47 protein-coding genes and 1 tRNA gene (2 of these 48 cut by a window edge) are annotated in these 57,671 nt (G+C 47.2%); 27 read left to right on the top strand and 21 right to left on the bottom strand.

What is annotated here, in order from left to right:
• From RIH33_RS00525 to gndA, 3 genes are all read right to left on the bottom strand, one after another.
• Positions 1-5,305, bottom strand: partial view of a T9SS type A sorting domain-containing protein gene (locus RIH33_RS00525; RefSeq protein WP_406651688.1) — the 5' portion only. It extends 932 nt beyond the left edge of the window; 5,305 of the gene's 6,237 nt are visible here — the first part of the coding sequence; its start codon is at positions 5,303-5,305; its stop codon lies beyond the left edge, outside the window.
• 322 nt (positions 5,306-5,627) lie between these two features.
• The gene (locus tag RIH33_RS00520) at positions 5,628-5,861 is read right to left on the bottom strand and encodes a hypothetical protein (RefSeq protein WP_406651687.1); all 234 of its coding nucleotides are present in this window, start codon (positions 5,859-5,861) and stop codon (positions 5,628-5,630) included.
• Between the two features lie 133 nt (positions 5,862-5,994).
• On the bottom strand, positions 5,995-7,389 hold the full coding sequence (gene gndA, locus RIH33_RS00515; RefSeq protein WP_406651686.1) for an NADP-dependent phosphogluconate dehydrogenase: 1,395 nt from the start codon (positions 7,387-7,389) through the stop codon (positions 5,995-5,997).
• Between the two features lie 232 nt (positions 7,390-7,621).
• Here gndA and zwf point away from each other — a divergent pair, with 232 nt between their 5' ends.
• The 4 genes from zwf to RIH33_RS00495 all read left to right on the top strand — a co-directional run bounded on the left by zwf (position 7,622) and on the right by RIH33_RS00495 (position 11,139).
• Complete coding sequence (gene zwf / locus RIH33_RS00510; RefSeq protein ID WP_406651685.1) at positions 7,622-9,139, top strand: glucose-6-phosphate dehydrogenase; 1,518 nt, start codon at positions 7,622-7,624, stop codon at positions 9,137-9,139.
• On the top strand, positions 9,136-9,852 hold the full coding sequence (gene pgl / locus RIH33_RS00505) for a 6-phosphogluconolactonase (protein ID WP_406651684.1): 717 nt from the start codon (positions 9,136-9,138) through the stop codon (positions 9,850-9,852). Before zwf ends, pgl begins: the two co-directional genes overlap by 4 nt.
• Before the next feature lie 282 nt (positions 9,853-10,134).
• Positions 10,135-10,743: an intradiol ring-cleavage dioxygenase gene (locus RIH33_RS00500; protein WP_406651683.1), complete on the top strand. Its 609-nt coding sequence runs from the start codon at positions 10,135-10,137 to the stop codon at positions 10,741-10,743.
• A gap of 84 nt (positions 10,744-10,827) precedes the next feature.
• Positions 10,828-11,139 carry a rhodanese-like domain-containing protein gene (locus tag RIH33_RS00495; protein ID WP_406651682.1) on the top strand — a complete coding sequence of 104 codons (312 nt, stop codon included), beginning with the start codon at positions 10,828-10,830 and terminating at the stop codon, positions 11,137-11,139.
• Here RIH33_RS00495 and RIH33_RS00490 read toward each other — a convergent pair.
• The gene (locus RIH33_RS00490) at positions 11,136-11,795 is read right to left on the bottom strand and encodes an NAD-dependent epimerase/dehydratase family protein (RefSeq protein ID WP_406651681.1); all 660 of its coding nucleotides are present in this window, start codon (positions 11,793-11,795) and stop codon (positions 11,136-11,138) included. The two genes, RIH33_RS00495 and RIH33_RS00490, sit on opposite strands and share 4 nt — an antisense overlap.
• A 114-nt stretch (positions 11,796-11,909) precedes the next feature.
• Here RIH33_RS00490 and RIH33_RS00485 point away from each other — a divergent pair, with 114 nt between their 5' ends.
• The 6 genes from RIH33_RS00485 to RIH33_RS00460 all read left to right on the top strand — a co-directional run bounded on the left by RIH33_RS00485 (position 11,910) and on the right by RIH33_RS00460 (position 18,278).
• Complete coding sequence (locus RIH33_RS00485) at positions 11,910-12,134, top strand: hypothetical protein (protein ID WP_406651680.1); 225 nt, start codon at positions 11,910-11,912, stop codon at positions 12,132-12,134.
• A 170-nt stretch (positions 12,135-12,304) separates the two neighbouring features.
• A complete protein-coding gene (locus tag RIH33_RS00480) occupies positions 12,305-14,305 on the top strand; it encodes an OmpA family protein (protein WP_406651679.1) in 2,001 nt (666 codons plus the stop codon).
• Between the two features lie 210 nt (positions 14,306-14,515).
• A complete protein-coding gene (locus tag RIH33_RS00475) occupies positions 14,516-15,913 on the top strand; it encodes a serine hydrolase (protein ID WP_406651678.1) in 1,398 nt (465 codons plus the stop codon).
• Between the two features lie 135 nt (positions 15,914-16,048).
• Positions 16,049-16,459 (top strand): hypothetical protein, encoded by a 411-nt coding sequence (locus RIH33_RS00470; RefSeq protein ID WP_406651677.1) that lies wholly within the window; start codon positions 16,049-16,051, stop codon positions 16,457-16,459.
• A 20-nt stretch (positions 16,460-16,479) separates the two neighbouring features.
• Entirely contained in the window at positions 16,480-17,520 is a 1,041-nt protein-coding gene (locus RIH33_RS00465; RefSeq protein WP_406651676.1) for a sensor histidine kinase, read from the top strand.
• The gene (locus tag RIH33_RS00460; RefSeq protein WP_406651675.1) at positions 17,517-18,278 is read left to right on the top strand and encodes a LytR/AlgR family response regulator transcription factor; all 762 of its coding nucleotides are present in this window, start codon (positions 17,517-17,519) and stop codon (positions 18,276-18,278) included. The genes RIH33_RS00465 and RIH33_RS00460 overlap by 4 nt, the downstream gene beginning before the upstream one ends.
• A gap of 1 nt (position 18,279) precedes the next feature.
• Here the strand turns inward: RIH33_RS00460 and RIH33_RS00455 are convergent, their stop codons facing one another.
• Positions 18,280-18,621, bottom strand: a complete 342-nt coding sequence (locus RIH33_RS00455) for an HIRAN domain-containing protein (protein WP_406651674.1) — start codon at positions 18,619-18,621, stop codon at positions 18,280-18,282.
• Positions 18,622-18,750: 129 nt separating this feature from the next.
• On the opposite strand from RIH33_RS00455, the gene RIH33_RS00450 reads away from it, so the two are divergent.
• Positions 18,751-18,823, top strand: a tRNA-Gly gene (locus tag RIH33_RS00450).
• A gap of 11 nt (positions 18,824-18,834) precedes the next feature.
• Here RIH33_RS00450 and RIH33_RS00445 read toward each other — a convergent pair.
• The 5 genes from RIH33_RS00445 to RIH33_RS00425 all read right to left on the bottom strand — a co-directional run bounded on the left by RIH33_RS00445 (position 18,835) and on the right by RIH33_RS00425 (position 22,689).
• Positions 18,835-19,317: a hypothetical protein gene (locus tag RIH33_RS00445; RefSeq protein WP_406651673.1), complete on the bottom strand. Its 483-nt coding sequence runs from the start codon at positions 19,315-19,317 to the stop codon at positions 18,835-18,837.
• A 128-nt stretch (positions 19,318-19,445) separates the two neighbouring features.
• Positions 19,446-20,201, bottom strand: a complete 756-nt coding sequence (locus RIH33_RS00440) for a hypothetical protein (protein ID WP_406651672.1) — start codon at positions 20,199-20,201, stop codon at positions 19,446-19,448.
• Position 20,202: 1 nt separating this feature from the next.
• A complete protein-coding gene (locus RIH33_RS00435; protein ID WP_406651671.1) occupies positions 20,203-20,895 on the bottom strand; it encodes a L,D-transpeptidase in 693 nt (230 codons plus the stop codon).
• Positions 20,892-22,061, bottom strand: a complete 1,170-nt coding sequence (locus tag RIH33_RS00430; protein WP_406651670.1) for a L,D-transpeptidase family protein — start codon at positions 22,059-22,061, stop codon at positions 20,892-20,894. The genes RIH33_RS00435 and RIH33_RS00430 overlap by 4 nt, the downstream gene beginning before the upstream one ends.
• Positions 22,062-22,071: 10 nt before the next feature.
• Positions 22,072-22,689: a hypothetical protein gene (locus RIH33_RS00425; protein WP_406651669.1), complete on the bottom strand. Its 618-nt coding sequence runs from the start codon at positions 22,687-22,689 to the stop codon at positions 22,072-22,074.
• Between the two features lie 122 nt (positions 22,690-22,811).
• On the opposite strand from RIH33_RS00425, the gene RIH33_RS00420 reads away from it, so the two are divergent.
• The 4 genes from RIH33_RS00420 (at position 22,812) to RIH33_RS00405 (ending at position 28,480) form a co-directional block, all read left to right on the top strand.
• On the top strand, positions 22,812-23,381 hold the full coding sequence (locus tag RIH33_RS00420; RefSeq protein WP_406651668.1) for an RNA polymerase sigma factor: 570 nt from the start codon (positions 22,812-22,814) through the stop codon (positions 23,379-23,381).
• A gap of 60 nt (positions 23,382-23,441) precedes the next feature.
• Positions 23,442-23,828, top strand: coding sequence for a hypothetical protein (locus RIH33_RS00415; RefSeq protein WP_406651667.1), 387 nt, complete (start codon positions 23,442-23,444; stop codon positions 23,826-23,828).
• A 486-nt stretch (positions 23,829-24,314) separates the two neighbouring features.
• Positions 24,315-27,218 (top strand): PEP/pyruvate-binding domain-containing protein, encoded by a 2,904-nt coding sequence (locus RIH33_RS00410; protein WP_406651666.1) that lies wholly within the window; start codon positions 24,315-24,317, stop codon positions 27,216-27,218.
• Positions 27,215-28,480 (top strand): hypothetical protein, encoded by a 1,266-nt coding sequence (locus RIH33_RS00405; RefSeq protein WP_406651665.1) that lies wholly within the window; start codon positions 27,215-27,217, stop codon positions 28,478-28,480. The genes RIH33_RS00410 and RIH33_RS00405 overlap by 4 nt, the downstream gene beginning before the upstream one ends.
• Positions 28,481-28,486: 6 nt before the next feature.
• Here RIH33_RS00405 and RIH33_RS00400 read toward each other — a convergent pair whose 3' ends face one another.
• The 5 genes from RIH33_RS00400 to RIH33_RS00380 form a co-directional block, all read right to left on the bottom strand.
• Positions 28,487-31,300: an Npt1/Npt2 family nucleotide transporter gene (locus RIH33_RS00400; protein ID WP_406651664.1), complete on the bottom strand. Its 2,814-nt coding sequence runs from the start codon at positions 31,298-31,300 to the stop codon at positions 28,487-28,489.
• Between the two features lie 3 nt (positions 31,301-31,303).
• Complete coding sequence (locus RIH33_RS00395) at positions 31,304-32,308, bottom strand: serine hydrolase (RefSeq protein ID WP_406651663.1); 1,005 nt, start codon at positions 32,306-32,308, stop codon at positions 31,304-31,306.
• Positions 32,309-32,609: 301 nt separating this feature from the next.
• Positions 32,610-34,187, bottom strand: a complete 1,578-nt coding sequence (locus RIH33_RS00390) for a serine hydrolase (RefSeq protein ID WP_406651662.1) — start codon at positions 34,185-34,187, stop codon at positions 32,610-32,612.
• A 134-nt stretch (positions 34,188-34,321) separates the two neighbouring features.
• Complete coding sequence (locus tag RIH33_RS00385; RefSeq protein ID WP_406651661.1) at positions 34,322-35,077, bottom strand: LytR/AlgR family response regulator transcription factor; 756 nt, start codon at positions 35,075-35,077, stop codon at positions 34,322-34,324.
• Positions 35,074-36,120: a sensor histidine kinase gene (locus RIH33_RS00380; protein ID WP_406651659.1), complete on the bottom strand. Its 1,047-nt coding sequence runs from the start codon at positions 36,118-36,120 to the stop codon at positions 35,074-35,076. Before RIH33_RS00380 ends, RIH33_RS00385 begins: the two co-directional genes overlap by 4 nt.
• A 259-nt stretch (positions 36,121-36,379) precedes the next feature.
• Between RIH33_RS00380 and RIH33_RS00375 the strand changes: the two genes are divergently transcribed.
• From RIH33_RS00375 to RIH33_RS00350, 6 genes are all read left to right on the top strand, one after another.
• Positions 36,380-38,809, top strand: coding sequence for a TonB-dependent receptor (locus RIH33_RS00375; RefSeq protein WP_406651658.1), 2,430 nt, complete (start codon positions 36,380-36,382; stop codon positions 38,807-38,809).
• Positions 38,810-39,150: 341 nt separating this feature from the next.
• Positions 39,151-39,558: a hypothetical protein gene (locus RIH33_RS00370; RefSeq protein ID WP_406651657.1), complete on the top strand. Its 408-nt coding sequence runs from the start codon at positions 39,151-39,153 to the stop codon at positions 39,556-39,558.
• Positions 39,558-40,445, top strand: a complete 888-nt coding sequence (locus tag RIH33_RS00365; protein WP_406651698.1) for an IS3 family transposase — start codon at positions 39,558-39,560, stop codon at positions 40,443-40,445. Before RIH33_RS00370 ends, RIH33_RS00365 begins: the two co-directional genes overlap by 1 nt.
• 323 nt (positions 40,446-40,768) lie before the next feature.
• The gene (locus RIH33_RS00360; protein ID WP_406651656.1) at positions 40,769-41,311 is read left to right on the top strand and encodes a hypothetical protein; all 543 of its coding nucleotides are present in this window, start codon (positions 40,769-40,771) and stop codon (positions 41,309-41,311) included.
• A 194-nt stretch (positions 41,312-41,505) separates the two neighbouring features.
• On the top strand, positions 41,506-41,967 hold the full coding sequence (gene aac(6'), locus RIH33_RS00355) for an aminoglycoside 6'-N-acetyltransferase (protein ID WP_406651655.1): 462 nt from the start codon (positions 41,506-41,508) through the stop codon (positions 41,965-41,967).
• A 1,457-nt stretch (positions 41,968-43,424) separates the two neighbouring features.
• Positions 43,425-43,883 (top strand): SRPBCC domain-containing protein, encoded by a 459-nt coding sequence (locus tag RIH33_RS00350; protein ID WP_406651654.1) that lies wholly within the window; start codon positions 43,425-43,427, stop codon positions 43,881-43,883.
• 548 nt (positions 43,884-44,431) lie between these two features.
• Here RIH33_RS00350 and RIH33_RS00345 read toward each other — a convergent pair.
• From RIH33_RS00345 to RIH33_RS00335, 3 genes are all read right to left on the bottom strand, one after another.
• Positions 44,432-44,911 carry an SRPBCC family protein gene (locus tag RIH33_RS00345; RefSeq protein ID WP_406651653.1) on the bottom strand — a complete coding sequence of 160 codons (480 nt, stop codon included), beginning with the start codon at positions 44,909-44,911 and terminating at the stop codon, positions 44,432-44,434.
• A gap of 147 nt (positions 44,912-45,058) precedes the next feature.
• Positions 45,059-45,604, bottom strand: coding sequence for a DUF5946 family protein (locus RIH33_RS00340; protein ID WP_406651652.1), 546 nt, complete (start codon positions 45,602-45,604; stop codon positions 45,059-45,061).
• Positions 45,605-45,734: 130 nt separating this feature from the next.
• On the bottom strand, positions 45,735-46,517 hold the full coding sequence (locus RIH33_RS00335) for a sterol desaturase family protein (RefSeq protein ID WP_406651651.1): 783 nt from the start codon (positions 46,515-46,517) through the stop codon (positions 45,735-45,737).
• Between the two features lie 93 nt (positions 46,518-46,610).
• Between RIH33_RS00335 and RIH33_RS00330 the strand changes: the two genes are divergently transcribed.
• Positions 46,611-47,225 (top strand): TetR/AcrR family transcriptional regulator, encoded by a 615-nt coding sequence (locus tag RIH33_RS00330; protein ID WP_406651650.1) that lies wholly within the window; start codon positions 46,611-46,613, stop codon positions 47,223-47,225.
• Positions 47,226-47,341: 116 nt separating this feature from the next.
• Here RIH33_RS00330 and RIH33_RS00325 read toward each other — a convergent pair whose 3' ends face one another.
• Positions 47,342-48,538, bottom strand: a complete 1,197-nt coding sequence (locus tag RIH33_RS00325; protein WP_406651649.1) for a succinylglutamate desuccinylase/aspartoacylase family protein — start codon at positions 48,536-48,538, stop codon at positions 47,342-47,344.
• A complete protein-coding gene (locus RIH33_RS00320; protein WP_406651648.1) occupies positions 48,531-50,402 on the bottom strand; it encodes a CBS domain-containing protein in 1,872 nt (623 codons plus the stop codon). Before RIH33_RS00320 ends, RIH33_RS00325 begins: the two co-directional genes overlap by 8 nt.
• A 273-nt stretch (positions 50,403-50,675) precedes the next feature.
• Here RIH33_RS00320 and RIH33_RS00315 point away from each other — a divergent pair, with 273 nt between their 5' ends.
• The 4 genes from RIH33_RS00315 (at position 50,676) to RIH33_RS00300 (ending at position 55,285) form a co-directional block, all read left to right on the top strand.
• Entirely contained in the window at positions 50,676-51,443 is a 768-nt protein-coding gene (locus RIH33_RS00315; RefSeq protein ID WP_406651647.1) for a hypothetical protein, read from the top strand.
• Positions 51,444-51,858: 415 nt separating this feature from the next.
• On the top strand, positions 51,859-53,379 hold the full coding sequence (locus RIH33_RS00310) for a serine hydrolase (protein WP_406651646.1): 1,521 nt from the start codon (positions 51,859-51,861) through the stop codon (positions 53,377-53,379).
• A 72-nt stretch (positions 53,380-53,451) separates the two neighbouring features.
• Positions 53,452-54,330, top strand: coding sequence for a polysaccharide lyase (locus tag RIH33_RS00305; RefSeq protein ID WP_406651645.1), 879 nt, complete (start codon positions 53,452-53,454; stop codon positions 54,328-54,330).
• Between the two features lie 82 nt (positions 54,331-54,412).
• A complete protein-coding gene (locus RIH33_RS00300) occupies positions 54,413-55,285 on the top strand; it encodes a hypothetical protein (protein ID WP_406651644.1) in 873 nt (290 codons plus the stop codon).
• On the opposite strand, the gene RIH33_RS00295 is transcribed toward RIH33_RS00300, so the two are convergent.
• Complete coding sequence (locus tag RIH33_RS00295; protein ID WP_406651643.1) at positions 55,275-56,273, bottom strand: Gfo/Idh/MocA family protein; 999 nt, start codon at positions 56,271-56,273, stop codon at positions 55,275-55,277. The two genes, RIH33_RS00300 and RIH33_RS00295, sit on opposite strands and share 11 nt — an antisense overlap.
• 153 nt (positions 56,274-56,426) lie before the next feature.
• Between RIH33_RS00295 and RIH33_RS00290 the strand changes: the two genes are divergently transcribed.
• Positions 56,427-57,671, top strand: the 5' portion of a protein-coding gene (locus RIH33_RS00290) for a T9SS type A sorting domain-containing protein (RefSeq protein WP_406651642.1). Its footprint extends 60 nt past the window's final position; 1,245 of the gene's 1,305 nt are visible here — the first part of the coding sequence; it begins with the start codon at positions 56,427-56,429; its stop codon lies off the right edge, out of view.

The raw sequence follows: 57,671 nt of genomic DNA, 5'->3' as shown, positions 1-57,671 counted from the left end.
CTGCATTTCCAAAAGGGAAACTGTATGCTGCCACATTGTTACTGATTGTCCAGGCAATGACACTATTGAAAGAAGTGTTTTCGCTCAGTACATAGCCGTTGGTACGAGATACTGCAGTAGATTCTGTGTTGGTGATAGACAATGTGTTGCCATTTAGATCCAATGGGCCATTGGTAAGAATGAGGTCTCCTGTTATCTCTGCGTTCACTGTCATTTGCACTTCATTAGTGGATTTGTCTATTTCCAATCCATCAAAAATAGTAGTGGCCGTACCACCGAGTATGGATGCTCCCGAACCTTCAAATTTTACGAGCTGGTCGATTAGGCTGACTAAAGTGCCGTTGTTGGTAAAATCCGCTGTAATGTTAACATCAGCGAGCACATCCATGGTGGTTCCAGTGGCAAAGATTAGGTTGTTGAAATTGTTGGCGCCTGATCCATTGATAGCATCTGTTCCACCGGAGCTATCAAATGTGACTGTAGAGGTTTCTCCGTTGAAGGTACCATTATTTGTCCAGGAGCCAGATACAGCATGGCTGAGTGTTCCGCCATTGAGCTGCGCACCCGACTTAATGAGCAAATCCTGATTGATGGTCCAGTTGGTGAGGGGAGAAAGGCCCGCTGCATTGCTATTGCTTACTGTCACTGATTCGAACACCGGGTTACTGTCTGTGAGGGTGATGAGCCCCGCACCACCAAACTCTACCTCCTTTGTTGTGGTAAAATTGGTGCCAAGGTTTATGTTTACCGCACTTGCAGGGCTGAAAGTGAGTTTTCCGTCGCTTGTTACAGTTCCATTGTTAGTAAAATAGCCATAAAAGGTGTGGTCCAATGGGCCTGCATCCCAGGTAGCCCCTGAGGCTACATTCAAATGTACAAATACGGTCCAGGGTTGTGACGCCACGATAGTTGCCGTGTTATTGATGTTGACTGTGGCAAACTGAGGGGAAGAAGTGGAGTTTAATGTGGGAGAAACCGTACCATTAAAATTTACTACTCCAGTAGAAGCAGAAGTAATGGCATTGAGCAAACGTATATTTTGGGTTTGTGTGCCCGCAAAAGTCACTGTACCGTCCGACACCACCGTACCTGAGTTGGTGAAGTCTCCATAGGAAACAATGGGGATAGTGCCAGCGTCAAAGTCTCCAGTGGCGGATACCTCCAGGTTGCCATTGATGATTGCGCTGCCGCTCGTTAGGTCATAGCCGCCATTTACTACTATGTCTTCATAGGTAATGTCTCCGTCTATCGTATTATTGGGACCGTCTAGAATCAACGTACCCCCTGAAGCATTGAAGGTTCCGTTCATTACAAAGTTGCCTCCCAGTGTGAGTGTGGTTGAGGGGGCAGTAAGTGTACTTCCACTGCTGACGGTCAGTGTACCGGCTACTGTTGTGGGGCCTGCCATAATTTTGGCATTAGCTCCACCTCCAGTTATCGTAAGATTTCCGTAAGTCACAGGGGGAAGAAGACGTGAAGAGGTGGTGTAAAACTCTATGGTGCTCGTGGGGTCAGTTATCAGGTTTGAAAAATTATTAATTTGGAGACTGTTTCCTCCAAACCGGGCAGTCGCCCCTGCTCCCAGAGACACCATACCGCCTTCAGTACTTCTACTCACATCGTAGGTAGATACTTCCACCGTACCGCTTTGGATGCTCACGTCTCCATTTATTGTCAGGTCGTCAAGCAATGTGAGCGTTCCACTGGCCTTATTTACACTTAAGTCATTGAAAGTAGTGCCGACCACAGACTGAGCTCCGGTACCATTGAAATTTACTGTACCAGATCCAGGGACAAAGGTGCCAGATAAAACCCAGTTTCCTCCCAGGTTGATGGTGCTGGAAGAAGGTACGTTGAGGATGGTGCCAATCCCAATATTGACATGACCTGCTACGGTCAGTGTGTTCTCCACGTCCACGTGGCTTACATCTGCAAGTGTGAGGTCATTGTTAACTGTAACGGCTGCACTTATGGTAGCGGTCCCGGATGATTTGTCAATGATAAGATCATGGTAGGTCACTCCGCCTACCTCCTGAAACCCTGATCCTGTAAAGGTGACTGTGGAGGTGGCAGGGGTGAATGTACCACTGACGTAATGGAAATCTCCGTCAATATTGATGTTCCCGGCATCTGTAAATGTGATATTGGCCTCAGATTGAGTCAGGGAGCCACTGATGTTAATAGTGCCGGTACCAATGTTCAGGTCTATTTTTCGATTCACCACCCCATTGCTGAGAACGACATCACTCAGGGTAGTAAGCGTTTGTGCACCTACATTGATAATGTGATTCGCGTCAGCACCCCAAATGCCATCTACATTTCCCTGTACGATCAATGTGGCTCCGGGAGCCATGGTGAGGGTGCCGGGAGTGGTAGAATTGAAGTAAATTTTTTTAATGTTTTCTGACGTGCTGATGGTGGGTTGGTTGGTGAAAGCTAAGTCTCCGATATGTACCACGTCCTGAATGCCCGGGATGCCTGATGGTGTCCAGTTGTCCGCAGTAGACCAAGAGGTATCTACCGAGCCATCCCAGCTATAAATGACCAACCCTTCGGAAATGGTCCATTTGTTAAGCAGGTCTGTAAGGCCCGACTTGGCCACCCAATTGTCAGTATTGTCAAAGGTGGTATTTAGATTGGTGGCATCCACCCAGGTGGCTGTACCTCCATCATTCCAAAATGTCATAGCTCCTTCCACGTTTCCGTTCAGTTCAGCCTGCTCGTAGTGCAGGCTCAACGTGGCGTCGTATGTGGTGCTTCCGGTTACGCTGATATCATAGGTTCTGTTGATACTGGCAGCCGAGGCAAAAGTACTATTGGAACCAATGGTGGAGGTCATGGTGATGGAGGTAATAGAACCCGTGATGGAACTAAAATTGATAAAGCTATGGGGCCCTTCAAAAGCATAATCGACGGCCGTGGTATAGGTGAGGTTTCGGGTGATTGTCCCGGTGATCAGGCCGGCCCCCGTTCGATTGCCCGTTAGCGTTACTGAATTGGCTCCTGTGATGATATCACCGGAAGTCATGGTGAGGTTGACTGCACTGATACTATTATTCAAAGTGATTTCGCTATTGTTCGTTTTGTTGACCGAAAGATCATTAAAAGTGGTGGCTCCTGTAAGCTGTGAGTCATTGCTTCCATTGAGTGTTATGGTGGAGGTGTTGGCTGTAAAAGTACCGCTGTTGGTCCAGTCCCCACCGATGGTATGTGAATATGCTCCTGCTTCAAATGTGGTACTTCCACCAAGCGTAAAATCACCATTGATGGTAAGTGCGCTTGAAGGGGTTTTGGTGTTTCCTCCGGAAAGTGTCAGGTTGTGAAAGGTGGGAAAAACAGTGGATTGAGCAATGGAACCATTGTAGTGGATGGTGTTGGGCACATTGGTTGTGGCGTCAAAAGTTCCTCCGGCGTTCAGGGTGGTGGTTCCTGCAATTCCCAGGACTGCGTTACTTCCCATCTGTAGACTTCCTGTAGTAGTGATTAGCAGGTCGTAAATGTTGGCAGTTCCTGAGAAGGTTGATGTACCATTGAAGGTCACCTGGCCAGCTGTGGCCGTAAATGTACCTGGCACACTCAAGTTGGATGAAATGAGTAGATCTCTTGCGGTAGACAAGGAGCCTGTTATTTCTACTCCGGCAAGCTGGATGGTAGAACTACCTGAGATGGTTTTTCCAGATCCGGAAAATGTGATGTTGCCTGCAGATGCGGATAGTGGACCATTGACCGTGAGGTCCCCAGCTATGGTCAGAGTACTTGAGGTAGATATGCTGCCGGTACTGATGATAAGATTATTGAGGGTGATATTTGCCCCTGAGATGGTTTTGGAAGTGCCCGTAGTGGTGATATTGCCGGTGCCACCAGCTGTATGTACAAAGCTTCCGCCGTTGGCGGTAGAGAAGTTCCCACAAAGGGATAAAGATGAGTTTTGATGAAGTACTGTTCCACTTCCATTGATAACAACATTTCCAAAATTATTGGTGCCGCTACCGCTTATTGTTGCTGCTGCTCCATTGAAATTTAACGTCCCATTGCATCCGTTGAAAGTTCCGTTATTGACCCAGTTGCCATTTAGGGAATGGGTGTATGTGGATCCATCAAAGGTACAGGATGTGCTGAGGCTTACGTTTCCGGCAATGGAAATGGTGTTCAAAGCGGTAAAGCTCAAGGTGCCGGATGAGACTGATCCAGTGAAGTTCCCTGCGATGGCTAGTGATGTTGCAGGCAGCGTTTTTGTAACCGATCCACTGGAACTGCTTAACGTCAGATTGCCATAGCTTTCACTGGCTACCGTTTGGTTGGCACCATAGTACTCTACGGTGCTGGTGGTAGCCAGCGTATGTGAGCTGTAGTTAGCAGGAAAGGTATTTGTTCCACCTATTCTCAGAGAGGCACCCCCGGCGATTACCAGGCTTCCTCCTGCGGAGTTTCTGTCAGCGCTGAAGCTGGATATGTCCAGTGTACCACCGTTTATCAGGAGATCATTCTCAATAACGGTGTTTCCGGGCAGGGTTTTGGTCAGACCCCCACTAATCTGCAAAATCCGGTAACTAATGCTGTTGTCAATGGTCTGATTAACCGATGAAGAGGCGTAATCGATTACTGATGTGCTTTTGGTGGGGTTGGTACCCCCGCTGTTGGCATAGTTGGTCCCAAATGTGCTGGCCATTACTTTTAGGGTAGCACCTGCTCTAATGCTGATTGATCCGGTTCCACTCACTGTATAGTTTAAGGTGGGATCTAAGGTTCCGCTTAGGTCAATAAATGAGGAATTGATGATGTTTTGAGCCAGTGTAACTGAACTGCCAGCGTTGATATACAGTTTTTCAAAATTAGTCACAGTAGAACCACCGATGGTCTGGGTGGTGCCGGCAAAATAGATTCTTCTATTGGATCCGGTGGCGGTGTAACTCCCGGAGTTGGTCCAGTTGCCTACAATGCTTAGTCGGCCTCCATCGTCCTCGATGGTACCATTCGTACCGATAGTGAGGTCCCCACTAATATCAAAACCGTCTTTGATAGTGAGTGTACAGGTCTTTGTCCCATTTCCAACTGTGAGTGATTTACATGCTCCGGTGCCTTTTCCCCTGGCCACGGTCGGTTGAAATGAACCCGTAAAATTGGAGTCTCCGATAATGGCGTCTGTGGATTCGTCGGGGACACCGCTGGTCCAATTACTTGAAGTTCTCCACTTGGTATCTGTAAGCCCGGTCCAGGAAGTTGACTGAGTCAGACCCTTCAGTGGGCTCAGGCACAGGATGACCAATATAAAAGATGGAACAAGGTAATGAAATGAAAATTTCATATAGAGTCTGTTTAGCTTCTTTATCCGAATGAGGCAGGTTAAAATGCACTCAGCATAGATTTGGGCATGATGACTCTATATACTGATCAGATAGAGAAGATCACTGCACAAGATACATTTCTCATGATTGGCAGTTAGTTATTTATAGTGTTAACTACTATAAAAAAAGAAAACCTTAAATCCTTTTTCAGGTGACCTTTTTCTTATAACAGACTGAATGAACCTGGTTGGAAGGTCAAAACTAGCTAAAGGATAAATTGAATGGTACGGTATAAAACCCAGAAATGTACTTTACGCGAATCACCTAGATCCATCGAACAATCTACTCCAGTATGAGGTGATTGACTTTGATCATGCAGTGCTCTGAATGGTGCTGATCTATCAGCCGCTCCACGGTGACTACTTCATCGTCGGGGAGCAGGTACATAGGTTCATGGTAGAATTTTATGAGGTCTATGATTTGATAGTAGGTGGCTTGAGAGAGTTCGTATCTCGAATGATCAAATCGATCTATGGCTTTGTACTGGTGCGCAGGGGTGGTTTTATCAGAGGTCATGCCTTTGTTGTTTTGCAGGCATAAGATCCGAAAGGACGAAATGAATTCCTATGAGGAGAATCAGTATGGGCTATGATATAGGAGGCATGAGCCAATACAGGCGCGACCGGTACACCGGTCGCGCCTGTATCAATTACCATTCGGTATGAAAAATTCCTTCACGATCCGTGCGCTCATAGGTATGCGAACCAAAGTGGTCGCGCTGTGCCTGGATGAGGTTCAACGGCAGATTACCTGATCGGAAAGCATCAAAATAACTCACTGCAGAAGCCAATCCCGCCACTGGAATTCCGCTGGCCACTGCAAATTGCACCACGATTCTGGCATCACCTTCAATCGTCTTGAGGGTTCTTACAAAATTATCATCCAACATCAGGTTAGCCAGGTTGGGGTTTTTATCAAATGCCTTCCGGATATTTTCAAGGAGAGTAGCTCTGATGATGCAGCCACCTCTCCAGATCTTGGCGATGGTCTCCAGGTTGAGGCCATAGTTGTACTCTTTGGAGGCCGCCGCCAGCTGTGACATACCCTGAGCATAAGTCACGATGTAGGCAAATTGCAGCGCATGTTCCAGCGTTTGGGCATCAGGCTTGTCGTTGCCAAGCGATGGAGTGTGATATACGGTATCTGCATCCACACGCTGATCCTTCAGCGCGGAGATGGCACGCATGGTTACCGCTGCATCCACCGTGGGGATAGGGATTCCCAGGTCCATGGCATTTTGAGAAGTCCACTTTCCGGTACCTTTCTGTTTGGCTTTGTCCAGAATCATGTCCACCAGATCTTTGCCGGTGAGGTCGTCTTTTTTCTTGAAAATTTCGGCGGTGATCTCTACCAGGAAGGACTGCAGTTCACCACGGTTCCATTCATCAAAAAGGTAAGCCAGCTTTTCATTGGAGTAACCGATCCCTTTTTTGGCTACATCGTATATTTCCGAGATCAGCTGCATCAGCCCGTACTCAATACCATTGTGGACCATCTTCACATAGTTGCCAGCAGATCCACGCCCCATATACTCCACACAAGGTTCGTCGTTCACCTTGGCAGAGGCCGCCTCAAAAATTGTGCGTACATGCTCGTAAGCTTCTTTATTGCCACCCGGCATAATACTAGGGCCACGGCGGGCTCCCTTGGCCCCACCCGATACTCCGGCGCCAAAAAAGTGAATACCCTTCTCTTCCAGGTAAGTGATTCTCCGTTCGGTATCCTCAAAGTACGAGTTTCCTCCATCGATGATGATGTCACCCTTTTCCAGGTTGGGGAGAAGCGTCTCGATCACCGAATCCACAGGCTTTCCGGCAGGCACCAGCAGCATGATTTTCCGGGGAGTCTTAAGTGCTTTCAAAAACGTAACAGAATCCGTGGAACCATTGACTTTGACCTGCGCCCCTTCTGCCTTTAGCGCCTCTACTTTTTCATCGTCAGTATCCAATCCCATGGAAGAAAACCCATGATCGGCCACATTCAGAATAAAATTTCTCCCCATTACGCCTAAGCCTACTAGTCCAAAGTCATATTGATCTGTCATTGTATTATTATTTTTTATTTTCTGAAAATTTCAAAATCGAACCTATCTGCATGCGAAAATACGATTGATTTGGTGGTGTTTTTAAATTTTTTGAGTCAAAAACGTAAAAACTTTGATCATTTTTAATTTTTCATGTCAAAAATGATAGAAGTTTGTGTTGAAGGTGTGTCCGATGAGCATGTGTCATTTGACAACCTGAAATTAATTACTTCCCTATAGATATTCGAAAGAAATGGTAAATAATGACAATCAGATTCTGGTAATTTTTGGGGCATCCGGTGACCTCACCGCCAGAAAATTGATCCCGGCAATTTATAACCTCTATAAAAAGAAATATTTACCGGAAAAGTATGCCATAGTGGGAGTGGGACGTTCGGCTTATGACAATGACACTTTTCGAAAAAAAGCCGTTTTTGAAAATGAACATCTGAAAAAGAAGGGCGACGAGTCACTGGATGAGTTTGCTCAGTTGGTACACTATCATTCCATGGACACCTCCGACGCTGAGGACTATAAAAAACTTGCGGATCGCCTTTATTCCATCGATGGGTATCATGGCACCAATTGCAATGCTATTTTTTATCTGTCGGTACCTCCAAGTTTGTATTCTGTGATTCCAAAGCACTTGGCCAGTGTAGGGCTCAATAAAGAAACGAATGGATGGACTCGGGTAATCATCGAAAAGCCTTTTGGTTATGACCTGAAGTCTGCTCAGGAATTGAATAAAAGTTTACTGGAGGACTATCATGAAAATCAGATCTACAGGATTGACCATTACCTGGGCAAAGAAACCGTTCAAAACCTTCTGGTAACCCGCTTTTCAAACAGTATTTTTGAGCCTCTGTGGAACAGAAACTATATCCACAGGGTGGAAATCACCTCTGCAGAGTCAGTGGGAGTGGAGAAGAGAGGCGGCTATTATGACGGATCCGGAGCTATGAGGGACATGGTGCAGAATCACCTGCTTCAGCTCATCGGTTTGGTGGCCATGGAGCCACCCGTAAAATCTGATGCACACAGTATCCGAAACGAAAAACTCAAGGTCTTTCAGTCACTTCGTCCCATGACCAAAGACGACATCCGCAATGACGTGGTGCGCGGCCAGTACCTGGCCAGTACCATAAAGGGTGAAAGCGTGAAAGGCTATAGGGAAGAGGAGGGAGTGAATCCTGAATCGAGAACAGAGACCTTTGTGGCCCTGAAGTTTTTTATTGACAACTGGCGTTGGGCCGGAGTGCCTTTTTATATTCGTTCAGGTAAAAAATTGCCCACCCGGGTTTCTGAAGTAGTCATCCATTTCAAACCGAATCATCACCACCTCTTCATGAATCAGACCGAGGTGAATGCTCAAAACATGCTGGTGATCAGGATACAGCCAGATGAGGGGATCCTTATCAAATTTGGGATGAAAGTTCCAGGGGCTGGTTTTCAGGTTAAAAATGTCAATATGGACTTTCAATATGCTGACCTGACGGATGCCTATGTGCCAGATGCCTACGAGCGTCTGCTGCTGGACTGTATGCAGGGAGATGCCACGCTGTACGCCCGTGGGGACAGTGTCGAAGCGGCCTGGGAGTTTATAGATCCTATACTGAAAGCATGGCAGGAAGATCCTGCTATACCGATCTACGGGTATCCGGCAGGTACCTGGGGTCCGGAAAATGTAGATGACTTGATTGAAGGAAAAAATATGGCCTGGAGATACCCTTGTAAGAACCTGGCAGATGATGGAATATTTTGTGAGCTATGATGAAAGAACGTAAGGAAGTTTTTGCTACAGCCAAAGAAACAGCCGAGGCTTTTGGTGATTATTTGATGAAAGAGGCGGGCGAGAAGTCGGTGTTTCATTGCGCCCTTTCGGGTGGTTCTACACCCAAAATGTTGTTTGACTACCTGGCAGTGAAATATAAGGATTCACCTCTCTGGAGGGGAATTCACTTCTACTGGGGTGATGAGCGATGCGTGTCGCCTGAGGATGCTGAGAGTAATTTCAAAATGACCAAGGAGCGACTGCTCGATCATATACCCATTCCACAGGAGAATATTCACCGGGTGTTGGGAGAAAAAGAGCCGGAGAAGGAAGCAGAGCGATATGGTCAGGAGCTGCTGGAGCATTTGCCTACACACAAAGGGCTTCCTGTCTTTGACCTCATCATTTTAGGGATGGGTGAAGACGGTCACACAGCCTCCATATTCCCCCACCAAATGGAGCTAATGAGCTCAGAGGAAGTGTGTCGGGTGGCCGTTCATCCTGATTCAGGTCAGAGAAGAGTAACCCTGACAGGACCCGTGATCAACGCTGCACATGAGGTGGTCTTTCTGGTGACCGGGGCAGGTAAGAAAGATAAAGTATCCGAAATTTTCAATAAGACAGGAGGATGGGAATCCTATCCTGCTGCACACATCAGTCCTGAGCAAGGTAATCTGGTATGGTTTCTGGATGAAGCCGCTGTAGGGAAATAAAATTGACCGGCGAATTTTAACATATCGCGCGTTTGTTTGTGGACGGACTCAATAATGTCATCAAGTATTCACAGGTTGCAACGCATCGCTAGCATTCAGCGCGAGATCAGTTTTAACTCCCCGGAGAATAAGGTGTGGAGGAGACAGTCAATGCCCTTTTACGGCTAGTACCACTAGTGAGGGGTTTCTGACCATTCACCAGTGGTGCAGCGTGGTTGATCAAATCAAATGATCCTGGTGGGTGGAAACTTCGTTGATGGAGTTGAATCTGATGAATGATCTATGAAAAATGTCATCATATTGTTGTTTAGCCTGTTCCTCGTCTCCTGCACATCAGCACAGGACAAACAAGTGGGTGGCCGGTGTGAGGGCTGTGAGGCTCTTTACGAATATGGCAGTAGGTCACTCAATAGCGTAGATACCATACCGGGTTTTGATCAATCATCTGTGAAGATGAAAGTCACGGGAGTCATTTACCACAATGATGGAGTAACACCCGCCAAAAATGTGATACTTTATATCTATCATACAGATGAGCAGGGAATTTACCGGGCGGTGGCAGGTGCTCAGGGTTGGGCCAGAAGGCATGGCCAGCACAGAGGTTGGATCAAAACGGGAAATGACGGAAAGTACACCTTTTTCACCTTCAGGCCAGCCTCTTATCCCAATACCACCATTCCACAGCATATTCATGCCACAGTGAAGCCTCCGGGATATTCAGATTATTATATTGATGATTTCTATTTTGATGATGACCCTAACCTAACACCCGCACTGAGGGAGCAAGGGAAAAAAAGGGCCGGATCCGGTATTATTCACCTGGAAACGGAGAACGGGATGCTCATCGCCCAGAGGGATATTACTTTGGGATTAAATATTGAGGGCTATTAGGTTTGTGGCCTGTGTAACAAAAGTCACCTTTGGGCAGACTCAATCCCCATACTTTTGTTGCTCAAATCAAAACACAACAGAGCAATGGGAATATTGAGCAGCCTTTTTGGTGGAGGGTCAAAAAAACTTCAGATCTTAAAAGATAATGGTGCGGTGGTGATCGATGTACGCACACCCGGGGAATTCAAAAGCGGACATGTAAAAGGAGCCAAAAACTACCCACTTCAGAATATAAACACCAAAACAGAGGAAATCAGAAGATTGAACAAACCCGTAATCCTGTGCTGTGCATCGGGTATGCGCAGTGGGCAGGCCACAGGTATACTGAAATCGGCGGGGATCGAGTGCGCCAATGGCGGGAGCTGGACGAAGGTGGAGAGGCTCTATTCCAATTAATGGAGCTGCTTGATGTCTGTGTTTTCTAAAACGGTAGTTCCACTTCCATTTTCGGCGAACCCAAGATTGAAAATGGCCGTTGCAAGTTCTTCCGAAGTGATGGCTCCATTTGGATAGATGAGTTTGAGTAGTGGGTATAGCTTGCGCATCAGCCGGTAGCTAAAGTTAGGTTCCGGACGAGGCTCTACCGGATAGATATAGCTGGGCCGTAAAATGTACAATTGTCCAAAGGACTTGCCGATGAGATAATTTTCGGCCATGCCTTTATACCTGGCAAAAGACATTTTGCTTGCTTCTTTCGGATCTGCCCCGGCACCACTGAGGAAGCAGAATGTCATTTTCGGGTTGTTTTGGTAGACCAGGTCGGCAAATACCCGGGTATAATCCACTGTGATTTTTTTGAACTCATCATCCGGCACCTGCCCGGTGTATACCCCCAGACAATAGTAAGCTACGTCCTGATTTCGAAAATATTGGGATACCGAGGAGAGGTCCATAAAATCCTGATGCACGATTTCAGTAAGCTTTGGGTGGCTGAAGCCTGAGGATTGCCGCACCAGTGAGGTGACTGATTTCACCTCTTTAGAATTGAGACTTTCCCTTAGTACAATCCCCCCGATCATACCTGTAGCCCCCGTGATGATGATTCTTTTCATAGACCAATGATAGAGAATTTCGATGTTTGATTTAGTTTTTCTGATGAGATTGATGTTTTTGGTAGGGTTATTGGTACTCACCCCGTTTGAGTAGTAAAATATAAATCTTCAGTTATGAGAACGAACAGTCGAAACACCCGGAATGCCTTAGTACAGTGTGATCATCCGATACAGGGACTCCAGCTTATCAGAAAAATGAGAAGAGCAGGACAACCTATCCCCAAAACACTTATCCTGAATGGTCCTCAGTGCCAACTCACACTGGACAGAATGCTTTTTAGATTGAAAGCTCTTTTGGGAGAGGGTAGTCCTGAATTGGTAGTGGTACATCAGAATTAGTAGGCCAGAAACATAAAGGTGTACCAGATAACACCAGCTAAACAGGGTGATTCTTGGGGTTCCAGGTGAGTTTCAAAGCTATTCAACTTGATTTTTGGGGTACTCACCTAAAATCCTCTCTATTAATGACTTGAATGGAGAATATTTGATTTAGAAAAAATCAGATCCTCATGAAAAGCTTATACGCCCTACTCCTTGCTCTCATCCTGACTTATGGTTTTCAGGATGCCGGAGCGCAAAAGCTCAAGCGAATCAAAAAGGCCGTTGACGCGGGCTCATATTCCAAAGCACTTAGTTTGATAGATGCTATCGGCACACCCAAGGAAGGTGAGCAGGCAGCGCTTCATTATTACAAAGGCATTGGACTCCTGAATAGCTATCGTCAGGAGGAAGCGTTAGTGGCACTCAAAAAATCCACGTTCTCTGTGGATGAGAAGTATCCTTACTACCTCACACTAGCCTATCTTGAAAATGACTCACTCGAAGCTGCTCAGCGTACCTGGAGACACATGGATACGGCGCTTTTGACTCAGGAGGAGTTGGACCTGCTCACCAACCATTTGAGCTCGTATGAATCCATCTATTTAAACAGAAGGGATGTAGTGGTACAAAATCTGGGCCCAACGATTAACTCTGAGGGGCATGAATATAACGCTGTGATTACCAAAGATCAAAAGTCGGTGGTATACACAGTGAGGAGAGTGGGTCTGGACAATGTGGCCACCGATGGTCTTGCATACGAGCAAATTCTCAAAGCCACGTTAGATGGGTCTGGTTTGTGGAAGGATCCTCAGCCATTCGACAGACAGTCTACTAAAAAGCATCATGATGCTACCGTACAGCTTTTTGGTGGAGACACCAAACTGGTGACATACCACGATGAAGACCTTTTGCTTTCAGAGCTGAGAGAGGGACAATGGTCGCAGCCCGAGTACCTCGATATGCTCAATCAGCCGGGCAGTGCCGAGACCCATTGCTCCATTAATGAAACTCTTGATACCATCTATTATGCCACCAATTACTACTCCGAAAACGGCAACCTCGATCTGTATCAACTGACCAAACGTGCAGATGGCACATGGAATGAGCCCACCCCGCTCAAAGAACTTAATACGATCTACAATGATGACTCTCCGTACATGGCCTCAAATGGTGAGCTGTATTTCAGTTCCAGGGGGCATAACTCTACAGGAGGATATGATATTTTCAGAAGCAGGTATAATAAAGCGAATGGAAAGTGGAGCAAACCCGAAAACCTTGGGCATCCAATCAATTCGCCATCGGATGATACTTATTTCAATGTATTCGGGAAAATAGCCTACCTGTCATCCGGGCGCACCGGTGGCTATGGCAATATGGACATCTACCGGGTGTTTCTTTTCGATAAGGTAAGGATCACCGGTCAGGTGGTGGATGACGGATCCAACGAAGCACTGCCGGGAGCAGAAGTAAGGGTGGAGGGACCGGACAGTAGCTACATCGCCACTACGGATGAGATGGGCAGATATGCCATGTTGGTTCCTATTGAGACCGTTTTCAAGCTAAGTGTTACCTATCAAAGTCAGCTGGTCTATGCACAGCGTCAGGTCATAAAAGTGTTGTTACAAGATCATAACGATAATGTGGTGCAACTGCGGGTGAATAAAAAAGGAGTTAAGGGAGATGAAGTACAGGAGCAACAGATAGCCATTGAGATGCGAAATGATTTTGATACTGACCCGGAGCATCTGGAGCCTGGGGACATGGCCGGGCCAATACTCGCTACGGTGCGAATCCATCGGCCGGAGGTAAGAGAGGAAGTGCCGGAAGCGCCCGTACTTGAAATTCCGATGGTTCATTTTGAATTTGACAGATCAGAAATCACAGGAGAGTATGCAAATACCTTACGACAGTTTGCTGAGGAAATAAAGGATCGTGCTGGTATGAAGCTCACCCTGGAGGGGTATACTGATAAGGTAGGAGCCAATGCTTATAATAAATTGCTGGCCTTCAAACGGGCACAGGCGGTGATGGATTTCCTGGTTTCGCAGGGGGTGTCATCGGCCCAGCTGCAGATTAATGCTCTGGGAGAAGAGAACCCATTGGAAGATACCGAAGGGGAGAGTATGCTCAACCGCCGAGTGGAGATCAAACTGACCGGCTCCTCCGGTGCAGGGTTGGCGGCTAATTGAAAAAAAAGTAAAAAATACTTTCGGGTGACTTCAGGAAGTTTTTTGAGACCGTTTGATGAATGAATGATGTAGTGAGTAGCGGGGCGTGATGTATTAATGTTGAGGTACCGGATGGATGATTTCATCCAATATTTTTTCATCATTGCTTAGGCCCATCTGTGTTTTCATTTTTGAATATGGGTTTGTCTGATAACCCGTAAAACCCAATCCATGAAATCACCACTCCTGAATATTCTTGTTTTCTTGATATCGGTCGGCTGCCACCAAAATGACAATGACACCCTTCTGTCCGGTCAGTTGATTGACGCCTATACAAATGAACCGATTGCCAATGCCAGGGTAATGGTATTGGAAAACGGCCCGGAAACCACTACGGGATCAAACGGATCTTTTCAGTTTTCCAATGACGATGTGAAGCTCCTGAAAGATGTAAGTGACGGCTCGGGTGACTATGCCATAGCGGTGAGTCATGCTGATTACCGACCAAGGGAGCTGAATGTAAGCCGGGGGAAAAAGACCCAGGTAGAGATGGCGCCTCTTGCTGTACCTACCTATTTCTATTACCCTCCTGTACAGCTGAACGATGGCATTGCCACGGGCACACTCAAGGATGCTAACATGGATCGGCAGTTGATTCAAAACCTCATGGAGAAGGTACAGGGCAATGGCTACAAAGAAATTCATAGCGTACTGGTCTACCACAATGACATGCTCGTGCTGGAAGAATACCTTTTCGGGAACAATGACACCATTCAGTTTGAAAACGACATAGCCGTTGATCACAGTCCGGCACCCATCCAATGGTCCAGGAAAGACAAGCACTACGTGGCCTCGGTCAATAAAACGCTGACCTCCACCATCGTAGGTATGGCCCTTGACCAATACGGACATTCCGTGGAAGACAAGATTTCGACATTTCTGCCCCAGTATGCGTCCTATTTCGAAGACCCGAATAAAGCAGCCATCGATTTCGATGATTGCCTGACAATGACCGCCGGATTTCAGTGGGATGAGTGGGGCGACACTGACCTGGCCAGGTTGTGGAAGTCTGATGAGTTTGGTGAGTTTGTGCTCAGTAGGTCAAATGCAGGCCCGGGTTCAGAGTGGAGGTACAATAGTGCACTGCCCAACCTGATGCTGAAAGCTGTGGATGAGATGGTGGATGGAGGTGTACGTGAGTGGGCAGACGCCAACTTCTATCAGAAACTGGGCATCCGGGATTATAAGTGGCAGTCGCAGCCAGACGGGTATCCGGAAGGTGCCGCCCGAATGTTTATCCGGCCCCGGGACATGCTCAAGATCGGGATTACCTATCTGAATAATGGTCAGTGGAACAACGAACAGGTGATTCCCGCCAGTTGGGTGAATGAGTGCTTTCAGGTAAAGGAGCAAACCACCTCCGGGGATTATAGCTACCACTTCTGGATTAGAAACCTGGCGAACACCGGGTACCTTTCGGCAGATGGTGATGGCGGGAATTACATCAATGTGTTTCCAAGTCTCAATATGGTCATCGTCATCACGCAAGGGTTGTACCTCAAGTGGCCTTTGTATGTCACCCAGTCTGATGACATGATGAAAAACTTCATTATTCCGGCGGTGAACTGATCGGCCCTCTATCGAAGCGCCGAGTTGAGAAGGACAATGGAACGGTTCACCTTGAATTATCAACGGTTCACCGGGAAGTAACTAACACAGATTGGTCAGGTACGTGTTCATTCATAACCAAATTCCAACAACGTTATGAAAAACTATCCACGTATTTTACTAGGGTTTATTGCAGTATTGACCTTTACTTTTTCTTTTGCTCAGGACATACCGAAAACAGGTGCTGTCATTAGAGTAGACGCTGATCAGGTTCATTTGCTACCAGGTGAGACGTTTGAAACCACATTCACCATAGTGCGATCCAGAGCCGATCGAAGAACAAAATTTGAAACACCTGTCGTCCAGGAATTGGAAGGCCTCCATGCGAGTGTCTCTACTACCGACCAGCCGGATGTCTATCTGCTGAAGCTGACACCTACCACGCTCGAGGAGGGCTCCCACCTTTTGATCATCAAAGGTTCTGGCCCGAACAGAAGATACCTCACCTCCAAGGCGCTCTCTGTGAAGATGACGGGTGGCGAATCAGTTGCATCTGTGGATCAGTAATTTTGTTGTAAATTCAATCCATGAACTGGGCTAAACGGTATGGTTTTAGGGTTTCGGCCGGATTACTAATCTTCTTTTTCTTACGGCTGGGGCATTCTGAGATGCTCAGTGAGTTCCTTGTTTTTGAGCTGATCGATAAGGTGCTGCTGGTCTATACGGTAGGCGTGGTACTGTTGCTTTGGGAGGTTTTAGATAGGGTGTTCCTCTATTTTGAAAGGAAAAAGTATGATTACTCACGCTCGGGGGATTTATTAAAGGCCATCCTTTTTCTGACGTTACTCACCTTTCCACTAGTGGTTTCGGCCAGCGGAATTTCTGAATTTTACATCAAACCATCTCTTAACTGCCCGGTGTATGAGGAGGCGCTCTACAGGGAAATAGGTCAGGGCCAGATATTTGCGTGGCTGATTATTGCTGCCCGCATTATTCAGCTCAATGCGGTGCAAAGTCGCCAGCTGGAACAAGACAAGGCACTGGTGCAGAAGGAGCTACTCCAAAGCCAATATCAGAATCTGAAAAATCAGATCAAACCACACTTCCTGTTCAATTCCTTTAGCGTATTGCAGTCGCTCATCCATGTGAATCCTGCCCAGGCTGAGGAGTTTTTGTCCCGACTGTCCAAGATGTACCGATACATTCTGGAAAACAGGGAAGAATCCATGAGTACCCTGGAGAAGGAGCTGGAGATACTTGATCATTACTTGTTTTTATTGCGGATGCGTCACGAGGAGCGCATTGAGGTGGTTGTGGAAGTGGATCATTCGAAGTATAACTTTTTTGTGCCCACACTGTCCCTGCAGATGCTGGTGGAGAACGCCGAGAAGCACAACCGGTTTTCTAAAAGTGAGCCATTACGTGTTCATATCTTTATAGAAGGTGACTATTTGGTGGTGCAAAATCAGGTAAGCAAGAAAGGTGCTGAGGTGGTATCGACCAAAGTAGGTTTGGAAAATATCAGAAGTCAGTATGACCTGCAATCCGAGCAGTCAGTGATCGTGATCGAAAATGATCAGACCTTCACAGTGAAAATGCCCATCCTTTCCAGATTCAGACTTACATGATTCACATAGCCATAGTAGAGGATGAGCGCCTTTCGGCAGAACGGCTCAAAGGATTGGTGGAGGAGCTTTCACCTGAGTACTCGGTGGTGGCTATTCTGGATTCTGTGGAGACCACCACCCAGTGGCTTAAGGATAATTCTTCTCCCGATCTGATCCTTTTGGACATACAGTTGAATGATGGGGTGGGTTTTGATTTGTTGGCGGATGATATGATCAGTTGTCCGGTGATTTTCACCACAGCGTATGATGAATATGCGGTCAAAGCATTTAAATACAATAGCGTGGACTACCTCCTGAAGCCGATAGATAGAATTGAGCTGGGGCATGCTTTGGAGAAATTCAGAAGGCAGACTGATCGTACCACCGGAGCATTGCCCAAAGCACAACTGGAGCAGGTGGGCAGGATCCTTACGGGAAACTACAAAAAGCGTTTTTTGGTGAAGCTTGGGGACCGGTTTCAGCCTGTGACGGTAGAAAACATCGCCTATTTTTTTTCACAGAACGACCTGACCTGCCTGATGACGCGCGAAGGGGATAAATGGCCCCTGGATCAAAGCCTGGATCAGTTACAGGAGGTTATCAGCCCACTGGATTTTTTCAGAATCAATAGGAAATTGATCATTTCATTACCAGCGATTAAGGAAATCCATAGCTATTTCAATAGCAGATTGCTTCTGAGGTTAAACCCTCCTGTAGACGAGGAGGTAATCGTGAGCAGAGAGCGCGTGGCTAACTTTAAACGTTGGATGGATCTGTGAATCAGCTAACCAGTTCTATGCGGATACCCACTCCGAGCATTTTTTCTCCGTTGACCCACAGTGCCCTGGCGTAGACAGTCGTTTGATTGATCAAAGCCGATCGCACCTGCTCTGCCAGTTCGGTTTTCAGGTACCCAATCTGATTCTTCTCTCTGGATAACACTTTTACGGCATTCGGGTCAAATTCATTGTCGGGTTCCAGCTCCAAAAACAGAGGGTCTTCTTCTGCTACTTCGCGCCTGATGATCTCCTGTCTGGAGGTGCCATCCGCATTTGAATGTGAGACACCCACTACCTTGGATTCATAAACAAACGCCGATGGGATTTTGATGATTTTGGCCATGGTGCAGATCAAAGATTCAAAGATAGAAAATCATTTTTGACCTGGACAGCCTGCCCCTGGAATCCAAAAATAAAACCTGCGTGCGCGCTTGTTTAGAATCTCATCTCCGCATTATATTTATTGTAATATGCGGGTGTAGCTCAGTTGGTAGAGCGTCAGCTTCCCAAGCTGAAGGTCGCCGGTTCGAGACCGGTTACCCGCTCAGTTTCGATCTCAGGCAGCTTTTGAAGGGCGAGTGGTCTCACTCACAATCACCGACTTGATCGATTCCTTCCACTTTTCTCCCAACAGGGCATGAAAGCCCGCTTCTGTGGTGTCATCATACTGGGTGTCGTAAATGCAGATGGTCTCTGTGTACACGCCCAGTGCATCCTGAATGCCAATCAAAATCTGAACTTTGTCCTTTTTCTTCTCCAGTTTACAAAAGGTGGCATTTGCAAGTGCAATCACTTTATTGGCCTCTGCGCCGGCTTGCCTGCTTTGGTAGATGAAGACCTTATGAATGCTGTCCAATGCCAGTGCTTTGTCTCCCCAAACCTCCTGCATGGCAAACTGAAATTGATGGTCGCGAGCCAGGTTCTTGAGGATGGTTTTCATTTTTTTGGTCCGGCTTTGACCAGCCCATACCAGATACGCTATAGGGCCAAACATGGCGAGTGAAAAGACAATGCCCATTATCAAACTAAAAGAGTCCATCGGTTTATCAGGTTAAAACTTGAAGAGGGATTTGGTTTGTTTTTAGGATCCCTCAAATCTTTTATTTAGACGGGGAGGTGGTTTTCCGGTCACATGTTCGGGGTACTTTTATTTCTGAGTTCAAGGCCTCAATAGTAGAGCACTACCTTCGGCTGGGCGGGCAGTGCCCGGTAGAGGGCGCGGATGTCGTTGGCAGGCAGTTTCAACCTTATGGTCGGCGTATACTCCTGCCCCCTGAAGCTGATCATCCGCCGTACCCTACTGCCCACAGTAGGGCGGCTTTCTTGCCTGAACCTAAAACGTGTCCATTGCTCGGCAAAAGAAGGGTTGGAATGCTGCTCCAATACCAGGTCGATCCCATGTACCAGTCTGAGCCTGATGTAAGCAGGGTTTTGGATAAGTGTGTCTGGTTCATAGGCGTTCAGAGCCGCTTCCACCGGGTCTTTGGGGGCTTGTCGCTCTACAATAGGTTCCTTCACGATGGTGGATTGGATACTGGTAATAGCCACCGGATCGGAAAAAAGGCCCAGATACAGTTTGTTAGGTATGCTTTTCAGCAAAGCATCATTTTCGATAGCGGGCAATTTAGAGGTATGGATAGTCACCCCATGAATGGCCAGGTGAATGGCGCTATCCCTCAGGTTGACGATGAGGTGAATAGAATCATCCTCAGCCAATTCCAGTTGGGCTTCTACAAAAGCCTTTTTTCTTGCCAGGGCTTCTACCTCCGGTATCTCATAGCCGGGATCGTAGTTTTGCATGTAGAGGCTATCATTTGCCTCCAGTTTTTCCCGCCACTGACGGGCCACTCCTGCAGGAGCGATACCCAGCTGGATCAGGAAGACGAGCAAAAGGAAAGCGATGATCAAAAGTGTTATTTTCATCTTAGTAGATATAAACTTTGGAGCCGTTTTTCAATGACTCATAGGCCAGCTTCAGATTGGCGTCATTGAGGCGGATGCATCCATGTGTGACGGGCAGACCTAAAAATCGCTGATAAAGTGTACCATGGATGAGGTAGCCATCACCAAGTCCCAGCGCATAATCGCCCAACACACCATATTCAAATCTGGAGGAGTGGTTCATTGACGGGATGGGTAACCCCTCTTCCACAAAGGCCCAGTCGGGCTTTTTCCAGACAGGAGCTACGGTTCTCGATTTGATTCTGAACTCTCCTTTTGGCGTCTTAAACATCCACTCCTGATTGTCTCCGTTTTTGAGTAAAACATAACTACCCGTGCTGCATTTGTCAGCATGAATGAGCTCAGACCCTCTGTAGAGTGCAAAGGTATTGGCAGCAGTGTTTACGATCATGTATGCGCCTTTTGGGGTCTTGGCGGTCAGTTTCTTTTCCAAAATGCCCAACTCATTTTGTAACTGACTGGTGAGGTTGGCGATTTGTGCTTCCTCCACTTTCTCAGTGGACTGTGCCCCTATGATTGCCAACGTACTTTTCTCAATGATCCAGGGGAGCGTAAGCAGGCCAATGGCAGTCAGCAGGCCATAAGCAGTCCAGGTAAGCACCCGTCTGTGGCGATTGACGATTACTGGTGATTCGGGAGCAATTTCTTCTATCATTTGGAGGAGATTAAAGTTTGAAAGGGGACGAGAGACCCAACGATGACTATGCTGGTGCCAACCGGACACTGATCATAAACGGCATCCATATCGTCGTTATGAAGGGCGATACATCCATCTGTCCAGTCGGTGCCTTTCCCGCCATGGCCGTGCACCTCTATCAGGCCGCCTATGGCCGCATTGGGCTGTATCAAACCATTTTTTTTATTTTGAGCAAAGCGTATTTTATCTGCTTCATTGGGGTAATCCAGCAGGAGTGCCTTATAGTATCGCGTGTCGGTGCCAGCTTTCTTCCTGACTACCCGGTAAATTCCTTCCGGTGTGGATTTGTCCCCCTGGTGGTGTTTGTCACCGATCCAGTTGGAGCTGAGCTCCGACGTATAGGTTTTCTGTAACCTTCCATTTTTATATACCTGACAGGTTCGGGCGTATTTGTCCACAACCAGGCAGGTTTTTTTCTGTTTTCGGGATTCTTCGATTGTGGTATTGACCCATTGGTTCCATTCAGGGAAAGCTTTCATGTAGTTTTCTATGGTATGCTCGGCATAGGTGGTCACCGTATAGATCAGCAGACTGGCACTGTCCAGTTTGCGTTTAGATTCGGGATAATTTTCCTTTTGGAAGGCACTCCTGGCCTGATCAAACAATATTTTACCCAGGGCCAGGTCTGAAACCTGCTTCGCCTTCAGGGGGATGTGGGGATAGCGCTGCTGGTAAGCTGTCAGGTGATCCTGCATTCGGCTGATCTGCAAGGATACCTCAGATTTGAGTTTGGCCTGAGCGGCGTTTATTTCCTTCACAGAGGCTTCGGCCAGTAGGCCCGCGCGTTCTGCGTATGACCGGGTGAGGTCGTAGTTTCTAAATAGAAAAATGCGTTCATTTTCCAGTTGCCACAGCGTCATGGCCGAGTCATATAGCCTGGTGGCTTCATCCAGCGATGATTGAGCATATTGACCGGAGTTGGCCTTCAGCGCAGTAGTAATGTTTTGCCTGGCCAGTCCAAGCTGTTCTTCCGGCGAAGGAGATTTGATGAGGTACAGAATAATAACAGTGGCTGTAAGAAGCATCACTAGTATCGTGATGGACCACTTGAGTGGAGGGTTTGACATCAGGTGCTGAAAAATGAGTTTCCCCAACAGCATCCAGCGCTGTTGGGAAAATCTCAAATTTTACTTTTTAACCTCTTTTAGCTTTGGTGTTTGCTTTGTATTTGGCAATCACATCCTGCAACTCCGTGTTGATGGCAGCAGCCTTTTCTTTGGCAGCTTTGGTCAGGTCCAGACTTGCGAAATACTCACCTTTTTCAAACAAACTGCCAGATTCTGAAACAGTGCTTTCAATGGTAGAGAGCTCACCCTGAATGGCCACCAGGGCCGTAGTGCCTTCTTTACCTTTTGGAGCTTCTGTGATCAGCTGCTTGTTAGCCTCTATCAGAGATTTCACCTCGGCGATTTCCGCCTGAATCTGATTCTTAAGTTCTTCTTTGGTGGTTTCTGTTTCCTGTTTCACCATTGTTGCCAATTGTGCTACAGAAGCCAGACCTGCCTTAGAAGCCGTGAAGTTTTTGAAGAGTTTGGTCTTCTGAGCTTCTACAGTTTCTATGACAGATTTCATAGAATCCTCAAGAGCCAGGTAGCTCTCAGCGGCATACACCTCTGCGCCAGCTGTCTTGGCATCATTAATAGCCAGGGTAGCCTGGTCTATTTCCGCTTGCGGTACATCACCACAACTTGTGAATAACACAGCGGCCAAACCGAATGCAGCGAACGCTTTCAAATATTGATTCTTTTTCATTTTTTTTCTAATTGTTTCTTGTGAAAGATTAAATGTTATATTTCATTTTAGATTGAGACGCACTACCTGCATAAGGTAACTGAGAAATGAAATTTATTTTTTGAAAACTTTTTAAAGTGGCAATGAGTACCGATTTGGAGACATGGTCTGACGCTGAGCTCATAGACAAACTCAAAGAGGGGAATACCTCGAGGCTTTTTCAGGAGCTGTATGAACGGTATTATAAAAAGGTACTGGACAAATGCTACAGCTTTGTGAAAAACAGGGAAATGGCCCGCGAGCTGGCAGAGGATGTGTTTTCCAAAACATTCGAAAAAATCGGATCATTTAAGCAGAAGTCTTCATTTTCCTCCTGGTTATACTCTATTACTTATAACCACTGTATAGACTATCTGCGGGAGAAGAAGAAACTGCACTATCCCGATTGGAACAAGGAAAATGAAATTCCTGAAATCATAGATGAGTCTGATGAGGCGCTCTCTGAAATCACCTACGAAAAATTACTCCTGATACTGGAAGAGATTCACCCCGAAGAGAAGGCATTGTTGCTGATGAAATACCAGCACGACTTATCCATCAAGGAGATCAGTACTTCGCTGCGAATCAGTGAGAATGCTGCCAAAATGAGGTTGAAAAGAGCACGCACCAGGGTGGTGTTTCTGTATAGTCAAAAATATTTAAAGCACAGATGATCGGTTACTTTCCCGGTTATTTACGTCATTATAAGAAATGTAAGGGCAATGGATGATTTTTTGAAAAAGGTAATTGATGGGAATGAGGTGACTCCACCAGCGTCATGCTTACTCACTTTTGATAAGAATTTCCCCAAAGCGATCAGCATCGACTGGTCGGAGCGGGAGGCGAAATTTGAGGCCATATTTTATCAGGAAGATATCGAATACATCGCGGTGTTTCACCCGCAGGGTCTCCTGGAGAAGTATACCATGTACCTGACCCCTGAGCTACTGCCGGTATCTATCAAAACCCACATGGATCAGCTGGGGGAAATTATGAATGCGGTGTTGATCAACGAAGGAAATCAGCTTCTCTATGAGGTGATCATTAGAGATGCTGACCTCAAGCGCTACATGCTGATAGTGGATCAGCTCGGTAAGATTTTGGAAGAGCGAAAGCTCTGATGGGGGCTGTTGGTGGCTCCGGTTACGGGTTGTATTTAGTTAGTAAAAAAAAGACGGAAAAAAATCCACGAAAGGGTGTGACTTAATCGTTATTCTCCGTCCTAACTTTTACAAATAGAAACTGACGTAATGAAAAGAATTTTTACATACCTCATCCTGCTTCTTTCTGGCATAGGTGTATTGTTGTTTGTACTCAACCACAACAAAACCAAGACTCAGGACCCCGAAGACGAAGAGGTATAATTGGTCTCCTTGGGCCTGTTCGGTCCATTTTTATTTTCACTTTTGATACTCAGCGAAACAGTTGGGCTGAGGTGTTTGTTGGTCATGTAGTCAGTTGGCTTACTTAGTGGTTTTGCTATGTCATCACTGGTGAGCCGTTTTAAGTAGGTATGAACTGTCAAAATACTACGCACCTCCTGTCTTAAAGGAAGTCCGTAGTTGACTTTAGTTACCTTTATCCCCACAGACCAGACACTGTTTTCAATGAATTGTACAAAAGGCTTTATTTTCCTGATATTTTTTGGTGCCCTGATAGGCGACACAATTGCTCAAAGTAACAAGACCGTTACCGATGCTGCCATCAGCAAAATGATCAGCACCTATAAGACGGACTCTAAAGGACCCTACAAGGACATCCGCTGGTTTTGCAAAGACGGCTCCACAGTGGCACCACAGGAGCGATGCCCTGAGCCCGGAGTGCAGCGGGCCCGGTATAGAGATGAGGTGGTGGCTTTGGGAGTGAGCAACCATATTTTTCTGGGTCAGATCCTTTCTGCCACGGTTTATGAAGATTTTTGGGACTCCGAATACCAGGGGTCTCGTATGAAACAATACAGTCTGGAGCAGTACCTACGGGCCAATGATGGTGGGTGGATCAACAGAAGGGCGCAGTTTTATCGCGGTGCTTTTCAGGCGGAGGATGAGGAAGCCTGGGGCCTCGCTTACCTGCAGTGGCTGCTCGAAGATAAGAGTCGTCTGGTCGGTCAATTCTTTTTGATTCGCCAAAGTGCAAAGGACATTCCTCACACCGGCGACAACAACACTGCCCAGAGTGTCAGGGCTATTTCCAAGGAAATTTCGGACGTCTATAATCCATTTATGGACCTACGGGTAAAGCTGCATGGTCAGCCCGAAGAGTCAGACATTCAAAAAGTAAAGGACTTTCAGACCACCCATACCGCTAAGCTGAAGCCTGAGCTTCAGGAGAAGTTCACAAGCCTGCTGACACAGCTGGAAATTTTCTATCAGCCGGTGGCCATCAGTGATTTCAAAGGCCTTGCTAAAAAGGTACCTAATAGCTTACCGGCCAATGGCACTCTGGTAGATTTCATGGAGCAGTACAGTCGGGCAAAGACCAGCCGGGTCCGTTGTGAGCTGATCGCCACCACGGCACTGGCCTTGCGCCGGCAGGTTGTGAACCCGATGAAATCCAGTGCGCGTCTGGCGGTGATTGATGCTTCCATCAAAATGGAAGCGATGCTTATCAGAGAGTCAGCCCTTTGGAAGCCTGAGACACTTGCCGAACTCCTCTTCAAATCCAAAACCCTGGCTCAGGCAGCTACGGGCTTTGGCTACCTTGAAATCTGGGAATGGGAGACAGTAGCCTCCAAATTAACCCTGGATCAGGAGGATGAGGTGACCCTGAAGGTCCTGGGAGATTACCTGGATCACCTGCGCAGGTCAGTGGAATGGAGTGCCGGAATGTTCAGAGCTAACTATCAGGACGTGGTGAAGCGCTATGGAGCTTTTGAGCCACTGGCCAACGGCTTTATTGATGACCGGGTGCGGGCCTCGTGTTTGCTTCAGCTTGGCAGTAGTGTATCTCTTTTGGGTGATTTCTTTGCGGATCAGGCAGGGTTTTCAAATCAGCTGCTGGGGATCAAAAATCAAAGTGCAGCCCGCGGACTCAACCCGGGATATGCCATGGGTGAGTTGGTGGTGACCACTCAGAGCCCGGAGGAAATAGAGGTGTCTGGTGATAAAATCTACGTGTTCAACAGGCCTCCTGCCGACCTGAAACCGGTGGCAGGCATTGCTACCGTCACGGAAGGGAACATGGTCTCGCACGTCCAGCTGCTCGCCCGCAACCTGGGGATTCCGAATGCCGTGCTGTCCATGGAAAACTTAACAGCCCTGCTTCCCTACAATGGAGAAAAGGTATTTTATGCCGTTTCGAACAAAGGTACCGTGCTGATGAAGCTGGCCGCTGAGATGACTCCCGTGGAGAAGGCACTGTTTACCAAAAAGGTAAGAAACGAAGAGAAAATAAGTGTGCCTGTGGAAATGATGGAGTTGGATGATGCCAGGATATTGAACCTGCGTGATGTCAATGCTTCCAATTCGGGCATTATCTGCGGCCCCAAAGCGGCCAATCTCGGCCAACTCAAGCAGCTATTTCCGGATCATGTGGTCAATGGCATCGTGATCCCTTTTGCCATCTTCAAGCAGCACTTTGACCAGGCGATGCCCGGTCAGGGGGTGAGCTATTGGGAATACCTGAAAGCCACCTTTGAAGTGGCGGAGCAAATGAGTATCGCCGGGTCTACGGACGGAGAAGTTGAAAAGTATGTGATGGGCAGGTTGGAGGCACTGCAAGCGGCGATCAGGCAAATCAAATTGATGCCTGAATTTGAGGCTGCGCTGAACGCAAAGTTTAAAGAAGCCTTTGGGGTAGCGCTGGGTAAAGTGCCGGTTTTCATTCGCAGTGATACCAACATGGAAGACCTCAAGGATTTCACCGGAGCGGGTCTCAATCTCACACTTTTCAATGTGCTGGATGCGCAAAAAATCCTGCAGGGAATCAAAGATGTCTGGGCATCTCCGTATACAGAGCGCAGCTACAAGTGGCGTCAAAAATATTTGCTCAACCCCGAAAACGTGTTTCCTTCTATCCTCATCATCCCCAGTGTAGATGCAGACTGCTCCGGTGTCCTGATCACCAAAGGTGTGACCACCGGGAAGCCTGATGACAACACCGTGGCATTCAATAGAGGTGTGGGTGGCGCTGTGGAAGGACAGGCAAGCGAAACCTGGCTGCTGGAAGCGGACAGAACCATTCTCCTGTCTCCCTCTCGTGAGCCGGACTATACCTCCATTCCAACCTCAGGAGGTACGCTGAAGAAGCATACTACATTTGAAGAACCAGTACTGTCAGAGGCCAATTTGCGCAGCCTTCAGGAAATGTCTGGAGCTCTGAAGGAAAAGCTGGGGGAGATAGGGATGAGGAGTCCGTATGATGTGGAGTTGGGATTCAAAAAAGATAAGGTATGGCTTTTTCAGGTCCGGCCGTTTGTGGAAAATAAGCGGGCCGCAGCGTCTGAGTTCCTCAGATCCATTACCCCTGTTTTGGCAGAAGACCAATTGATACCTTTAGATACCGCTTTATGAAACTGACTTTGAAGATTGTGCTTTCGGGATTTTTGGGATGTCTGGTACTTACCTCTGCAGACAACCTCTATCCAATTGATGGTTATGAACTTACCGGAATTCGGAGGCTGAAACGTCTGGAACTGATCATGGCTGGGGAGCTCAAGGAAAGTAAGCCCATTTCAGGTGCTCAGAAGTCCATCGGTGCGATCAAACTGAACCTTTTGGACGCCAAAGGAGATAGCCTGGAAGCCTTACCTCCTGTAGATGCAAAATTTCAGAAATCTGTAAACGCCCTCTTTCCGAACCTGGACGAAAGCTACTCTTTGGCACTACTGGATATTACTCCCGGTAAGCCCATACGCTATGCTTCCAGAAAGGAAAAGGGACAGTATCAACCGGGCAGCGTCGGGAAGATCGCTGTAGCCACCGGCTTCTTCGCCGAATTGTCCAAAATCTACCCAGACTCATTTGACCAGCGAAGGGCACTACTTAGGGATCGTTCCGTACGGGCAGGGAAGTGGGCCATGCATGACGAACATACCGTACCGATTTTTAACCTGGAAACGAGGAAGTTGGTGAAACGAACGGTGGTGGAGACTGACGTATTTTCACTGTACGAATGGTTAGATCATATGCTTTCTGTGAGTAACAATGGTGCTGCCAGTGTGGTCTGGAGGGAGGCTGTGCTGATGCGTGTATTCGGCAAGGATTACCCCACACTTACCCAGGAGCAAGCCGATGAATATTTCAGCACAACACCCAAAGCTCAATTAAGTGAGATTGCCAATTCGGTAGTCAATGACCCACTGCGGGAGTTGGGCATTACTACAGACGAGTGGCGCCTGGGGGCGTTCTTTACCAAGGGTGCGGGATCATTTATTCCCGGCAAGGGTGGCAGTATTGGTACACCCTCCGGGCTGATGAAATATCTGGTGGCCATGGAACGTGGGCAGGTAGTAGACTCAGCGTCCAGTCTGGAGATCAAGCGAATGCTCTACATGACCGATCGCAGGATCAGGTATGCAGCAGCACCTCAGCTGACCACTGCGGCCGTTTACTTTAAGTCTGGCAGTCTGTACAGTTGCAGGGAAGAGGAGGGATACCAGTGTGGTAAGTACATTGGCAATGTGAATAATTATATGAACTCCGTGGCCATTGTGGAGCATGCTGATGGTACCACCTACCTGGTAGTGCTCATGAGCAATGTGCTGAAGAAAAACTCTGCCAGCGACCATGCGGCGCTGGCTTCCAGCATCGACCGGATCTGCAAGCTGAGATAGAATGATTCAGTGAGCTTGCTGTCCGAGGATTTTTACAGCTTGTTCTCTGATCTTCTCATGATGACTGTTCAGGAAGGGCCGCACCATCTCTTTGTATTCCATAGACCCCACGGCTTCTATGAGCTTAAAAACTGCCAGTTTCAGCCTGGCATCGCGTCCATCCAGGAGCATAAACAGACATTTCTTTTCATCAGGTACTGTGACCTTCAGGTTGTCAATGACGTCCTTACTGAGTACATCCAGCATGGCACTCTCCGCGATGGGGAGCAGCGCTTTTTTGAGTGTGGGCTCCAGTAGGTTGTCCAGGTATTCTACTGAGTTGAGTCGTACGTGCTCATTGACATTCCTGATGCCCTCATAGGCCGAGATGATGTCATCCGGCGGGTATCTGAGGCCTATGAGCCTGAAGATCCGTTCAAGTGTGCCGTCCAGTCGCCTTTCGAGCAGGCTGGTGAGTTGGGTACGAGCCTCTTTTATCTGTGGCGATTCATTCACCGGCAGTAACTGGCGCTGCTTGTAAAACACCCCGAGGATGTTTTTATACACATTGCATTCATCTATGACATGGCCTAGAATGTCTTTTTTATTAATCCGGAGATGTGGGAAGTCTCGCTGGAGTGCGTTGAGGGATCGGAGTGCCTCCAGGCGCAGCATGACGTCATTGGTATTGAGAAAGGAGAGGAGCACTTTCACCGAAGCATAGGCATCTATCCGCTCCAGTACCCCGGGAATCATGTGGGAGACTTCCGCACGGGTCGTTTCTTTTCGAACCACCCGATCCAGCTCCGGCAAAATGCCCACCCCATAGTTGAGCAGGGCAAGTTGTGCATTTTTTCGGGTGTCTTTCGGGACGAGAAATTCTGTAAGCCGTTCTATGAAGGTCACGTTCATCGTGAACCCAGCCGCCAGTATGGCCTCATTGACCACACGGACTTCCTTGTCGTCCATAAAGCTGCGGATGGTAGGGTAGAAGGCAGGAATATTGGCGTGGCCAGCAGCCCGAAGGATCATTACTTTATAGAGGTATTTTTCTTCCGAATTTTCTGCCAGGTCGATGTAATCAATCTTCTCATGAATACGCTGCTCTACCTTCAGCAGTCGTTTCATCTCCTCATTGTTTCGTGCTTCCTCAGCCAGCCCCACCAGGGCCGCACCACTGATGGTAGGATCACTGTGGGTCAGATAGTTGTGAATCAGGTTGATTCTTTGCTCTTTGGTTTGACGCAGGAGCTGGGCAAAAGCCTTGTACCGAACCTCCTGATCAGGATCTGAGAGCAGCCCTTCCAGTACTTGCGGTTCCACTGTTTTTTCCAGGTAATAAATGGACTGCAGTGCGCGGGCCCGTACGACAGGTGATGGGTGCATTAAAAACTGACTGACATTGTCAAAAAGCCGCTTGTCCGGAATCTCCCGTACTTTGTCAAGAACATACAGGATCTGTGGCTCTGTGCCGGTTTCCAACGCACGTTTGAGTCCGTTATACACGGATATATTGCTATAATCCGGCTGAACATTCTTTTTGTCAATTTGAGTGAGCTTTGATTTGAAAGAATTGAGGTACTCCCGTCTCACTTTCAGAGCCACCCATATCCAGACGATGAGTATGAAGATGGTCAGGATGCTGACCGCTCTGACGGACAGGTCAAGGCCATTGATCAGGAAAATAAGCATCAAACCCGCCAGTCCGGTGGCCGCCAGGTCTACAAATACATCGATGAAGCTTTTCGTCTGACTTTTAATGCCTGAGGGAATTGGTAATGCCAGCAGCTCAGTAGCTGATTTATTGACAGACTGCTTCACGGATACCTCCCATAACCTTGTGAAAATTCCCGCCCAGAGGACAGGTGCAAAGAGCAAAAGGGACGACCCCAATAGAATACCACCGGGCAGGGCAAAGAGGGAGGAGCCTACGCCGTAAGTGCCCACGATTCGTCGGGTGAGAAAGAGCTGTATGAGCAGCGAGACCGCATTGAAGGTGGAAAGCCAGAATCCAAAGAAGGAAGTGAGCTCATCCGGATCATCAAAGGATTGGACGGCCACACTGCTAAATTGAAACTCGATGAGTTTGGAGACAATCACCCCTATGCTGATGATCAGCGCCAGGTAGGTCAGGTGCTTCGACTGTCGGATGAGCCAGATGGGGTGATCGCCAAAATCCTTCATCCGCTTTTTTCGCTGGAAGGTGGTGAGTTTGGGTATATGTCTGCTCCAGATTACATTGTTGAGGTAAATACAAATACACAGCAGGGCAGCACCAAAAAAGATCAGGTTGGTGCCCTCTATGTAATTGGCAAGTATGGAGGTCATGTATCCGCCAGCCACACCGCCGGCAATGGGGCCTGCGCCTATAAAACTAAACAGTCGCTTGGCTTCACGCGCATCAAAAGCCAGGTTGGCCATGATCCAGAACTGAGAGGTGCTCAGTACCGCGAAGATTGCCACGATGATATAGAGCACATAAAGCACCAGTGCTGGTGAGATATCGAGCTTCAGCAAGATGCCAAAGAAGGTCAGCAGGACTACTGAGATCAGCAGGGTGGAGTTGGAAATGCGCCGCAGCGACCGGCTACCCAACGCTCTGGAATAGACCATCGACACACCCATGGCGCTGATGGCCACCAGTAGAAACATTACCGGCAATTGGTCAACGCCCATCATGGACAAGAACTGGGCATTGACTACAGGTTTTATGACCAGGAGTGTGAATATCAGCAGAAAGATATTGAGCTGCATGAGCAGCACCCGCTGATATTCCCCTTCACGTACATCAAAAGTCCTGAGTAAAAATGCTTTAATGAGATCTTTTGACTGTTCTAACAATTCTTAGATTTTCGGTTTTAATTTCTTATCCACTTCCATGATGAGCTCACGCATGATCTTCTCACCGTCTTCATCTTCTACCAGTGCCACCAATATATACCTTCTCCAGGTAGGACCCCACACCAATGCTGAGTCGGAATGATAGTTTCTCCATGATCCAGACTTGCGAAAAACCTGTGCCCGTGGTGCTACCTGATCCAGGGTATTGACAAATTTATGATGAAGCATGGGGTCTCCTAAATAGCTGAGCATTTGCTTGGAGCGCTCATAGTTCACCAGCTGCCCAAAGGCCAAAAGGTAATAGTACCGGCATACCTGTGTGGCTGTGGCGCCATGGCTGATGTTTTTCAGTGGGTCACCATTTCTGGGCCCGGTGCTGGCGTAGCGTTTGCCCACCCAGAGGCCGCCGCCTTTTTCTTCATCGTAGAAGTCGTATTTGGGGTCCTGCATTACTTCTGCGATCTTGTCCAGACCTACCCGGTCTATCATCCTGGTGGTGGCGGCATTGTCGCTTTTGGCGATCATCATCCGCATATCGGACTTCACCTCGTCGGTCTCTTCCAGCAGCCCCTGGTCGATCGACTCAGTGGCTGTGAGCAGTACGGCAATTTTGGGGAGGCTGGCTGCATACATCATGTCGTTGCCATTCACCCTGGCAAACCGCACATTGTAAGAGTCTCTCAGGTCCACTAGTCCGATGCACATCTTCTTTTGGCTGGCCAGTGCAGCCCACTTTTTATTGGAAGCGATGATGCCATCCAGGTCTTTTTGCAAGGAGCTGTTCAGGAGGGTGGTGAGTGGACGGATCAGTGAGTCATTCATCACTATTGGCAGTCCGGCAGGCTGCATCTCCACTTTGTTTTTTGTCAGCAACGAACGATTGTGAGGAAAGTTGATGAATCGCATGAATACGCCGATGGTGACAATCACCCCTAAAACAATTAGAAGCCTCTTTTGGATCGATAGCTTCTTTCCTTCAAATGAGATTGAGTTTTTTGTGGTTTCCATCACCTGGGCAATTGTATTTCTAAAGGTAATAAACAGATAGGTAAATGATTTCCAAAATCACTCGACCTGATGTTCGATGTTTTCAAATGGGAGCTGTTTCTAAAATAGACGTTCATAGAGAATCTTCCCTGGGGTGGATTGACTTCCTTTCAGATCGGGTTTGTGCTGTTTTTTATGGCATTTTTCCCTATGTCATTGCCCAAATTGATGTCCTCAACGTAGGGACGATCCGGAATGTTGTGCTTTTAACCCGTCGGGAAAAAATAAATATTAACACCTTGAAAATGAGTGACTTAGAACTCTACTTTAGTCTCTTTAAATTCAGATCCTGGAAATCAAAACTAAAATCAATTTGAGGTGAAATGCCTTTTATATTTAGTGACTGTGCTTTTTCTTTTTGCCCGGCATTGAACGTGACTAAAGCATCGCCATTCAGGTCCTGATATTCCCACCTGATGGCAAAAGTGTCGTGAGTATAATGCTGTAGTTCTCCATTGAGTAGCGGAGAGCGAAGGCTGCGGAACCACAGCTTATCATCGTTCGTGGAGACTTCCACCTTACCAAACCAGGGATCTTCGTATGTTCCGACATACTTGCTGATTTCCACTATGGGCGTGTTGCTTGCTACCTTTTTCCAGACCGCAATGACCACACTATCCGCACCCTGGTCGCTTTGCTGTACTGAGCGATATACCTTACCCATCCAATCAAAATCATCAAGCCCCAGGTAGCTATCCAGAATGGTAAATGCAAGAGCATCGGTGGGGCTAAAGCCTGATTTATCGGCTGAGTTGATCAATACGATAATGCCAAGGTTGATGTCAGGGATAAGGATGGTCTGTGAGGCCATTCCCGGCAACAGGCCGCCATGATAGGCCGCCATATTCCCTTTGATGTCTCTTAGCTCCCAGCCAAGACCGTATCCTGAGAAGTGAAAGTTGTACCTGGCATTGGGGTAGGTGATGAAGGGATTATGGATTTTCCACATTTCTCTTTGCGCTGCTTCTGAAAACAACTCCTTCTCGAGATTTTCTCCATATCGGCCTTTGTTTAAGTGGAGTAGCATCCACTGACAAAGGTCGTCCACATTGGACCGGATGCCACCGGCAGCGTCATTTCCCATCTGTTGGAAGTGATTGATTTCTCGCAGCTTCCCATCGATACTCAAATGGGGGATGGCCTGGTTGGATGTGATCCTGGTGTCGCTTAAAGAACAAAACGAGCGATCCATCGCCAGCGGCTGAAAGATGTTGGCTTCTATGAATTCATCATAGTTCACTCCACTTACCCGGGCGATGAGTTCTCCTGCTACCAGGTACAACAGGTTGTCATAGTCATAAGAGGAGCGAAAGTCAGACTGAGGTTTGAAATATTGAAAGCTGGTCATCACATCCTGAATGGTGAAATCGCCGCCCGGAGGGATAAACATGAGGTCTCCCGCTCCCAATCCTAAGCCGCTGCGGTGCGTGAGGAGGTCCTGAATATTGAAGTTTTTGGTAACGTAGGGATCATACATCCTGAATTCGGGAAGATAATCCACGACCTTATCCCGCCAGTTGATCTTACCCTGCTCCACTAGTATGGCTAAGGCAGCAGAGGTGAAGGCTTTAGTGTTGGAGGCAATGGCAAAGGAGGTGTGTTCATCCACAACTTCATTGCTTTGAATGGATTTCACACCATAGCCCTTTGTATGAATGATATGGCCATCCTTTACAATCCCAATGGCCACCCCGGCTATGTTGAATTTTGTAAGGGCAGATGTTGCCAGTTCATCAATTTCATTGGAGGTTAATTGAGCCAGCGTGGGATGCCATCCGTGCATCAAAAAGAATAAAGCCAGGATAATTTTTAAGGGGTGTTTGGTTTTGGATGAAGACATTTTATCAGACTTAGGGATTGGGCAATTATTTTGAATCACTAAATCTACCTGATTCGCACTTTACTGTCAAATGGCTTTCCCCGATCGGATTGGCTTATTTCGGGTAGGTAGGAGTCCCAAAAATCTATTATACCTCAATCCCCCAGCCACTTCCTGAAGTCACCAGCCTTTTCGGCACTCACCACCACATCTTCCATTTTGGGGTTCAACTCCACCAGTAGCTTTCCCTTGTGATAGCGGTGTACTGCCAATATGGATCTGAATTGTACGATAAACTGCCTGTTGGCACGGAAGAATTTGTTGGGGTCCAGCTGAGCCATCAGCTCATCCAGGGCCTGATCGAGCAGGTAAGTCCTGCCCTGAGTAGTGGCCATGTGTACCACGCCATGGCGGGTTTGAAAATAGGCCACATCCTCGGTTTCCACAGAGACCAGTTTGTCTCCCACTTTCGCTAGAAAACGGGCTTTGTAGTTTTGTCCGTCCAGCTTCACGTTTTTCAGGAGTTCACCCATATCCACCCCGCCACCAAAAACGGCTTTCATCTGCTGGTATTTGAGGAGGCTTTTTTCCAAATCCTCCTTTTTGATGGGTTTCAGCAGATAGTCAATGCTATTGACTCGGAACGCTTTGAGCATGTATTCATCAAACGCCGTGGTGAAAATGACGGGCTTGGTGATGGGAATCCGATCAAAAATATCGAACGAAATGCCATCACTCAGCTGGATGTCACTGAAGATCAGGTCGGGAATGTGGTGGTTGTTGAACCACTTCACGCTCTCCTCCACGCTGTCCAGTACTTCCACGATTTCCACGTCGGGATTGATTTCTTCCAGCAGCTTCTGCAGCCGGCGAAAGGCGGGGGCTTCATCTTCTATAATCAGGACCTTCATACCGCGATGTTTCTGTTTTCTATCAGGTCAATCAGAGGGATGGCCACCATATAGTTTTTGGGTGTGGTAATGATCTCGATTTGCCTGTTGCCCAGGTACTCATAGCGCTTTCTGATGTTGGCCAGTCCGGTTTTCATAGACTTCTCTATCACGGGCCGCTTTTGCAGGTTGTTCTTCACCACGATTGATGTTCCGTTCTCCACATACACATCAATGTGCAGCGGATCGGCTTTGGATACCACATTGTGTTTGATGGCATTTTCTACCAGCATCTGTATGGTCAATGGCGCGATGCTGAGGTTTTCATATTTCTTGTCCACATTGAAAGTGGCCGTGAGGTTATCGGGAAAGCGCATTTTCAACAGGTACAAATAGGACCTGGCAAAGTCCAGTTCCTCATGGAGGTGCACCAGATCCCGTTCTTTGTTTTGCAGGATGTAGCGATATACTTCAGAAAGCTTCTGAGTGAAATCAATGGCCACCTGCTGGTTTTCGGCGATGAGTGTGGTCAGCGTGTTCAGGCTGTTGAATAGAAAATGGGGGCTCATCTGGTTTTGCAGCACCTCGAATTGCGTGCGGATCTGCTGATTTTTCAGTTCCTCATTTTGTTGGATCGATTCCTTCCATTTTTCAAAGAAAAAGACCGTTTCGTAGATCGTGCCGATGATAATCGCCAGGATGATGTTGAGCAGGAAATATTCTGAGCAGGCCAGTAACACCCCACTCCAGGTATATTCCACCAGACCCAGTACCATTTTGAAAGGGATTCCGCCGACGCTCATCCAGAAAAACAGCGCCATGTAGGTGAGGATTATTCTTTTGTAGGTCTGGCTGATTTCCGGAAAGACTTTGCGAAACCTCATGAAGATCAGGTAAGCACCGTTCCAGTAAATGGCGGTAAATCCCACCGAAATGAAGTAATGTGTCCAAAAGGGGAGGGCGGCGGCTTGCGTGCCTTCCTGCTCTGTGAACATCACCAGAAATCCGACGAGGAAGATCCCCACCCAGCGCACGTGTATTTCCCTGATTTTGAAGTTTTTCATGAGGCTAACTAAAAACTGATATAAAGCTAACCAGAAATACAAAGGCTGGTTAACGAATTATCCATGAAGCCGCAATTGGTCGCTCCGAAACCGGAAAATCACCCGCCGAATCCGGATGATCCGCCCTAGCAGCATGCAAACCCATTTCAGAGGGCTATATACACGGTTCACCTGAGAGCTTTCGGGACTCACGCTGAATTGCCTACCAATCACTTTCCCACCCCCGTAGATTCGAACAACTCAACCAAAACACACGCTTATGAATACGCTTACCATTAGTAATGAGACATTAAAAATTTTAATAGGCATAGTCCTGGCTATTTTTCTGGTCTTCAATTCCTTTGGGCAAACCCATGTGATCAAAGGAAAAATCATCGATGCGCAGGCAGAATACGAACTCATCGGAGCGACGATCCTTGTGCTGGGTACTGAGCCTATGCTGGGCACTGTCACGGATGTAGATGGCACCTTCCGGTTGGAAAATGTGCCTGTAGGGCGACAAACACTGGCCGTGCAGTATGTGGGCTATAAAAACCAAACCATCCCCAATGTGCTGGTGACCGCCGGCAAAGAGGTGATCCTGCAAATCAAGCTGGAGGAATCGGTAGAAAACCTGGAGGCCGTGGTGGTGACCGCCAATGCCAATAAAGACCTGCCTATCAATGAAATGGCCAAGGTGAGTGCCCGTACCTTCAGTCTGGAGGAAACCACCCGCTTCTCCGGTGGGCGAAACGATGTGGCCCGGCTGGCCACTTCCTTTGCGGGGGTGAGTGCACCCAACGATTCACGAAACGATATTGTGGTGCGGGGAAATTCACCCACCGGGCTGCAATGGCGGATTGAGGGTATTCCGGTACCTACCACCAATCACTTCGCCACTTTGGGCGTAACCGGTGGGCCTGTGAATGCCCTTAATACCAACATTCTCCGGACTTCAGATTTCCTCACAGGGGCATTCCCCGCAGAATATGGCAATGCCAATGCCGCTGTTTTTGATGTGAATTTCAGAAATGGAAATGCTGATAAGTTCGAATTTACCGGACAAATGAGCGCCTACTCAGGCATGGAGATGATGGCTGAGGGGCCAATCAATCGTGAAAGGAATTCTTCGTTCGTAGCTACCTACCGCTATGGCATAGCCAGTCTGGCCGCTACGGGGACGAGTGCCGTGCCGTATTATCAGGATTTTTCCTTCAAGGTGAACCTGGGGGAAACCAAAGTCGGAAAATTCGAGGTGCTCGGACTAGGCGGGCTGAGCAGCATCGATTTCAAAGGGGACGAAGTGGAAGAAGGGGACCTTTTCGCCGATCCGGCCGTGGATGCCTACATCGACAATGTCCTCGGGGTAGTTGGGATGTCGCACCTGATGCGGCCCAGTAAAACCACTTACATCAAAACCACTGTCGGTGCATCCATCACTGAAAACAACTACTATCAGGATAACCTCCTGAAAGATGATACCGGGAGGACCATTGGCAAGTTTAGAGCAACGAACGTGGAGACCGCAGACAGTCGCTACACCCTCTCCTCGGTGATCAACAAAAAGTTCAATGCCCGGTGGAACCTGCGGGCTGGTTATCTGGGTGAGCTGTATCATGCCGATTTCCTTTTCAACGACCGGGACAACCGGGCTGAGATACCTGATGAAAACAACGATGACATTCCCGACTATTTCATCCCGGTGCGCAACGTCAACGAATACTATCTGTTGTCGCGGGTTTTTGGTCAGGCGGAGTATAAACTGACCGACAACCTGAGTACCACCTTTGGCGTGAGCACCCAATACCTCGACTTGTCCGACCGGCTTTCCATAGAACCACGGGCGGCGATCAGCTATCAGTTTACCCCCATTCAGCGCATCAGTTTTGCTTATGGTCTGCATACGCAAATGGCCCCTTCGCCCATTCTCTTCCTACAGGAGGAAACCAGCCCCGGGGTATTTGAGCGCACCAACAAAAACCTTGATTTCATCAAAAGTCATCATTTTGTGGCGGGGTATGACCGAAACCTGGGCCAGGACTGGCGCCTGAAAGGGGAGGTTTATTACCAGTACTTGTACAACATCCCCGTGCAAAGTACCCCGAGTAGCTACGCCATCATCAACGAAGGCGCCGACTTTATCTTTGATGAAAGGGGGTCACTGGTCAACGAAGGCACCGGAAGAAACTATGGACTGGAGCTGACGCTGGAAAAGTTCTTTTCGAAAGACTATTACCTGCTGATGACCACCTCTTTGTATGACTCCAAATACAGCGGGAGTGACGGGATAGAGCGCAGCACCAGCTTTAATAATCAGTTTGTGTACAATGTGCTGTTCGGTAAGGAATGGAAATTTGGCCCTGCCCAGCGAAATGCCTGGACGTTCGACACCAAGTTTACCACCTCAGGTGGCAAGCCCTACACCCCTGTGGATCTGGAAGCCACCCGCGCCAATGCCGGACGTGAGGTGCGCATGGATGACATTGCCTACAGCGAGCGATACGCCAACTACATGCGCTGGGATGTGAAATTTGGGGTGCGGATGAACAGCCCCAGGCGAAACATTTCCCACCAGTTTTTTGTGGACCTGCAGAACGTGACCAATAGGAAAAATGAATTTGTGAAACGCTACAACGAAGTGACCGATGAGGTCAACTCTATCAAACAAATCGGCTTTTTTCCTGATGTCATGTACAGAATTCAGTTCTAGGTCGAAAATAGTTTTTGTTTGCTGGCTAACCCTTCTATTTTAAAGCCAGGGTCCTTTACTAGCAAGGAAAGATAGATGAGGTTTGTTTTAAAGGGAGTGAAAACTACCGGCGGAGCAACCTCATTTTTTTTGCAGACGTTTCTCAGGTGCTATCTTTACGGATCCAAAATACCTCTGAAGCTGCCCAAATTAACCAGAAGATTCCGGTATTCTTCGTGCCTCAGAAACCGGAATGACCTTTTTTCCGTTCCGTCATTCCGTTTTTGGACTTCTTAACAGACCTGAACCTGAAACCTCTTGTCTTGTCCTGAAATGGGTTTACACAAACCTACATATCAAAAATGGACAATTCAAAGAGAAACTTTATTCGAACAGCAAGCTCATTTACTATCGAAGAGCGACATGCTATCATCAAAGAATATCTTGAAGGCAAGCTCGCTAAATCTGAGATCTGGTATAAGTACTCTGGCAAAACAGAGGAACATGGAGTAATACTTCGGTGGATGCGGATGTATGGTTATATTGAAAATAAGAAACCTCAAAAACCACGGTTTAACCAGTCATTCAATTATCCAATCATGAAACGAAAATATGATGACTTGGACAAGGCTCAGCTTCAGGAAAAACTCCAGGAACTGGAACGACTGCTGGAAGACTCAAAACTTCGAGAAGAAGGTTATCGGATCATGATTGAGAATGCGGAGAAAGCCTATAGAATTCCGATCAGAAAAAAGCCAGATACCAAGTAATAAGTACCTTAAAGGAACGACATAAACGTATCAACCTGGGACGAATATGTCGATTATTTGGTGTCACCAGGCAATCCTATTATCAACACTTCTGGAATGAAGCAACGGTAAGCTTTGAGCAAGAGCTTATCGTAAAGCAAGTCATTAAGATCCGCCAAAAACATAGACGAATAGGGGGCAGAAAACTCTATGAACTTTTGGAGCCCTTTATGCTCGAACATCAGATAAAAATGGGAAGAGATGCATTATTTGATGTATTAGCTTCCAATGGTCTGCTAGTCAAAAGACGCAAGCGAAGAGTATTCACCACTCAATCGTTTCACTGGTTACGGAAGTATTCTAATCTGATTAGAGATTATAATCCAGAAGAACCTAACAGAATATGGGTCAGTGATATCACATATTGGAAGATTGGTTCTGGGTTCATTTATATCAGTTTCATTACCGATGCTTACTCACATAAGATAGTAGGTTATCATGTAGCTGATACTCTCGAGGCCATAGAAACACTTAAAGCCTTAAGAATGGCCTTGAGTACATTAAGAAGAACACCAATAGGACTCATTCATCATTCTGACAGGGGTATTCAGTATTGCTCATCAAATTATGTCAATCTGTTGCTCCAACATAAGATCAGAATAAGCATGACTGAATCAAGTGATCCTTTGGAGAACCCAATTGCTGAAAGAGTAAACGGGATTATTAAGAATGAATACCTGGACTGTTATCAGGTAGAGTCCCTTCCGGAAGCAAGAGAACTTTTGGATCAGGTGATCATTTTGTACAATGATGAAAGACCACATATGAGTATTGGTAATCTGACTCCAGTTAAGGTTCATAACGGTTCACACATACCAGAAAACTTATGGAAAAAAGCTAAAATGTAAACCAATGACAGGACCAATGAAAATTGTAAATTACCAATAGGACTATATGTTAAATCTGTAAACTTATTTTAGGACGATACATCTGCGCAAAGGCGGGACGGCCCGACAGAATTCCGGGCGTGCGATGGCCCCGATAATGATCGGATAGGGTGGGAAGTGATCATTCTGTCATGATTTTTGGTTACTTTTCATCAAGGAAAAGTAACAGCCTACCCGGCTTGAGGGTATCTCTATAGCCAACAGTGGTTTGTTCAGGAGTTAAAAACTGCTAGATTTGGTAGAAGCCTTTAGCAGCCGAGGAGGTTGTTATATGCCAAAGCCCAATGAGCAAACTAAAATACTTCCTTCCTCTTTTATTGATATTTGGTTTCATGATCTATGCGAGAGATCAAACTCAACTTGAAATTTATGCCAACCTCCTAATAGCCGCAGGTTACAACTACTTCCTTTGGACTGGAACAACAAACAGAAGAGTAATTGTACCAATTGGTATCGCAACTGGTTTATTTCCAATAGTAGAAATTCTAATCATAAAAACTTCTACCCTTCCAACAGATTACTTCTATATAGTAATGGGAATTCCAACCGCCCTAACCTCGGTTCTGGCATACATAAGATATTCAAACAATGGATTTGAATTTTACAACTTCATCAAGTTTCTGGGCCTTGTGCAACTAAGTTTGACCTACTTGATCAGCTTCCCGGGCTCTGGAAACGCTAACATCATTTTGGCAGTGGTTTATCTAACAACGAGACTAACAGATTCATCAAAGCCCCCGAGCAACAAGATGAAAGGTCTCTATGTATTCATTATTGTTGTGCTATCGTTTTTGAACATCATGGCTGGATTTCTTTACGATGGCTGATCGAAGAATCGGCATATAACAATTCTGATACTTTATCGCTCGTCTCATCTTCTGTACTTCTGTACTTAAACTTACCGAACGCAGTGCTTCGTACTTACTGTTGTGGGGGTTGGGGAGTTTCGCTACTTTTATCGTGATCTAGCTATCTCGGGACACACGGCGGATAGCTGGTTAGCTGCAAGCGGAACAAAAAAATGAGTACAGAAGAAAAAATAACATTTAAAGAATTTGAGGCGCCTGATTTTCCTTCCCTTTTGGAAATGAGCTTAAAGCTTTGGACCGATTTCGACAAAAGCAGACTAGAAGAACTATTGAAGCAAAGTTCCGAATCGAAAAAGACCAAAATCATTATTGCAAAAAACCTTGCAAAAAAGGATGTCGGGTTTTCAATCTTCTCTATTAGAACGGACTATGTTGAAGGCGCTGACAAATCACCAACTGGATATCTTGAAGGTATATTTGTAAAGCCTGAAAATCGAAAAAAGGGGATAGCCAAAGAATTCATAGAACTTGGCGAAAAATGGTGTAAAGAAAATGGATGTACACAAATCGGTTCTGACACTTGGTTAACAGACAAAGAATCGAGAGTGTTTCATAAAAAAGTTGGATTTTGGGAAGAGGAAGAGGTGGTTCATTTTTTAAAGAATATAAAATAGAAGCCAGCAGCTAACAATGGCTATAAGTAATTGCTTGTTCTCGCCTACTCTGGAAACTTTTGCCTTTGATGGTCTTTCACCCTGGCGGACAAGTGTGACCAACAAGCAGGATACGGGTAGCACGATCCCTTTACCCTTGCTGAAGTTGTCTCCAGCAAGCAAGACAAAAGGCTGGTGAGTTACCCACCTTCCTTGTAGAGGCTTTCTTTCGACCCGAACTTCTTCACAGGCCTGAACCTGAAACCTCTGCACAAAAAGGAGGGATGGAACGACGAACAAAAATTACACCCCGCCCTTGCTGAAGTTGTCTCCAACAGGCGAGACAAGGCTAGCAGGTCGGCCACCTTCCGGTAGGCTTACACCCTATAGCCGACAATGGTTTGATTAGGAGGTAAAAACTGCTAGATTTGGTACGGGCTGAGAGCAGCCAGGGGATTGTTAGCCCGGTTGTTAGGCTCAATTTACTGCATGTACAAGGAATCTCAATATATGCGAATAACCTATTTGTTGGGCATTTACCTAACTTTTAGTTACATATTCGGATTTGCAGGACTCACACCAACTGTCGAACTAGTTCATGACGTGTTAACTCTAACTGTTTGCATTACAGCTTACATGTGGCTCAAGAAGAATATCATTCTTTTCGGCCTTGGTTTCTTTTTTCTTTCCTTCAACTTTGAACTGTTGTACAGCCCATTAATTCCTAACAGCGCAACGTGGAACATTGAAACAGCAAAATTCTTTCTTGGTCTAGAAACGGTTGCTACCTTGTTAGTTGTTGCTGGACTCGCTGACAGTTACTTTGACGACAAGTACCTCGACTATAAATCCAACTTCAAACTAACATCTCTAGTAACATTTGTGGCTACAGGAACTGTTGTTCTCCAAATAATTATCCGAACTTTTGGATAAGAAAAGAGCCTAACAGATATTGCGCATGGCCTTACTTAGTCATCTGAAAGTATCTGCAAAACATCCCCTTTACCCTTGCTGAAGTTGTCTCCAACAAGCGAGACAAGGCTGGTGAGTTACGCGCCTTCCTTGTAGAGGCTTTCTTTCAACCCGAACTTCTTGACAGGCATGAACCTGGGACCTCTGCGTAAAGGCGGGATGGCCCGACAGAATTCCGGGCGTGCGATGGCCCCGATACTGATCGGATAGGGTTGGAAGAGATCATTCTGTCATGATTTTTGGTTACTTTTCATCAAGGAAAAGTAAGAGCCTACCCGGCTTGAGGGTATTTAATCAACAGGAACGCCGAACAAAATTACAGCTTGAGCTGTCTCCAGCGAGCGAGCTAGGGCTGCTGGGATTCCCACCCTGCAATTAATACCAGCACCACCTACAAGAGGGTTTCACCCCTTTTTTGTCGCGTTTAGCCCTGCATATTACCCTTTAGACTTGGTAAATTAGCTAAGACAAAAGCGTAATTTCCGACCAATTCAAATTCAAAAAGCATGAAAAAAATACAGTTCAAGAGGGATATGAAGGCATCTGCTCAGAAGGTTTACAGCACCATGCTCGGTTTAGACAATATTGAAACATACAATCAGTGGACATCCGAATTTAATCCCACCTCAACTTATGAAGGGAGCTGGGAAAAGGGGTCAAAAATCTACTTTATCGGAACGGATGAAAATGGTAAAAAGGGCGGGATGATCGCTGAAATTGCCGACAACATTCCATCCCAATTTATTTCCATTCGCCACTACGGAATTTTAGACGGTGAAAAAGAAATTACCGAAGGTGCTGACGTAGAAAAATGGGCCGGCGGACTGGAAAATTATTCCTTCCATGAGTCTGACGGTACCACAACCGTCACCGTAGAAGTGGATGTAACCGAGGACTACCTGGATGATTTTAGCGCTATGTGGCCGAAGGCATTGAATAAGCTCAAGGAACTAGCGGAAAAATAGAACACAGGCAAGCGAGGTACCGCTGGCGGGTTAGCCATTTTCACCCAAAGGAGGAATGGCCCGACAGAATTCCGGGCAATTCCAGCCCAACATCAAGGAGGAACAGGTGATGATTCCCTCAAGATTCCGGTATTGTTTCGTGCCTCACAAACCGGAATGACCTTTCTTTCCCTGTTCCGTCATTCCGGTTTTGGACGGAGCACAGCGATGGACAAATACCGGAATCTTTAGAAATAGTGATTTGATTTATCAATAAGGAACTTCTTATCTTTCAAGTATGCTACAAAAGATTGAAACCGGCGCTATCAATCTAAATATGACAACGTTATTCCTGATGAACAACTGGACAAGGAATTACCAGAGCATGATAGTTGAGCGCCTGGATAACAGCTGGTGATTCCTGTAGTTTACCCACCCACTAGGAGGGTGAAGTTATCCACTAGGATGACACAGAAATAACCGCACTCCCGAGCCGGATGTGATTCCCTCAAGATTCCGGTATTGTTTCGTGCCTCACAAACCAGTACGATGCCCTTTTATTCGTGTCATCACTCCGGTTTTTGAACGTATTTATCTCCCGTCAGATTCAGTTTGATTCCATGCTCCAGGTAGGCCTTCATGCCATCCAGTAATGAGGTGAAGCCTCCGGTGCTGTCCTTCAGCGCGGCAATGAGTGCATCGCCGGTTTCATGAAAGCCAAAGTGCCGGATGACCACATAGGTCTGCTCGGGGGTGTAGGCCTCCAGCTCAAAGACCACCGTGGTGGAGGGATCGCCCCACTCCATGGCGATGCGCCGGTTTTGGATGATCTCTCCCACGCGCACCTCTGCAGAGGCGTTGTACATTTCCCACTCCCAGGTCACCGTCTTCCCCGTTTCCAGTCGGCCACTGGATTTGGTAAACCAGAAGTTTGTGGTGATTCGAGGATCGATGATCGCTTCAAAGACAACCTTGGCAGGTTTTCGGATGAGCATTTGACATGTTACTGTGTGTGCATTGTTTTCAGTGGTCATAGTGTTCCTGATCATTAAGTAAGGAGTGTTCAAATTTCGTAAAATTTCCATGAATGAATTTGATCAATCCATAGGATGACGCATTTTTCCGTATCGCCACTCGGTGCAGTAGCCATCATTTAGCACTTTCGTTTCTGCTGTGCTGAAGGATCGGGGGTGCAGTTAGTGAGTGTATGGGATTGTTCTCAGGAATCCCTGAGCGATATTGTCCACTACGTGATAGTAGGCACTCCATTGGTTATACACCTCGATTGCCCATTTTTTGATCATTTCTTTGCATTCGGTTTCACTGTTTGCATTTTTAAGTACATCAGTTGTGGTGATATTTCCCCTTTCCCGCACTTTGGGAGGTACCAGGTATTCGTCCTGTTTGCCAACCTTATAGGAATTCAGATAAGCACTAAGTTTTGGAGATAATTCATAAGCCCACTTCATCTCATATTTTAAAACCAAATGCAGTCTTGTGAGGTGGAAGTGATTATTCCATCTTCCGTGAATTTCAGAATGTTGTAGGGTATGGGCATCAACAATCAGGAACTTATAGCGATGATTTTCAACGTTGGAAAAGTCAATTTCATGAAACCCGAGATTAAAAATCTCCAGGCATTCGTGAACTCCTCTTTTCGTATTCGCTCCACAGAATTGACAATCTCCCTTATACAAAAGGGTAACTCCATTCTTTGTCGCCAGGTCGAAATAATCTTGCATGGTGTATTCCTTATTGCTGATCAGATGGTTGACTCTTTGAACCCTTCGATGGGTTGCAAAATAATTGGTTTTGCGCATTATTTTCAAGTAACTGAGCAGTGTGCGGATCCGCAAAACTGGTGAATAGAGCTTACTTTCCGGGTGTCAGTTCATTGCCGGTATTAGCAACATCTCTGAACAACATCATGTCCATAACCCTGGCAGATGCACCATCGTAAAACCCGCTTTCTCCTTCGAATGATTTTGGGTTACTGAATGTTCCGAAAATGAGATCGTAAATGGGCAGGTCCGAATAATTCTGCATATGCACGCCTCGTTTATGGTGGATAGCATGTTGTTCGGGCCGCTGAATCAAATAGCCTAACCATTGTGGGGTCCGGATATTGGCGTGTTGAAAGATGCTCAGGAAATTCAGTACCAGGATAATCACCGTGATCGCTTGAGGGGAAACACCCATTAGCAGTGCGAAAACAATACTTCCCAAAAAAGTAAACCCTATCATATCCAGTGGACTGAAATAAAAGGTGCTTGGAATGTCCAGACGCTCGGAGCTATGATGCATTTGGTGAAACCCTTTCCATAACAGATTGGACTCATGCATAGATCTGTGCCAGCCATACAACAGGAACTGATAAGTAAATAGGCCAATCAGCACCTGGGTGTGCAACGGTAGCCCTGAAAGATCAATGAGCTGGTATTGAGCCAAAAAACCATCTGTTACTATGGGTAGGTAAGAGCTTAAAAAGAAGAAAACAGCAAAGGCAAATAAGCCTCTGGCTGTGGCATACTTAACAGTGGGTAAATTTTTATTCCTGGGAAATAGCTTTTCCCAGGCATACAGTGCAAAAAACATGGCCAGGACGGTCAATGAGACAGGATCGAGTAGTAATTGTAATGGAGTTGGAAAGTTCATGGCTTTATTATTTAAACAAACTAGTTGGTACAAACTTATGGAAATCTTTTATTTAAACAAACTAGTTGGTATAATTAAATTTATCTTTGTGAAATGAGACGTGACGGAAAAGCAACAAGAGATAGGATACTGGCAGAATCCAAGGCCCTGATTTATGAAAATGGATTTGCAGGTACATCTATAGATTTAATCCTTCAGAAAACGGGTATTACCAAAGGAGCTTTCTTTTATCATTTCAAGACAAAAGCTGAGTTGGCGCTTGTCCTAATGAATGAGTTTGCTTCGGCGGATCTTGAGGAGCTGGCCAATGTTATGAGCGCTACGGAAGCTTATGAAGATCAACCTAAACGGAGGTTGTTAGAGTTTATTCAATGCTTCATCGATATGTTTTCTGATCTGAAAGAGCCGCCCAATTGTTTGTATGCGTCTGTAAGCAACGAGCAAAACCAATATGATGAGGAAATCAAGGAAGTGGTTAAAGAAACCATGATCAAATGGCGAATAGCTTTTGAAGACATGATAGATAAAGTATTGGAGTGCTGTACACCGAAAGTAGAGGTTGATAAAGTGGTGCTGGCTGATCACTTTAATGTTGTGGTGGAGGGGGCGTACATTGTTTCCAAAGCGATCAATGACCCATCGCTGACCGCTAAGCATCTGATGCTTTACAAGAATTATTTGGATATGGTTTTTGATGAGGGGAATTGAGACCTTACAGACACCTTTGGGGTTCATAAGACTGTTGAGGTAAAAGCTTTGACGATGCGCTTACCGACAGCTTCGCTCGGACTCAACTCAGTTGTATGGCCGACTGATACCATCCATTACCACCAGGGAGCACCCCTGTATTCATTGGTTCTGGATCCGTATTCTCTGTTTTTGATGACCAGATGATGGGAACCCAGCTCCTTGCTGCGGTATCCAAACAGATGAAAGATCTGCCTGGCAATGAATCGTGCGATACGCAGGTCTACAATCATGGCTTCCCGTTCTCCGGAAGACCAGCGCACTCCTGGGAGCAAAGTGAATATTCGGTCGACCTGGGTCCGTCGAAGAACGGCGGATAGCCAGAGGAAAAAAACGGGAATCTTTCGGATGAGAAAGTAGCCGTCATTGCCCTGAGACTGGTAGAGTGGCATGAACAGCATGGCCGATTCAGCTGAGGTGATGGATCGGCCGTTTCTAGACGCCAGTTGGGTTCCTTTTTTGATCTTTTGAAAATTGGAGAATCCTGGCCTCATCACAAACTTCTCATCGGGCTGGATTTCATAGCGATCGTAGATTTCGTAAAATGAACGTTTCCCGGCACTGTTGCCGTGTAGCTGCATCAGGTATTCATCAAAAGGAATGCGGCTTTTATCCACCACACCTGCAAACACCAGAGACAGGTAGATGAACATCTTGTGGTTCTCCAGTGCCGACGGATCTTCATGCTGCCCTCCTTCGAACCCAAAGGAGACATACCCCAGTTCATTGATATAGCTCAGCAGGGCGCCTTCCACGTATTCTTCTATCCCTAAAATTAACGGGACCGGATACTGCCTGGTAAACCGTCTGTTTAGCAGACTGTCGTTGACGGTAATGAAAGGTACCGAATCAGCAGAGGTAGTATGCAGATCGAAAAAATAGAAAGGGCCCGTCTCCTCATTGAGGAGGCTCTGGAGCAACTCATAGATTTCCTGCTGCTGTTGTTGGTCTTCCTGCAATATTGCGGGTGTCTTCGTGAGGTCTTCTATTTGTTCCCTGGTCCAGAGCCGGTTCAGGTCTTTGGTGTGAAAACGCTCAGATCGCTGCAAGGCCCAGAGGTTGCCGGCAATGCCGATGATACTGCCACTGGCTACCATCTTGTGCTGGCTCAGTTCATCGAGTACCTGCCTGAAGGCAAAAACACCCGATGGTTCATTGCCATGTATGCCCGCAAAGAAAATCAAACATGGACCAGGCTCCGATCCGTCTATCCTTCCGATGATGCGCTCTAAAGCTATCTCCTCATTTGCGACCATGTGATCCGTTTCAGCCATTTTTTAATTCTGTTAAATCGGTGTTGGTGATAATGCCTATCAGGTGTCCTTCCTGAACCACCGGCAGGCATCCGATGGATTTTTCTTTCATCATCAGCTCAGCCTCATCTATAGGGGTCACATGGCTGACGGTGATGACGTCCTTGATCATGATATCGGAGGCTGAAACCACATGGCCATTGATATGCACGGATTCCCAGTGCTTTTTGAGGTGACTCCAGGTAATCAGCCCTACCAGCCGCTCCTTTTTGTCCACTACCGGGAGGTGGTGGATGTTGTTCCACTTCATATATTGCAGCGTTAGCAAGGCTGAATCTTTGCTGTCAGCTGTAACCAGCGTGGTGCTCATAATGTGTCTGACGCTTGAGACCCGTGACCCAAATGAGTCCAGGTCCGTGATGTGTGGCCATTCATTCACAGATTTGTATTTCTGTTCGCTCAGATACAGACCTTCCGTCAGGGCGATCAGGGCATCGTCGGTCTTTAACCTTTTGCGGAGGTAGCGGTAGTTTTTGCTGATCCACTCAGCCCCGGTTTGCGTAGCAATGCGAGCTTCTATGATGCCCAGATATCTGTTGATATCCACCGGATCTATGTTCATCCGCTCTAGCCCCATCCTGGCGATGGGAATCAGATGCTCCAGAACCAGCAATGGCAGTGGTATTTTCTTTCCCATCCAGTTCATGATGGTTTCAGAGCCGTTTCTGGCGGCTTTGAGGAAATTGCTTTTGACGTCTGCAAAGTCCATTTTCTCCTGCATGGCGTCATACTCAGGTGGTCGACCCTTCATGAGACCGGCCCAAAAAGCAAAATTGGCGATTTCATCTGCCACGGTTGGTCCGGCGGGAATGTACCGGTTTTCTATCCGAACATGGGGTTTCCCGTTTCCCACGCCATAGCATGGGCGATTCCATCTGTATATAGTCCCATTGTGCAAGTTGAGAGCGTCCAGTCTGGGGATCCTCCCGGCTTTCAATTCTTCCAGGGAGTTTCTTTCTATCTTCTTGGTCAGCAGTATCCGGTATTTAGAGATTTCTTTCTTGTAGAAATCCGCAATGCTTCCGCTTACCCAGTTGCTCCCAAACGCTACGCGGGGTTGCTGTTTATTCTGGTATCGAGAGATTTTGCGGGTGTCTATGCTTTGCTGGAAGAGTGCTATCCGGGTTTCACTCCAGAGCTCATTGCCCAGCAATAGGGGCGAATTGGTACACACTCCCAGTACAGGTCCGGCGATTGTCTGGGCCCAGTTGTAGTCCGCTTCAAAATGGTGCGGGTTGATTTGAAGGTGCATTTGAAAGCTTGTGTTGCATGCCTCAAACATCATGGAATTGTGGGCAATGGAGAGCTCATCCACTCCGGTGAAGTGCATCCTGAAATCACTGCCTAATACTCCGGTGAGCAGCTCATTGAGTGCATAATAGCGCGGAGAAGGCGTCATATACTCGAGGGCCAGTTCGTGCCTGGAAATGGTGGGTAAGATACCTGTGAGTACGATCCTGCTATGGTGCTTGCGGGCAGCCCTTCTTGCCTTTGAAATGAAGGCTGCGAGTTGTTGCTCCTGTTGCCTGAAGGCATCACCCGAAAACTCTTCGGGATCCAGATTGATCTCCAGATTGTAAAGGGCCAGCTCAGAGGTGAAATGAGGATCATTGATGGATTCAATGATCTCTACAGCATTTTTGGCCGGACGCCAATGTTCGTTGACCAGACACAGCTCCTGCTCAGCACCGATACGAATTATATCGTCTTCGATCATTCGATGATCCAGCATGTATTGCAGGCTCTTGAGGTCGTCAAGTAAATGACTGATAAAGCTCAATCTGGCTTTGTCGCTTGCCGCTACATCTATGAGGTGATCTCCCATTTTTGGTATATTAGGTCACTGGTGAATTTGTACCCCGTGACTACTCGTTAGTTTACACTGACAATCCTACCAAAACTGATCAAATGAATGATTGCCAATACTCAGCTACCAGCATGAAGTTTGTCAGGAACTTACTGGCTATCTGGTCTCTGAGTGGTGTATATTGAGACGTTGGCGATGATAGTTGTGTGGATTATGTTGGTATTGATTTAAATTGAGTAGATGGAGAAATGTTACATCCTGTGTTCTATCAGATTTTTTTAAAAGCCAATTATGAAAGCTAATCTCAGACAATACAGAGTTTATGTTTATTTATCATTTATCCCGCTCTTAATGACCAACTGTCGAGATACTACCCAAACAAGCACGTCTTCTTATTGTAATGTTTCTGATTCTTCATGGTGTTTAGATAACTCGGTGTTTTTCTGTTGTAGAGAATTCAGGTATTCTACGAAAATATGGGACAAGGATTATTTGCTGCTGTCTGAGGCTGAGGTGTTAGTGATGGCTACAGGTGGGGTATTTAATGGTAATCAGGAAGAGCTTAAGATAATTTTTGAAGACGATCCCGATGAGCAGGTCAAGTATGAGACCTACAAAATTAATAAGTCTCTGGAGAGGGAGTGGTTGGAGAGCTATGAGGAAGGATTCTGGGAGACTGAGAAATCAATTTGGATACATCCTGTTAGGGTTAATCAGTATGATTTTACCCAAATCGCTCCATACCCTGATATTGTTTATGATTTGCTAAAACCTGGATCAGAGTGGCCGGGATCAATAAATATTCATTCAGGATGGGGAGACTGGAGTGATTCACACCTGGATCACAGGTACTACGTACGTGGCATTGAAGGCGTACATGTTCCAATGGGTAAAATTGATAGTTGCTGGGTAATTGAATCTATTGCAACAGGCACTATTGGTACATCCACCTTGACCTATTGGTTCAAGAAGGAGTACGGTTACGTCAAAATGATCTACAATAATTATGAGGGTCAAATTTTACTATTTGAATTAGTTGATATAATTAACCATCGTTAAAAACCCTCTGATGGTTCAACAGCCTCACCATGACATTTTCAATGGGACAGGCGCTCGGCATTGTTGTGATCAGCACCTGGCTTTTTTTTATCCACCTACATTCTCACGCTGATTCCGAATTGCAAGCTAAGGCCGGCATTGTCATGCTGAGCTCCGTCGAACCGTAAGACAATGCCTTCCAAATCGACTCATCTTTCTGAAAACCTCTCCTGGATGAGATTCCCGCCTGCGCGGGAATGACGGTTTTCATTGGTAATATCAGGGGGAAATTTCCCCACTTCCAATTGTTCTGAGTAAAAGAAATACCCATTTTATATATTGAAAATATACCAATCAAACGTACTATTTTATACCTATTTGTGAATTTTGAAGCATAAAATAGATGTCAAATTGCGATCAACACAATATCGCAATTATGGTCCTTGACAAAAGAATTTACTCGCTCATCATTTTTTGCCTTGCACTCACCCAATGTAGTCCGGTGCAGGAAACTTCCCTTTTTCAAGCCAACCTGGACATTCCGGCACTCAAAAGTTTTACCCAATCAGTGACTCAAACCTATCCGCTGCCAGGTATGGCCGTGGTGGTGGTCACACGCGATACGGCCTATTACCTCACCACCGGATATAGCGACGTGATCCGAAAGAGGCCATTCACAGATTCCACAGTATTTTTTGCGGGTGGCTTCTCGGAGCTGCTGGTGGCGAGTACCGCACTTCGCTTGCAGGAGACCAACAGACTCAGCTTGCAGGATCCGGTGGTTAAGGAGCTGCCTTACTTTCAGATGCAGGGAGACTACCAGCGCATTACCTTGCACCACCTCCTCACGCATACATCGGGAGTTCCTCATTTCAACCCGGCCTGGGACATGCCAGCCTACGATGAAGGTGCGCTGGAGGCCACCACGCGCAGTATTATTTTTCAGGATGTCCTGTTTGCACCTGGCAGCCAATGCAAAAGGTCTCCCTATAACTATGATATCCTGGCCGACCTGATGGCCAAGTCTGAGAAAAAGTCTTTCGAAGAGGTAATACATACCGAAATGTTGGAACCACTGGGCATGACCCATTCCACGTTTTTTCCGGATACTACTTCAGTTACGATGGCCAGACCACACGAGGTGCTCAACTGGCTGAGCTATGACCTGAGAGCATCGGAGATTTATCCTTATACCCGGGAAAATGCAGGAAGCTTTGGACTGCACACTACCGTGGGTGACATGGCCAAATGGATGCAGATGGCCCTCCGTACGCCCGGTGCCCCACAGGGGCTCTCATCAGCTTCCATTGATCAGTTACTGACCACTCATTACAAAACCGCCGAGCATCTCTACAAGGGCTACGGGTGGGAAATCGTAGATGCAGAAGGCGCCCGGATATACAACAACAGTTGGCATGCCGGTGGCTTCAGCGGAGACATGATCCTCATTCCGTCCAAAGAGATTGGAGTAATGGTTCTTTCCAATACTTCGGATGATTTCAATCCCGGCGTGATCAGCGGGCACCTCATCGATCACCTCCAGGGTGGATCGCTGAGTGCGGTAAAGTATCCCATTCACCTGGCGATGAGCCGCAAACTCACCGAAGGGCGTTGTCTGGAGGAAGTACTGGCCTGGCACGATAGCCTGGTGGTAGCTGGCAGTGAGGACTTCTTGATGGGGCCGTCTCTTCTGGGGCAGCTGGGGGTCAACCTGATGCACAGACTGTCCCGAATGGAAGATGCCACTGTGGTATTCCTGCACTGTGTTCAGCTTTATCCGGATGCACCTGAGGCGCACCTGAACCTCGCGGAGGCCCTCCTTGCTTCGGGTCTCATTGAGGAGGCCAAAACACACTTTGATGAGGCCATGGCACTGAGACCGGCAATGAACTCTCCTTACGTGGGTTTCCTGAGGGAACAGCTCGCCGTAGCTCAGGAGAATCAGGCATCATCCTAAACGAAATTTTCCAACCTTGATTCCTCAACAGGATCACCTTAATTATTTCTTAACCAATTAATTACTATGACCATGATCAACAATCAACACCAATTGAAGTCCCTCGGACTGTGTGCCATTCTGGGCTTTGGCCTGCTCTTTACGGGCTGCCAGGAGGACATCACCGAGCCTTCGGCCATCATCGATGCAGATGCCGCCACAGAGGCCCGCGCCATTTACTCAAGCCGTGAGGTTTACTTTACCCGCTCAAACGGGCAGGTTTCATCCTCTACTGCAGGTTCCGATTTCGGGAATGTTTCCGGCTGGGACGCAGGGGCTACTTACATTTCGTCCAATACCCTCCGGATCACCCTGGCAGCGAATGTCGTGGGCACCTCCGGGGGTATGGAGTCCAGAATAGACGTTTCAGACGGTACGGAGTACTGGCTGGAGTATAAAGTGAGGTTTCACAGCCAGTTTGACTGGAGCCGTGGTGGCAAAGTGGGCTGGGGCTTTCAGGTAGGTGATGGAGTGACGGGCTGCAGGGCCAGTGACGCCCAGGCCGGAAACGGAGGTAGTATGCGTGCCATGTGGTATTCGCCAAACTCCAGCGACAGCCGTGTGTATTTCCAGCCCTATCTGTATCATCAGGGCATGACGAGTAACTGCGGTGAGTCCTTTGGTGCTACTTACCCGAGCTCCGGTGCATTGTCCAAAGGTACCTGGTACACCATTGGTTTTTACATGAAGTCCAATACAGGCAGCTCCTACAACGGCACTGCTGAAATGAAGGTGAACGGCAGCACTGTTTTGAGAAGGGATAACATCAAATGGGCTTCGTCTGACTCCAAGCGAAAAGTAAAGGGACTTTATTACTCGGTGTTCAGAGGAGGAAGTCAGAGCTACTGGGGATCTGGGAGCACAGGTTACATCTATTTTGATGACTTGAAATGGTCAAGAATGAGTAGCTAAAACCGGGAGGACTGTCTCAGGCGAGCAGGAAGATTTATGAGCTTGTCAGCCCCCTGCGCACTCTGGGACAGTCTTTTACTTTATGAAAGAGAAAGTGATCATATTTTTAATCGGGTCATTGGCAGGTCTGGCTACATCCGGACAGGGTCAATTGACCACCGGACTGAGCTACACCCGACAAAACCTCTCATGGTCCATCGCGGGCGACCTCAATGGCACAGCACCGAATATTTTTTCTGAACTCATATGGCAGGAGGTGACCGGGGTAGGGGCTATGATGTCCTATCAGCAGCCTATCACCAGTAGAATAGCTGCATTCATGAAATACCGGCACCATGTACTTGTGCAAGGGAGCGTCACGGATAGTGACTATGAAGGGGATGACCGCACGGGACGAGTATTTTATGCCAAGGAAGATGCCGGAAAAGGTTATGCCCTTGCCAGTCAGGGTGGTTTATTGGTTCAGGCGATCAAAAACAAAAGCATAACCCTTGCCCTTGGCGGTGGCTACGCATTCATGAGTCAGCGCTTTTTTCTCCTCAATGAAAAGATGGACCTGCGGAGCTCCTACACCAACCAGTGGTATGGTCCTATGCTGAGCGGTGGGTTGCAATTACTTCCCGGTAGGGTGCTAAGTTTCACCCTGAAAACCAACTATCACCAGGTGCGGTACCATGCCACAGGCAACTGGAACCTGATCGAATCCTTTCAGCATCCGGTTAGCTTCAGGCACAAGGCTAAAGGTTTCGGGCTGGAAAATCAATTGGTGATGTCCTATAAAACCTCAGAGGTGCTGACCATCGGGCTGCGGTCATCTTATGGCTATTGGACCACGGGCATGGGGATCGATACCGTTTACAAAAAAGACCAGTCCACACCCAGGACCCGCCTCAACGACGTGACCAGCGAGGTATGGGGGATAGAGGTTGGACTGGTATGGAAACTTACGCATTAGCCATCCACTCCATCACCTGATTGGTACGTGCACCGCTTTCGCCTGTGCTCACACAGGTGCCATTACCCAACAGGTCGTCCACCACCTGCTGGATGAGTGGCTGCTGTATGTGTTGGGGCAGGTCAAACGAAAAGACTTTTTCATCAAGGCCATCCCTTCTTAGGGTTACCTCGGCTTTACCAAAAGACGCATAAGAAATCTCCCCACTGGAACCCACAATGGTGGTGATGTCTTTGTCACTCACTCCTCCCGAAGCGAAACACCAGCTGCCGGTACCCAGCACTCCTTTGGTAAACTCGAAGCTGGCGGTTACAATATCTTCTGCTTTATACTGTCCACCCTGATTGGCTGAATACCCACTTGCTTTTCGGATGGGTCCAAACAGGAAGTCCAGAAAGTCCAGCTGATGGCTGGCCAGGTCATAGAAGTATCCGCCCCCGGAAACCTCCGGGTTTACCCGCCAGTGATTGGTTTGGTGGGTGATAATGTCCGGCACCAATGGTTTACACATCCGCACTTCCACAAAGCGAACGTCTCCAATGGCTCCGCTTTCTATCAGTGCTTTGATTTTGAGAAAATGGGGGAGGGCACGTCGGTAGTAGGCTACATAGAGGGGCACACCCGCTTTTTGACAAACAGCGACCATTTCCTGACACTCCGCATGGGTACGGGCCATAGGTTTCTCCACATACACTGGCTTGCCGGCGTTGGCTGCCTTGATGGTGTATTCCAGGTGGGCGTCCGGAGGAGTCGCTATGTAGATGGCATTCACTTTGGGATCATTGATCAGAGCATCTGCATCACTGTACCATTTTTCTATTTGGTGACGCCTGGCATAGTCCTGCGCTTTGTCGGCATTTCTTCGCATGACGGCCTCTATCCGCGAGTGGGTGATCAGGTTCATAGCCGGAGCACTTTTGACTTCACACACATCGCCTACTCCTACGATGCCCCAATTCACCTGATTTTCCTTAATCTTCTTATTCATTTGTTGATTGGTGTTCCGCTTGCAAATTACGATCATTTATGGTTTAAATAGTCCTTTGAGGGATTTTGAACGATTGTACCCCCAGTTTTGGACGCTGACTACCCGTGCCTTTAATAGGTTTAGGGTCTAAAAATTTTTGGCAACCAACTTCATATGATGAACAACTACCTGAGACTCGGGAAGCAATATTTTTTAATTTTAGCAGGCATATTACTATACTATCCATCCATTGCGCAAGACACTACAGTCACTACCATCTCTGCTGATGGCCCCGGTGATACTTATAGTTTGCTGGAGGGTGCATTGGGCGGCTCGCCGCTGGAAGTTCCGGATTGTGACCATGAGGAGATTTTCAAACACATAGAAGAACTGTATGACGAGGAGTTGGATCGAAATGTGTTTAAATTTTACATCCACAAAGACCTGGATACCGACCGGTGCGAAACCAATGTGGACCGCCAAAGAAATGAAATCAAAGCGTATGACCCCTCACCGAATTACCTGAAGGCGATTCAACGTGAGGTGGTCACTTATGAGTGGTTTTTTAAGATTGATGAATTTTTTCAGCCGTCTGCCAACTTCACGCATCTCTTCCAGCTAAAAGCTGTGGGCGGCAATGATGCAGCGAATCCGCTGCTGACCATCACGCCCCGCAAAGCAGACCCGGAGCAGCTTCAGCTCATTCATGGCCGGGGGAATAATAGTTACACTACCATCACACAAGCGGAGCTTTCCCTGATCAAGGGACAATGGGTACAGGCGTATTGTAAGGTGGAGTATGCAGACAATACAGGCACCCTGGATGTCAGTCTGAAACTGCTGGATGGCACGGAGGTACTGAGCTACACCAGCAACGAAATAGACATGTGGAGAACAGGATCTTCGTTTGTGCGGCCCAAGTGGGGTATCTATCGCAGTTTAAATGATATCAACTCGCTACGGGATGAGGAGGTCCTTTTTGCGGATTTCAAAGTAACCGAAATTGGTGCCTGCCCAGTATGGTATGAGGATGCTGATGGTGATGGCATGGGAGATCCCAACTCCTTTGTTTTTGCCTGCGAGCGGCCGGATGGTTATGTGCAGAACAGTGCAGATACCTGCCTGGACTGGTTTGAGGATGCGGACGGAGACGGGCTGGGCAATCCTGAAGTGAGCCAGTATGGGTGTGAGCAGCCAGCAGGATATGTGGACAACGCGGAGGATACCGATGATACCAAAAATGCCCTTGTTTTGAATGCATCCTCCGGGGGAGACCTATCGATCTATCCCAATCCCGCGACAGATGTGCTAAAAATAAAGCATGCAAAAAGACAGGGAGAAGATTACCGCGTGCTGGACATGGGAGGGCAGGTAGTCAGGGCTGGTCGGGGTTCTGAGGTTTCCATTAAGTCCTTGAGG

This window comes from Marinoscillum sp., from assembly GCF_040222955.1.
GTDB lineage: Bacteria > Bacteroidota > Bacteroidia > Cytophagales > Cyclobacteriaceae > Marinoscillum.
Note: the sequence above shows the minus strand (reverse complement) of the source record. Positions and strands in the feature narration are given on the sequence as shown.

Excerpts from the sequence above, each read along its gene's own strand:
- RIH33_RS00520 (WP_406651687.1), bottom strand. The coding sequence starts at position 5,861 with ATGACCTCTGATAAAACCACCCCTGCGCACCAGTACAAAGCCATAGAT.
- gndA (WP_406651686.1), bottom strand. The coding sequence starts at position 7,389 with ATGACAGATCAATATGACTTTGGACTAGTAGGCTTAGGCGTAATGGGG.
- zwf (WP_406651685.1), top strand. The coding sequence starts at position 7,622 with ATGGTAAATAATGACAATCAGATTCTGGTAATTTTTGGGGCATCCGGT.
- pgl (WP_406651684.1), top strand. The coding sequence starts at position 9,136 with ATGATGAAAGAACGTAAGGAAGTTTTTGCTACAGCCAAAGAAACAGCC.
- RIH33_RS00500 (WP_406651683.1), top strand. The coding sequence starts at position 10,135 with ATGAAAAATGTCATCATATTGTTGTTTAGCCTGTTCCTCGTCTCCTGC.
- RIH33_RS00495 (WP_406651682.1), top strand. The coding sequence starts at position 10,828 with ATGGGAATATTGAGCAGCCTTTTTGGTGGAGGGTCAAAAAAACTTCAG.
- RIH33_RS00490 (WP_406651681.1), bottom strand. The coding sequence starts at position 11,795 with ATGAAAAGAATCATCATCACGGGGGCTACAGGTATGATCGGGGGGATT.
- RIH33_RS00485 (WP_406651680.1), top strand. The coding sequence starts at position 11,910 with ATGAGAACGAACAGTCGAAACACCCGGAATGCCTTAGTACAGTGTGAT.
- RIH33_RS00480 (WP_406651679.1), top strand. The coding sequence starts at position 12,305 with ATGAAAAGCTTATACGCCCTACTCCTTGCTCTCATCCTGACTTATGGT.
- RIH33_RS00475 (WP_406651678.1), top strand. The coding sequence starts at position 14,516 with ATGAAATCACCACTCCTGAATATTCTTGTTTTCTTGATATCGGTCGGC.
- RIH33_RS00470 (WP_406651677.1), top strand. The coding sequence starts at position 16,049 with ATGAAAAACTATCCACGTATTTTACTAGGGTTTATTGCAGTATTGACC.
- RIH33_RS00465 (WP_406651676.1), top strand. The coding sequence starts at position 16,480 with ATGAACTGGGCTAAACGGTATGGTTTTAGGGTTTCGGCCGGATTACTA.
- RIH33_RS00460 (WP_406651675.1), top strand. The coding sequence starts at position 17,517 with ATGATTCACATAGCCATAGTAGAGGATGAGCGCCTTTCGGCAGAACGG.
- RIH33_RS00455 (WP_406651674.1), bottom strand. The coding sequence starts at position 18,621 with ATGGCCAAAATCATCAAAATCCCATCGGCGTTTGTTTATGAATCCAAG.
- RIH33_RS00445 (WP_406651673.1), bottom strand. The coding sequence starts at position 19,317 with ATGGACTCTTTTAGTTTGATAATGGGCATTGTCTTTTCACTCGCCATG.
- RIH33_RS00440 (WP_406651672.1), bottom strand. The coding sequence starts at position 20,201 with ATGAAAATAACACTTTTGATCATCGCTTTCCTTTTGCTCGTCTTCCTG.
- RIH33_RS00435 (WP_406651671.1), bottom strand. The coding sequence starts at position 20,895 with ATGATAGAAGAAATTGCTCCCGAATCACCAGTAATCGTCAATCGCCAC.
- RIH33_RS00425 (WP_406651669.1), bottom strand. The coding sequence starts at position 22,689 with ATGAAAAAGAATCAATATTTGAAAGCGTTCGCTGCATTCGGTTTGGCC.
- RIH33_RS00420 (WP_406651668.1), top strand. The coding sequence starts at position 22,812 with ATGAGTACCGATTTGGAGACATGGTCTGACGCTGAGCTCATAGACAAA.
- RIH33_RS00410 (WP_406651666.1), top strand. The coding sequence starts at position 24,315 with ATGAATTGTACAAAAGGCTTTATTTTCCTGATATTTTTTGGTGCCCTG.
- RIH33_RS00405 (WP_406651665.1), top strand. The coding sequence starts at position 27,215 with ATGAAACTGACTTTGAAGATTGTGCTTTCGGGATTTTTGGGATGTCTG.
- RIH33_RS00395 (WP_406651663.1), bottom strand. The coding sequence starts at position 32,308 with ATGGAAACCACAAAAAACTCAATCTCATTTGAAGGAAAGAAGCTATCG.
- RIH33_RS00390 (WP_406651662.1), bottom strand. The coding sequence starts at position 34,187 with ATGTCTTCATCCAAAACCAAACACCCCTTAAAAATTATCCTGGCTTTA.
- RIH33_RS00385 (WP_406651661.1), bottom strand. The coding sequence starts at position 35,077 with ATGAAGGTCCTGATTATAGAAGATGAAGCCCCCGCCTTTCGCCGGCTG.
- RIH33_RS00380 (WP_406651659.1), bottom strand. The coding sequence starts at position 36,120 with ATGAAAAACTTCAAAATCAGGGAAATACACGTGCGCTGGGTGGGGATC.
- RIH33_RS00375 (WP_406651658.1), top strand. The coding sequence starts at position 36,380 with ATGAATACGCTTACCATTAGTAATGAGACATTAAAAATTTTAATAGGC.
- RIH33_RS00370 (WP_406651657.1), top strand. The coding sequence starts at position 39,151 with ATGGACAATTCAAAGAGAAACTTTATTCGAACAGCAAGCTCATTTACT.
- RIH33_RS00360 (WP_406651656.1), top strand. The coding sequence starts at position 40,769 with ATGAGCAAACTAAAATACTTCCTTCCTCTTTTATTGATATTTGGTTTC.
- RIH33_RS00350 (WP_406651654.1), top strand. The coding sequence starts at position 43,425 with ATGAAAAAAATACAGTTCAAGAGGGATATGAAGGCATCTGCTCAGAAG.
- RIH33_RS00345 (WP_406651653.1), bottom strand. The coding sequence starts at position 44,911 with ATGATCAGGAACACTATGACCACTGAAAACAATGCACACACAGTAACA.
- RIH33_RS00340 (WP_406651652.1), bottom strand. The coding sequence starts at position 45,604 with ATGCAAGATTATTTCGACCTGGCGACAAAGAATGGAGTTACCCTTTTG.
- RIH33_RS00335 (WP_406651651.1), bottom strand. The coding sequence starts at position 46,517 with ATGAACTTTCCAACTCCATTACAATTACTACTCGATCCTGTCTCATTG.
- RIH33_RS00330 (WP_406651650.1), top strand. The coding sequence starts at position 46,611 with ATGAGACGTGACGGAAAAGCAACAAGAGATAGGATACTGGCAGAATCC.
- RIH33_RS00325 (WP_406651649.1), bottom strand. The coding sequence starts at position 48,538 with ATGGCTGAAACGGATCACATGGTCGCAAATGAGGAGATAGCTTTAGAG.
- RIH33_RS00320 (WP_406651648.1), bottom strand. The coding sequence starts at position 50,402 with ATGGGAGATCACCTCATAGATGTAGCGGCAAGCGACAAAGCCAGATTG.
- RIH33_RS00315 (WP_406651647.1), top strand. The coding sequence starts at position 50,676 with ATGAAAGCTAATCTCAGACAATACAGAGTTTATGTTTATTTATCATTT.
- RIH33_RS00310 (WP_406651646.1), top strand. The coding sequence starts at position 51,859 with ATGGTCCTTGACAAAAGAATTTACTCGCTCATCATTTTTTGCCTTGCA.
- RIH33_RS00305 (WP_406651645.1), top strand. The coding sequence starts at position 53,452 with ATGATCAACAATCAACACCAATTGAAGTCCCTCGGACTGTGTGCCATT.
- RIH33_RS00300 (WP_406651644.1), top strand. The coding sequence starts at position 54,413 with ATGAAAGAGAAAGTGATCATATTTTTAATCGGGTCATTGGCAGGTCTG.
- RIH33_RS00295 (WP_406651643.1), bottom strand. The coding sequence starts at position 56,273 with ATGAATAAGAAGATTAAGGAAAATCAGGTGAATTGGGGCATCGTAGGA.